Below are 54,949 nucleotides of genomic sequence, written 5' to 3' on the forward strand. Positions count from 1 at the left end.
TCTCCTTCTCGCTCGCGCTGGTGATGCAGGGGGTCGCGCGCCAGGCGCTATTCGACCAGGTCTATCTCGCGGTGCCCGCCTCCGGCGCGCGGGGCTGGCGGCTTCGCTACAAGGATATCACGCGGCTCTGCCGCCGGCTCGGACTCGGTCTGCTCGCGGTGCGCTTTGACCGCGGCGCGCCCACGGTCGAGGCGCATCTCGACCCGGGCCCCTACGCGCCGCGCCGCAACGCCGCGCGACGCGGCCGGCTTCTGCGCGAATTCCAGCGCCGCGCGGGCGATCCGAACCGCGGCGGCGCGAGCGGCGAAAAGCGCGTCACCGCCTACCGGCAGGACGCGCTTCGCCTCGCCGCGCATCTCGCGGCGGCCGGCCCGACGAAAGCCGCGGTCGCCGCACGCGAGACCGGCGTCGCCCGCGCCGGCGCGATCTTCCGCGCCGATCATTACGGCTGGTTCCAGCGCGTGGCGCGCGGCGTCTACGCGCTCACCCCGGACGGCGAAACGGGCGTGCGGGCCTTCCCCCCGCCGCCCGCCGCGCCTAAATGAAGCTGATGGACGGCCCGGCCCCCGCACCCCCCCGGATCGAGCCGCCGAGAGTGGCGGTCGCCACCCGTCCGCTCACCATCATGGAGACGGTGAGAAAAGCCCGGCGCAACGTGCTCGAAATCGTGCCCGCCCTCGCCTATCGCCAGCCGATGCTGAGCGGCGTCACGGTGAAGCGCTGGCATATGGTCATGGACCCCGGCGCGCTGGAACGGGTCCTGAAGGACCGGGTCGAGAGCTACCCGAAATCGCCGGTCACGAAGCGGCTCCTGAAACCCGCCATCGGCGACAGTCTCTTCAACGCCGAGGGCGCGCACTGGCGCTGGCAGCGCCGCGCCGCCGCGCCGGTCTTCGCGCATCGCCACCTCGTCGCCCTCGCCCCGGTGATGACCGCCGCCGCCGCGCGCTCGGCCCGAAGAATCGGCGATGAGATGAGCGCGCGCGGCCGCATCGACGCCTATGAGCAGATGATCGCCGCCACCTTCGACGTGATCTGCGACGTCGCCCTTTCCGGCCGCGAGACGCTGGATCGCGACGCCGTCTCCACCGCGATCTCCAGCTATATGGAGACGGTGGGCCGCGTATCGCTGCTCGACGTGCTGTCCGTGCCGACATGGGTGCCGAGGCCGGCGACGGTCTTCCGGCGAAAATCCTCCGACCTCCGCCCACTGATGGACCGGGTCATCGCCGCGCGCGCCGATGCGCCGCCGCGCGAGGACCTGATGGATCTCATGCGCTTCGCCGAGGATCCGGAGAGCGGGCGGAAGATGACCCCGGCGGAATTGCGCGACAACATGCTCGCCTTCATCGTCGCCGGGCATGAGACGACGGCGCTTGCGCTTTCCTGGGCGCTCTATCTGCTCGCAATCGACCCGGCGGCGCAGGAGCGCGCGCGGACGGAGGCGCGCGCGGCGCTCGGCGACGGCCCGGCGGAAGCCGCGCATCTTCCCGCGCTCACCTATGTCGGACAGGTGCTGGAGGAGGCGATGCGCCTCTATCCCCCCGCCGCCTTTCTCGCGCGGATCGCGCTGGATGACGACCGGCTCTGCGGCCGGCCGATCGCGGCGGGCGACATCCTGATGCTGCCGATCTACGCGCTCCATCGCCATCACATGCTCTGGGACGATCCCGACGCGTTCGATCCCGACCGTTTCGCGCCGGAGGCCGCGAAATCCCGCCACCGCTATCAGTATCTCCCCTTCGGCGCCGGGCCGCGAATCTGCATCGGCATGGGTTTCGCGCTGATGGAGGCGAAGCTGATCCTTGCGACGCTGCTGGCGAAATGGCGCTTCGCGCCCGATGGTCCGGCGCCCGAACCGGCGATGAACCTCACGCTCCGTCCGCGCGGCGGGGTCGGCCTTCGCGCGGCGGCGGGCGTCTGAGCGCCTCTCTGCCCGGGCCGGAAGGCGCGCGGCCCCGACATGCGGCCCGCCGTTCACCTTTGATAACGCCGGCGCACATCGCCGCGATCGCGTCCTCGTCCGTCGAAGCCCCGCGCACGCCGATAGGGGCCTGAATCCGGCCCCGCACGGCGCGCGAAGCGAAGGCCGCTGGAGTGCGCCGCGGCCTTCGCCCCTTTTCCCGGCGGTCCATGCGCGCCCGCGGCTCAAACGGGGCTCACGCCATTCCGGGACGCCCCGCTCCTTCTTCCGGCCAGAATCGGGCTGGAGGCGCGGGCCGGACAGGCGACGCTCCCGCGCCGGCGCCCCTCAGCTCATCCCCATCCGCCTGGGCGCGGGCGCCTGTCCGATACGGCATCATCCCCGCATCCTTCCCCCTTGTCAGTGCATCTGCGCACGCGGTCTGGTGCGGCGGGGCCGATTGTGCATTGTGGCACGCGGCGCGCCGTCGCCCCTCGAAGACCACGGAAACAGAGCATCATGACCCTCGCCACAGAAACCCAAGCCCATACCGAGATATTGCACGATGACCGGCGCGCCCGCCGCAATGTCGTGATTCTCGCGGCGGCGAGCGCGTTTCTGGGCGCACAGATGCCGGTGCATTTCGTCCTCGGCGGGCTTTCCGGGCAGTTGCTGGCGACGGACAAGAGCTTCGCCACCCTGCCGATCTCGGCGACGGTGTTCTGCTCGATGCTCGCGGCGCCGCTGATCGCGCTCCTCATGGGCCGCTTCGGCCGGCGCGCGGGCTTCATGGTTGGCGTCGCCGGCGGCGCGACGGGCGCGACGCTCAACGCGCTGGCGCTGATCCAGGGCTCCTTCGCGCTGTTCCTCATCGGCTCGGCGCTCTTCGGGCTCTACATGGCGGCGCAGGGGCAATACCGTTTCGCCGCCGCCGACACCGCCTCGCCGGCCTATCGGCCCAAGGCGATCTCGCTGGTGATGGCGGGGGGGTTGGCTTCCGCCGTGCTCGGCCCCCAGGTGATCGTGCCGCTGACGCGTGACCTGCTCGCGCCGATTCCCTTCGCCGGCGCCTACGCCACGGTGGTGGCGCTGAATCTCGTCGCCTGGCCGATCATCATCCTCATCGACATTCCGCGCCCGCGCCGGCGTGCGAAGAGCGAAGGCTCGGGCCGGCCGCTCCGCGAGATTCTCGCCGTGCCGCGGGTGCGCGCCGCGATCATCTGCGCGATGGTCTCCTACGCGCTGATGAACCTGGTGATGACCGCGGCGCCGCTCGCGGTGGTCGGCTGCGGGTTCTCCCCCGACATGGCCGGAACCGTGGTCATGGCGCATGTGCTGGCGATGTTCGCCCCCTCCTTCTTCACCGGCCATCTGATCGCCCGGTTCGGGGCGGAACGGATCGTCGCGACCGGGCTCGCGCTCCTTGGCGTCACCGCGCTGGTGTCGTTTTCGGGAACGACCGGAGGGCATTTCATCATCGCGCTCGTCCTGCTCGGCCTCGGCTGGAATTTCGGGTTCATCGGCGCGACCGACATGCTGACCTCGAGCCACGAACCCGAGGAGCGCGCGAAGCTGCAGGGCCTGAACGATTTCCTGGTCTTCGGCCTCGTTACCGTCGCCTCGCTCAGTTCGGGCGCGCTGCTGAACGGCTTCGGGAATGTCGTCACCGGCTGGAACGCAGTGAACGCGGCGGTCGCGCCGTTCCTCACCCTCGCCGCCGGGGCGCTGATCTGGCTCGCCTGGCGGCGGCGCAGCGCCACGCGCTGACAAAGCGCGGGCGCGACGGGCGTTCGCCCTGGGTCGTCAAAGGTTCAAGCGCGATCAGAGGACCGGTTCCCGCGTTCGACCGCGACACGGGAACGGCGGAAAAGCCCGAGTCGATCCGAAATCGAACCGATCTAGCCGCCGCCGAGCGGGTCGCCCGAACTGCCGCCGCCGCTGAGCGGGTCGAAGGCCTGCCCGGCGTCGAACTTGCCGAGATTGCCGAAGACCTGCTGAAGGACCGTCATCTCGCGCCCATAGGTTGGCGTGCGGCGCGTGACGAGGTCGATGATCTGGCCATCCTCCAGACCGTAGGACTTCGCGTCGGTGACCAGCCCATCCGCGTTGAACGTCACGGCGACGACCTTCCGGTCGATCACCTCGGGGGCGTAGAAAGCGAATTTCTTGACCTTGGAGGCGGCGAAATACCAAGTGTCGGCGTCGAAACTGCTGACGGTGGACGGCCGACCAAGCTTGCGCATGACCGAGCCGCGCGTGTCCTGGCCGGCGACGATATTGTCCAACTCGGCGCGCTGCGGCGCGAAGCCGTGGTTGACATAGACAGGCTCGCAGGCGCCGAGCGCCAGCACAATCGCCGTCAGCATCGCGGCCGATCCCGCCCTGGCGCCCACGCGCATCATGCTCGCTCCCGTGTTCGTGCCATGCTCGTTCCCGCTCTTGTGTCGGATAGCGCGCGCATGATCTAAGATCAAGCATCAGGCCGCCGCGCCATGGCGCGGGCCCGGAGCAGAAGGGGCGCCTCATGATCGAACCATCGCACCTTTTTCCCCGCTTCCTCAGCCTGCGCGACCTGCCCGGTCTCGACGGGCGCGAGATCGAGGAGCGCGCGACCGAAACCGAACGCGCCGCGATCGCCGAGGCTTACGGGCTGCACGATCTCGCGGCGCTGCGCGTCGAGGCGCGGGTCGCCCGCGAGGGCCGTGACGGCTGGCGTCTCGACGGCCGCCTGGTCGCCTCCGCCACGCAGAACTGTGTCGTGACGCTGGAGCCGGTCGCGGCCGAGATCGACGAGCCGTTCGTCCGGCGGCTGAGGCCGATGAGCGAAGAGGAGGCGGCGGCGCAAGCCGTCGAGATCGACCTCGACCCGGAAGCGGAGGACCCGCCGGAGCCGCTCGGAGACGGCGTCGACCTCGGCGCCGCCGCGCTGGAGACGCTGGCGCTGGCGCTCGACCCCTATCCGCGCGCACCCGGCGCGGTTTTCGCGCCGCGCGCGTCGGCTCCGCGCGGCGTCGCCCCGCTGACCGAGGAGGACGTCCGGCCGTTCGCCGCGCTCCGGGTGTTGAAACGGGGCGCAGAGGGCGGCGATTGACCGGCTTTGGCGACAATGAACGCGCTCGTGCGCGGGGCTTGCTCCGGGCGCGAAAACGCGTATGTTCCGCCTCTCGTTTTCAAGAGGGTCCGCGGTCCCGCCCCGATGGGGTGTGGCCGCTGTCTCTTTACTGGCCGGCGCGGACCGGCATGAGCAAGGAACAGGATCATGGCGGTCCCACAAAACCGGAAGACCCCGTCGAAGCGCAACATGCGCCGCAGTCATGACGGGCTCACGGCTTCGGCCCATCTCGAATGTCCGAACTGCGGCGAACTCAAGCGCCCGCATCATATTTGCGGCGCCTGCGGCTTCTATGCCGGGAAAGAGGTCGTCTCGGTGGTCGATGAGATCGATCTCGACGAAGACGCGGCGTAGAACGCCCACCCGCGTCCGGCGCGCGGACGCCAAGGCGAGTGCGTTATGAGCGAGCAGACGGTTATTTCCGTCGATACGACCGGAGGTGACCGGGGCCCGGGGACGATTCTCGCCGGACTGAACAAGGCTGTCCGTCAGAATCCCGCCGCCCGTTTCATCCTGCATGGCGACGCCGCGGAGATGGAGCGCCTGCTGCGCCGTCGCGCCGCGCTCCGCTCCGCATGCGATCTCCGGCACGCCGAAGGCGTGGTGCCGATGGACGCCAAGCCGTCCTATGTGATCCGCCACGCCAACGGCACGTCGATGCTCGGCGCGCTCGATTCCGTGCGCTCCGGCGAGGCGCAGGTCGCCGTGAGCTGCGGCAACACCGGCGCGCTGATGGCGCTCGCCATGCTGCGGCTCAGGACCGCGCCCGGCGTCGACCGGCCGGCCATCGCCGTCACCTGGCCGAGCCACGCGCCGCATGGCTACAACATCGTGCTCGACGTCGGCGCGGATGTCCGCGCGGACGCCCGCTCGATGGTGGAGTTCGCCGTGATGGGCGCCGAATACGCCCGGCTCTCCTTCAATCTCGCGCGCCCGCGCGTCGGCGTTCTCAATGTCGGCTCGGAGGATCACAAGGGCCGCCCCGGCATTCGCGAGGCCGCGAATCTCATCGCCGAGATCGGGCCGCAGGCCGGCGAGTTCGAATATGTCGGCTTCGTCGAGGGCGGCGATATCGTCTCCGACCGGGTCGACGTGATCGTCACCGACGGCTTCACCGGCAACATCGCGCTGAAAACCGCGGAGGGCGCCGCGCGGCTGATCCATCACGCGATGCGCGACGCCTTCACCAAAACGGTGCTTTCGCGCGCCGCGGCGCTGCTCGCCTATGGCTCGCTTCGCCGGCTTCAGAAACGGATCGACCCGCGGCGGGTCAATGGCGGCGTGTTTCTCGGCCTCGGCGGGGCGGTGGTGAAAAGCCACGGCTCCGCCGACGCCACCGGCGTCGCGGCGGCGGTGAAACTCGCCTTTCGGATGGGCGAAAGCGGCTTCTCGCAGCGCGTTGCGGACCGCATGGCCTTGCTTCCCGAGGGGCGCCGGGCTATCGCCGCCGGACAACAGGATGGCGCCTGACGCTGAGACAGGGGATGAACACGGCATGACGGAGACGCGCGCAGTCGCGATTGGCTGCGGCCACTATCTGCCTCAGCGCGTCGTCGAGAACGAGGAGTTCACGGCGACTCTCGATACTTCGGACGAATGGATTCGCGCCCGCACGGGGATCGAACGCCGCCATTTCGCCGCCGATGGCGAGCTCACATCCGACCTCGGAATCGCCGCCGCCCGCGCCGCGCTGAAGAACGCCGAAATCGGCGGTGAAGAGATCGACGCGGTGATTCTCGCCACCGCCACGCCCGACGCGACCTTCCCCTCCACCGCGACGCAGATCCAGCACGCCATCGGCGCCGGCGGCTTCGCATTCGACATCCAGGCGGTCTGCGCCGGCTTCATGTACGCCCTCGCGACCGCCGACGCGATGATCCGCACCGGGCAGGCGCGCACCGTGCTCGTGGTCGGGGCGGAGACGTTCTCGCGCATTCTGGACTGGACCGACCGGCGCACCTGCGTCCTTTTCGGCGACGGCGCCGGCGCGCTCATCCTGCGCGGCGAGCCGGGCGGCGGCGGAATCGAAGATCGCGGCGTTCTCGGCGTCAAGCTGCGCTCGGACGGCGCGCAGCGCGACCTTCTCTATGTCGATGGCGGCCCCTCGACCACCGGCGACGCAGGAAAGCTGCGGATGCTGGGCCAGGAAGTCTTCAAGCACGCCGTGGTGAAGCTGGCCGATATCGCCCATCAGGTGATGGAGGCCGCCGAAATCGGCGCCGACGACATCGACTGGATGGTGCCGCATCAGGCCAATCTGAGAATCATCGCCCGCACCGCGCTCAAGACCGGCCTGCCGATGGAGCGCGTGGTGGTGACGGTGCAGGATCACGGCAACACCTCCGCCGCATCGATCCCGCTCGCGCTCTCGGTCGCGGTCGGCGACGGGCGCGTGAAGCGGGGCGATCTCCTCCTCATGGAGGGCATCGGCGGCGGACTCGCGTGGGGCGCGGCGCTGCTGCGCTGGTGACGGTTTCGCAACTGCGGAAAGACCCCGCTACAAGCCATTGATATTGACTCTCTTTCACCGTTAGGCGACCTTTACCCCCGTGGCGCGACCGGTGGGCGCTCCATGGATTTGGTCAATCTCTTGACGTCCAGGCGAGGGAGACAGCTTTATGGGCAAGACGCTGACGCGCTCGGATCTCAGCGAGGCCGTCTATCGGGCGGTCGGATTATCGCGCAATGAGTCCGCCGATCTTGTGGAGAGCATACTTCAACATGTCTCCGACTCGATCGTCGAGGGCGAGACGGTGAAGATCTCCTCATTCGGAACCTTCGCCGTGCGCGACAAGGGCGCTCGAATCGGACGAAACCCGAAAACCGGCGAGGAAGTGCCGATCGAACCCCGGCGCGTGCTGGTGTTCCGTCCCTCACATATCCTCAAGGACAAGATAAATGAGGCCCGATAGATGAGGCATGACGAGACCGCCACCGCACGCCGGACGCGGCCCGGCGACGTCGCCCCGCAGAGCCGGGCGCCGGAAAAGTCGGCGGACGCCTTTCGCACCATCAGCGAAGTCGCCGAGCTTCTCGACACGCCGGCCCATGTCCTGCGGTTCTGGGAGAGCAAGTTCAGCCAGATCAAGCCGATGAAGCGGGGCGGCGGCCGGCGCTATTACCGGCCCGAGGACGTGGCGCTGCTGCGCGGCATCCGCGAATTGCTCTATGAGGACGGGCTGACGATCAAGGGCGTGCAGAAGGTTCTTCGCGAGCGCGGCCAGCGCCATGTGGCCGGCCTTGCCGAGGCTGAGGCCGAGCCGGCGCCCGATGTCGATGCGACGCTGGCCCGGCTGGAAGCGCTGCGGAACCGGCTCCGCCAGGAGTGATCGCCGGCGCGGGCTTCGGGAAGCGCGGTCATGCGGGCGCCATTCGCGCTTGCCTCGCGCCGCGCCCGCGCGTAAACCCCGGCGTCGAGCGGGCCATAGCGCAGTTTGGTAGCGCGTCCGTCTGGGGGACGGAAGGTCGTGAGTTCGAATCTCGCTGGCCCGACCAATTGGACCGCCGGCGCCTCGCGGCGCCGGCGGTTCTTTCATCAGCGGGGCCATGATGAGCGCTGAACCGTCATCTGGCGTCCTTCCCGCCCAGGCGCTCCGCGCCATGTTCGAATCGGGCGCCATCGCCGCCGACCTGCCGCTTGCGGCCGGCCAGGTTCAGCCGGCCAGCCTCGATCTGCGGCTTGGCCCGAAAGCCTGGCGCATCCGCGCCAGCTTCCTCGCCGGCGGCGTGCGCACCGTCGCCGAACGGCTCGACGAATTCGCCATGCACGAGATCGACCTCAGCGGCGGCGCCGTGCTGGAGACCGGTTGCGTCTACCTCGTCCCGCTGCAGGAGCGGCTGAACCTTCCCGCCGGCGTCTCCGCCGCCGCCAACGCGAAGAGTTCGACCGGCAGGCTCGATCTCTTCACCCGGCTGATCACCGACCGCGGTGTCGAATTCGACACCGTGGCCGCGGGTTACGAGGGTCCGCTCTACGCCGAGATCAGCCCGCGCACCTTCTCTGTCCTCGTGCGCCCCGGCGCTCGGCTCAACCAGATCCGCTTTCGCCGTGGCGTCGCCGCGCTCTCCGACGCGGCGCTCCGCTCGCTCCATGACGCGCAGCGCCTCGTCGATGTCGAGGCGCAGATCGACGGCGGCCTCGCCTTCTCGGTCGACCTGTCGCCCCCCGCCGACGGGATCGTCGGCTGGCGCGCGCGCCGCCATGCCGGGCTGATCGACCTCGACCGGATCGGCCATTACGACCCGGAGGAATTCTGGACCCCGGTGCGGCCGATGCGCGCCGGCGGCGTGATTCTCGACCCCGGCGCCTTCTACATTCTCGTCAGCCGCGAGGCGGTGCATGTTCCCCCCGACCACGCCGCCGAGATGACGCCCTACATGGCGGTGGCCGGCGAGTTCCGCGTGCATTACGCGGGTTTCTTCGACCCCGGATTCGGCCACGGCCCGGCGGGCGGCGCGGGCTCGCGCGGGGTGCTGGAGGTGCGCTGCCACGAGGCGCCCTTCGCGCTGGAGCACGGGCAGGTCGTCGGCAGGCTGGTCTATGAGCGCATGACCGAAAGGCCGGACATCCTCTACGGCGCCGGGGTGAAGTCCAACTACCAGGGCCAGGGCCTCAAGCTCGCCAAGCAGTTCCGCTGAGGGCGTATGGATTGGGCCGCGAAAGTCGACATCTACTGCGAGCGTCTCGATCCCTCGTTCTGGGCCGAGCCGCTTAACGCGCTCTCCAATCTCGCGTTTCTCGTCGCAGCCTTCATCGCCTTCCGCGCCGCGCGCCGGGCCGGCCGGCTGGAGCTGTTGACGCTCGTGATGATTCTCCTCGCCGTCGCGGTCGGCGTCGGCTCCTTTCTCTTCCACACCTTCGCCACACGCTGGGCGGGCGTCGCGGACACCATGCCGATCCTCCTCTTCATTCTCTTCTATCTCTATCTCGCGGCGCGGCGATATCTTCGTTTGCCGGTCATGGCGGCGCTCGTGGTCCCGGTGGCCTTCGTGCCGTTCGCTGCGCTTTTCACCAATCTCTGGCGCGGCGCGCTCCCGTCGCTGAACGGCTCCGAGGGCTATCTTCCGGTCGTCGTCGCGCTTCTCCTCTTCGGCGCGATCCTGCATTTTCGCGGCCATCCGGCGGCGCCGGCGCTCATTCAGGCCGCCGCGGTCTTCGCGCTCTCGCTCACGTTCCGCAGCCTCGACCAATCGGTCTGCGGCGCGATCCCGATCGGCGTGCACTTTCTCTGGCACTGCCTCAATGGGCTCTTGTTGGCTCTGGTCATGCTCGCCTTCATCCGCCACGGCGCGCCCCGACCCGCCCGCCTTGCGCCCCGCTCCGACGGCGGCTAAACCGCCCCCGTCGTCAAGGAAGCCGGAGGCAACATGTCGGTCGACAAGGACACCGTGCGCCGCGTCGCGCATCTCGCCCGGATCGCCGTCGCGGAGGATGAGCTGGCGCCGCTCGGCGACCGGCTGAACGCGATTCTCGACTTCGCCGATCAACTCGCCGAGGTCGATGTGAACGACGTCGAGCCGATGACCTCGGTCACGCCGATGGCGCTCCGTCAGCGCGACGATGTCGTGACTGACGGCGGCGACGTGGAGAAGGTGCTGATGAACGCGCCGGCGGCCAGACAGGGCTTTTTCGCCGTGCCGAAAGTGGTCGAGTGATGGGCGAGCTCAGCCGCCTCACCCTCGCGGCCGCGCGCGACGGGCTGCGCCGGGGCGATTTCACCGCACGCGAGATCACCGAAGACTGCCTCGCGGAGATCGACGCCGCCGACGCGCTCAACGCCGTGGTGACGAAGACGCCCGAGCGCGCGCGCGCCATGGCCGACGCCGCCGACGCGCGCCTGAAGGCGGGCGACGCGCCCGATATGTGCGGGCTGCCCCTCGGCGTGAAGGATCTCTTCTGCACCGAAGGGGTCAAGAGCCAGGCCGCCTCGAATATTCTCGGCGGGTTCACGCCGCCCTATGAAAGCACCACGACCGCGAAGCTCTGGGCCGAAGGCGCGGTGATGCTCGGCAAGCTGAACATGGACGAATTCGCCATGGGCTCGTCGAACGAGACCTCATGCTACGGGCCTGTCGCCTCGCCCTGGCGACGGGAGGGCGCGAACGCGCCGCTGACGCCGGGCGGCTCCTCCGGCGGCTCTGCCGCCGCCGTCGCCGCCGATCTCTGCCTGGCGGCCACCGGCACCGACACCGGCGGCTCGATCCGCCAGCCCGCCGCCTTCACCGGGATCGTCGGCGTGAAGCCGACCTATGGCCGCGTCTCGCGCTGGGGAATCGTCGCCTTCGCCTCCTCGCTGGACCAGGCCGGGCCGATGGTGAAATCGGTGCGCGACGGCGCCATCATGCTGCGCGCGATGGCCGGGCTCGATACGAAGGACTCGACCTCCGCCGACATTCCCGTGCCAGATTTCGAGGCCGCGCTCACCGGCGATATCCGCGGCAAGACCATCGGCATCCCCCGCGAATACCGCATCGACGGCATGCCCGACGAGATCGAGGCGCTCTGGACCAAGGGCCGGGAGATGCTGGCCGACGCCGGCGCGAAGGTGGTGGACATCTCCCTCCCCCACACGAAATACGCGCTTCCGGCCTATTATATCATCGCGCCGGCCGAGGCGTCCTCCAACCTCGCGCGCTATGACGGCGTGCGTTACGGCGCGCGAGCGAAGCTGGCTGCTGACGACGGCGTGACCGAGATGTTCGAGAAGACCCGCGCCGAAGGGTTCGGCGCCGAAGTCCGCTCACGCGTCATGGTCGGGGCCTATGTGCTTTCCGCCGGCTATTATGACGCCTATTATCTTCGCGCGCAGAAGGTCCGCACCCTGATCCGGCGCGATTTCGAGACCGCCTTCGCCGATGGCGTCGATGCGATCCTGACGCCGGCGACGCCTTCGGCCGCCTTCGCGCTCGGCGAAGTGGGCGGCGACGATCCGGTCGCGATGTATCTCAACGACGTCTTCACGGTGACGGTGAACCTCGCCGGTCTGCCCGGCGTCGCCGTGCCCGCCGGACTTGACGGCGCGGGGCTTCCGCTCGGACTTCAGCTCATCGGCCGGCCGTGGGAGGAGGCGGATATGCTGAACATCGCGCAGGCGCTGGAAAACGCGGCCGGTTTCAGCGCAAAACCGGCGCGATGGTGGTGAGCCGGCCCGGCGCGGCTTGGCCGCGCCCGGTTCAGACCGTCTTCAGATCAGTCGCCGCAAGACGGCCGTTGCGACCCTCCTCCAGCTCATACGAAACCTTCTGACCTTCGTTCAGCCCTTCCATCCCGGAGCGCTGAACTGCAGTAATGTGAACGAAGATATCCTTTTCGCCATCGTCGGGCTCGATGAAGCCATAGCCCTTGGTGACGTTGAACCATTTGACGGTGCCGGTCGGCATGCACTTGCTCCTCGCCTTCGCGCCGCCGCGTCCTTGCGGAGGCGTTCACGCGTCGTCAAACCCAGGCATCGTCTAGGCGCCGGCCCGATAACGAAGTCTGTCTTCAACTCCGCAGCAAAAAAAACTGACAGGAATTGGCCCGAATCACAAGTAGACTTGGCCTGGACGCGCAGATTGCGATCCTTCGCTAGTCCGGCAGCGTCACCACCTGAAAGACCGCGAGCGCGATTTCCGAGAGCGTCACCTCGCCGAGCGAAGCCTCGATCATCTCGTAGATCGCGCCCGACTCGAACGTTTCGCTGAGCGCACGGTCGACCTCCAGCCGCAGCGCCGTTTCGCCGCGCCGCATGGTCAGCGCATAGGGCTCGAACGAGAATTGTTCTTCGGCGAATTGCAGCGGAACGGCCGGGCGCATCCGTCCGAGTTGGTATCTGAGGATCGCCTGATCGCCGAAATAGGCGGCGATCTCGCCCATCGCCAGCGCCTCCAGTCCCTCGACATGGGTGCGATAGCTGATCGGCGTCGCACCGACGGCGCCATGCGCCGTCAGCAGACCGGGCAGGAGGGCCTCCGTCGTGGTGCCCGCGAGCACGCCGACCGGGGCGCCCGAAAGCGCGCCGATCTCCGCCCCCGGCCCGGCGCGAAAGACAACGCTGGCGCCGTCGATGAAATAGGGGATCGAGAAATCCAGCGTCTGGCGCCTGGCGAGCGTCTGCGTCGTCGGCCCGCAGAGCAGGTCGATCCGCCCCTCGGTCAGCGCCTCGAACCGGTTCGCGGCCGTCACCGCGACGTTACGCACCCTGAGCGCGTCCAGCCCGAGCGCCCGCCGCACCGCCTCCGCCGCCCTGGCGCAGAGCGCGACCGCGAGTCCGGCCGGCGCGCCGTCGTCATCCGTGAAAGAGAAGGGTGGCGCATCCGCCCGGTGGCCGAGCCGGATTTCACCACTGGAGCGAACCCGCTCCATCACATCAGCCTGCGCCACGCCCGCGACGAGACATAACGCCAGCGCCATTCGAACGATCATCCCCCGCACTCCCTGTTTTTCCTCAGCTTAGCGGGCGGGGCGGCGCTGGTAAATCATCGCGCCGCGCTTGCCGCCCGGCGGGCCGCGAAGTAGAGAGCGGCTGACCGGAAGCAGGAGCCAGTGATGACCGAACTCGCCTATGCGGAGCCCGCCCCGAAGACCATTCCCGGCGCCACCGGGGAATGGGAGCTGGTGATCGGGATGGAGGTTCACGCCCAGGTCCGTTCCGAATCCAAGCTGTTCTCCGGCGCCTCCACCACTTTCGGGGCGGCGCCGAACAGTCATGTCAGCCTCGTCGACGCGGCGATGCCGGGGATGCTGCCGGTCATCAACCGGTTCTGCGTCGAGCAGGCGGTGCGCGCCGGGCTGGGTCTTAAGGCGAAGATCAACCTCCGCTCGGTCTTCGACCGGAAGAACTATTTCTATCCGGATCTTCCGCAGGGCTACCAGATCAGCCAGTTCAAGCACCCGATCGTCGGCGAGGGCGAAGTGCTGGTCGACATGGCGCCGGGCGTCGCCCGCAAGGTCGGGATCGAGCGCATCCATCTGGAGCAGGACGCAGGCAAGTCCATTCACGACATGGACCCCGCGCTCAGCTTCGTCGACCTCAACCGCACCGGCGTCGCGCTGATGGAGATCGTCTCGCGCCCGCATATCCGGGGGCCGGAGGAAGCGGCGGAATATGTCCGCAAGCTCAGGCAGATCCTCCGTTATCTCGGGGCCTGCGACGGCAACATGCAGGAAGGGAGTCTCCGCGCCGACGTGAACGTCTCGGTCTGCAAGCCCGGCCAGTACGAGAAATATTACGAAAGCGGCGATTTCGCGCATCTCGGCACCCGCTGCGAGATCAAGAACATGAACTCGATGCGCTTCATCCAGCAGGCCATCGAATATGAGGCTCGCCGCCAGATCGCCATTCTGGAGGATGGCGGATCGGTGGATCAGGAAACCCGCCTCTACGATCCCGGCAAGGGTGAAACCCGCTCGATGCGCTCGAAGGAAGAGGCGCATGATTACCGCTATTTCCCCGATCCCGATCTTCTGCCGCTGGAATTCGATCAGGCCTATGTCGACGCCATCGCCGCCACGCTGCCCGAGCTGCCGGACGCGAAGAAGGCCCGCTTCGTCACCGAATACGGCGTCACCGAATACGACGCCGGCGTGCTGACCGCCGAGGTCGAAAACGCCGCCTTCTTCGAGGCCGTCGCCGCCGGCCGCGACGGCAAGGCCGCCGCCAACTGGGTCATCAACGAGCTATTCGGCCGGCTGAACAAGGAGGGGCTTGGCGTCGCGCAGAGCCCGGTCGCCGCCCAGCAGCTTGGCGGGGTTATCGACCTGATCGCGTCGGGCGAGATTTCCGGCAAGATCGCCAAGGAGCTTTTCGAAATCCTCTGGACCGAAGGCGGCGACCCGGCGGAGATCGTCGAGACGCGCGGCATGAAACAGGTCACCGACACCGGCGCGATCGAAGCCGCGGTGGACGAGGTGATCGCCGCCAATCCGGAAAAGGCCGAACAGGCGCGGGCGAAACCCTCGATGGCGGGCTGGTTCGTCGGCCAGGTGATGAAGGCGACCGGCGGCAAGGCCAATCCGCAGGCGGCCGGGATCATGGTGAAGCGGAAGCTCGGGATCGAGTGAGGTCGGGGCCGGCGGCGTGAACGCCCGGAGAGGGAGCGCGAATGAGCAATTCAGCCGACGCGCCGGACCATGATCGGACGAGCATCATCGAGTGCCGGGGCGTGCGCATCCGGAACGACCCGAAGATCATCACCCATCGTGTGCGGATATCGCTCGAAAAACAGCGCTATGAACAGGATGAGGCCGCGCGGCTCGACAGGATCATCGCGCCGGGCGAGCGGATACTGGAGCTCGGCGCCGGGCTTGGCTTCATCTCGTCGCTCTGCGCCCGGGATGAGCGCACCGAGGCGGTTCTCTGCTTCGAGGCGAACCCAGAACTGATCGAATTCATCCGCGAGACCCACGCGCTGAACGGCGTCGCCGCCACCGTCGAAAACGCCGTACTGACGACGGCGCCAGGTCCGGCGCGCGTCAATTTCTACCTGCGCGACACGTTCTGGGGCTCCTCGCTCGCGCCTGACGCCTCGCCCTATCGCCGCGTCGTATCGGTGCCGCTCCGCCGGTTCGACAAGGTGGCCGAACGCTTCCGGCCCAGCTTCATCATCTGCGATATCGAAGGCGCCGAGGTCGATCTTTTCGCGAACGCCCGTCTCAACGGCGTGAGCAAGGTCCTGGTGGAGATCCACACCGCCGTGACCGGCCGGCGGGGCGTCGCCAGGCTCTTCGCCGCGATGGCGGCGCAGGGCTTCGTCTACGACGAGAAACTCTCGCGCGGCAGCGTTATCCTCTTCGTCAGACCGGATCACCCGCTGATCAGCTGAAGACGCCCGCCTCGAACTGGCCGCGCATCCAGAGCAGACGGTCGATGGTGTTCTCCAGCGTCGTCTCTTCGCCGCGCGTCGGATCGACATAGAGCGTCTGCTCGTTGCAGGCGAAGTGGAAGATATCCTCGATGGTCCGCTTCACCTTTCGGCGCGGGATAGAATTGCGATCGTCCGTCAGCCCCCAGCCGGCATAGAACGGCAGACCGAAGACGACCACCTTCTTGCCGCGCAGGAGCGCCTCGAAACCGACCTGCGACGAGACCGTGTAGATCGCATCCGCCTCGTCGATCGCGTCGATCACCTGGACATCGTCGTCGAGGATCGTCCAGCGCGGGTCCGGCGCGTAACATGCGCCTTCGACGAAACGGTTGTCAGGATGCGTCTTGACATAGACCCGGCGTCCGCCGCTCTCACGGATGGCGGCCTCCATCATCGCGTCGAACGTCGCGTCGTCCGCGGAGCCGAACCGGATCGAGGCGTCGTCCCGCTTCTGGTCCACCACCAGCACGCCGCCGCCGTCGGGAAGGCCGCGGCGGCGGGCCGATACATATTGGTTGTACTTGGTGATGCGCGCGTCGACGATGACGTCGATCTGTGAGCGCGCGCGCGCGCGCTCAGTCTCGCTCAACCGGCGATCCGGGTCGTTGAGCGACCGCTCAAGCCTACTGGGCCGCCGACTGTCGAAATAATAACCCATGTCGTCGATCATGAACCCCAGCGACCGGCGAAACGCGGCCGGCGCCGCCGTGTCCATGTAGCTTGAGAACCCGGCGAAGAACCCCGTTTCGGAATAATACAAGGGAATCTCGTATTGATAACTCCTCAAGAGACACTTCAGTGTCGGAGCATCCGTACGCATGATGGTGATGAGGTTGATGAACGAACAGTTTTCGTTCCGCCTGGATATGTCGTTGGTTCGAAAGAGGGTCTTGAGATTCTCGTTCTGCCCGCCGTCGATATCGACATCCCGCGCGTTGGTGAGGATCGGGGTCATCTCCTCCGACGCGGCGATGCGCGCCCGCAGGTCGAACGGCGAACACGCGACCCGAAGCGCGATCTCTTCCGCGATCTGCGCCAGCCGAAGCTCCCTGAACGGGCCGCCGGCCGCCCTGCGCCGGGTGAAATCCTCCACCCGCGCGTCGAGCAAGTCCAGACGCTCCCGGTGGCCTTCCGCTTCGAGCCGCGTTTCGCGCAGGCGCGCCACGGAACGCCAGTAACCGAAGAACCGATCCGCGAGCGTCATGTTCCCTCGCCCGGCGCCAGAAGATCACGACAGGGGGACCGCAGCGCGGCGCCGACCCAATCCGACGCGCGCGGATGATCCAGGGAAAGCCACGGCTTTCGCATGTAGGTGTAATGAATGATCGCCGGCGCGCCGACCGCTTCGGCGTATTCGCGCGGGTCCATGTCGTTGCTCACGCCGACATTTTCCGCGCCCCATTCAGGATCGAACATCGCGCCGTGGACGTTCCAGGCCAGCGGCGCGGGAACCGTCCGCAGCCCGAGTATGCCGGTGAAGACCTCCTGATCGCCGAGCGTCAGCACATAGCGCTTCGCCCGGAGGAAATCGGCGACCAGATCCTCGAAGGCGATATTCCGCAGCGCGTCGAGGTTCACGACCATGACGCCGGCGTTGATATGCCGCGTGTCGGGGTGCTGGCCGAGTTTGTCGACATAGCGCCGGCTGATGCTGTCCTCCACGCCGGCGAGGGCGGCGTTCGTCATGTCGAAATCGAAGAGCTCGGCCAGGTTCCGCCGAACCACGATATCGCCATCCAGATAGACCACGCGCCCGACATCTTCAGGCAGCAGAAGGTGCATCCGAAGGCGAAAGAAGGTGGCGACGGAAATCCCCGGCGTCGTCCGCAGTCCGGAATAGGCGCCGCCATCGACCGGTATCTCGCGCAATTCGAACGGATGAATCGCCTGAAGCGCGGCGAACCGTTCGCGATGCGGCGCGCTCAACGCCCGTTCGACGAGCGCGAACAGCCGCAAAGGGCGGCGATCGGCGTAGTTTTCCAGAACGGTGGACAGCGCGACCGCGGCGTATGGCGCGAACGCTTCGTCGAACGCCATGACGATATTGACGCAGGATTCGTCGCCGCCCCAACGGGGCTCCGATCGTGCGAGGCGGTCCGACGCTTCCGTGGCCCAGAAGAACGGCGATCGGACAATCACACCCACGTGCCAGGCTCCGCTGTTTCTGACCCGGGCCCGCGCCGGTCACCGCCCATCGACGCCCCGTTCGGCCCGTGTGTCCTCCATTCCGCCGCGCGCATCAAGCGCCTTCCGCCGCCTGTCTCGGCGCCGCGCCGCGCGCGCTTGGCGCGCGGCCAGGACCGCCGCCCGCTCCCTTCCGCTACCGGAGACGGCTCCGGGGCTCAGTCCACCCTGCCGGGCAGGCTGAGATCGCCCGACGCGATATCGAAGACATCGGTCACGCAGAGGAGCGGCGCGTGGACATTCGCGTTCACCCGGAGCGCCGCGGTGACGCCATCATAACCGATCTCGCCTGTCTCGCCGTCGAACGCCACCGTGACGACGATCTCCGGCCCGTCGAATTCCGGCGTGAAGCCCGGGCTGTCGATGAAGATCGGCAAGCCGGGCCAGGTTTCGGGCAGCGCCGGCGTCTCCCCCTCCGGAATGTCGCGCACGCCGAGCGCGCCCTCGCCGCAGTCTTCCGTCGGCGTGAGGACGACCCAGTGACTGTGCCAGTCGGCGCCGTCATTGCCCGCGTCGCCATCGCCGTTCTCATCCTCCAGCGGCGTGTCGTCGAAATCCGGATGGCTGGTCGCGGCGAGGGCGAGAATGCCGGTCCCGCCTTCGAAGCCGACCGTGGCGGGGTCGAGACTGGTCGGCCAGACATAGGAGAGAACCGGCGCGCCGCCGAGGGCGCCGGCCGGGGTCGGCCTCTCGGAGCCGGCGACGCCGTTCGTCGTCATGTGAAACACCGTCTTCGCCCCGTCCCGATGCACATGCGCCGCAAGAATGTCGAAAGCGGCGTGGATGGCTGGATTCGGGTCGGAGCGGACGGCGTCCGCCATGCCGGCCGCGTGATCGCCGCCGGCGAGCGCGGTGGTCGCGAGAAGCGCGACGGGAAGCGGGGTCAGGTTCAAGATGCGCATGTCGAATCTCCTATCGAGTCGCTACTATCTTGACATTAAGCGCAGCGCCGATCCGCTTGCAAGGTTTATTTCGAGTCGCTACTACATTCCCATGACCGACGCCGAACGCCTCCGCGAACTGATCGACCGGATCGCCCGCCTCAATGCGGCGGAAAGCTGGGCCGCCGGGCTCAACCCGGGACAGGCGGCGGCGCTGGCCTATCTCGCGGCGGCGAACCGGTTCAGCCGCGCGCCCTCGCATGTTGCCGAATATCTCGGCAGCACCCGCGGCACCGTCTCACAGACGCTGAAGGCGCTGGCGCGCAAGGGCCTGGCGCGGGAGGTTCCCTCGGCGGAGGACCGGCGCAGAATCCGCTACGACATCACCGAAAACGGCGCCGCGCTGGCCCGGGCGACGCGCGCCGCCGACCGCGCGCTGGCCACGCTGCCGGCGCCCGAACGCCGCGCGCTCGACACCCGGCTCTCAGCGCTGCTGCGTCACATGCTGGATGAGCGGCAGGGCCGCGCCTTCGGCCTCTGCCACAGCTGCGTCCACCATGAAAAAACCGGCGCCGGCCGCTGGTGCCGGCTCCTGAAAACGCCGCTGCGAGAGGAAGAGGCGCACCAGATCTGTCACGAGCACGCGCCGCGCGACGCGGCCTGAGCGCGCTGCGGTCCCGCTACTCGGGCGGCCCGTATCCGCCCGCCGTCGGCGTCGTGACGATCACCGCCTCGCCGGGTTTCAACACCGTCTGATCGCAGCCCTTCAGCGCCTCGTTCTCCCCCGAAAGCCGGCGCACCTCGGTCTTGCCGACCAGTCCGTCCGCGCCGCCCGCCAACCCTTTCGGCGCCACGATCCGGTGCGACGAGAGGATCGCCATCTGCATCTCCTTCAGGAACCGCAGCCGTCGCGTCGTCCCGCCGCCCGCGCTCCATTTCCCGCGACCGCCGGAGCCGCGACGAATGTGGAAATCCTCCAGCAGCACGGGGAAGCGATGCTCCAGCACCTCCGGGTCGGTCAGCCGCGAATTGGTCATGTGGACCTGCACCGCATCGGCTCCGTCGAATCCCTCGCCCGCCGGCGTCCCCGAGCAGATCGTCTCGTAATACTGATACTGGTCGTCGCCGAAGGTGAGGTTGTTCATCGTGCCCTGGCTCGCCGCCATCGCGCCGAGCGCAGCGAAAAGCGTGTTGGTGACATGCTGCGAGGTCTCCACATTCCCCGCCACCACCGCCGCCGGGTATGTGGGGCGGAGCATGCAGTCGTCGGGGATCACGATCCGGATCGGGCGCAGGCACCCGGCGTTCATCGGGATGTCGCCGGCCACCATCACCCTGAAGCAATAGAGGACCGCCGCCCGCGTCACCGGCTCCGGGGCGTTGAAGTTCGTCTCCTGCACCCTTGATGTTCCGGTGAAATCCACCACCGCCTCGCGCGCCTCGCGGTCGACGCTGATCTTCACCCTGATCCGCGCGCCCTGGTCGGTGACCGTCTCCGCCTCGGCGTCGTGCAGCGCATCGATGACCCGGCGCACGCTTTCGGCGGCGTTGTCCTGGACATGGCCCATATAGGCCTTGACGACATCCAGCCCGAAATGGCCGACCATGCGCCTCAACTCCCGCACGCCCTTCTCGTTGGCGGCGATCTGCGCCTTGAGGTCGGCGACATTCTGATAGGGGTTGCGCGCCGGCCACGAATGATCGGTCAGCACTTCGACCAGCGCCGCCTCGCGAAACCGCCCCTGCTCCACCAGCAGGAAATTGTCGAAGAGCACCCCCTCCTCATCGACATTCGTCGCCAGCGGCGTCATCGAACCCGGCGCCGAGCCGCCGACATCGGCGTGATGCCCGCGCGACGCGACATAGAACAGGATGGTCTCGTCGGCTTCATCGAAAACCGGCGTGACCACAGTGATGTCAGGCAGATGCGTGCCGCCGTTGTAAGGCGCGTTGAGCGCGAAGACGTCACCCGGCCGCATCTCGGGGTTCTGCGCGATGATCGACTCAACCGAGCGGTCCATCGAGCCGAGATGCACCGGCATGTGCGGCGCGTTGGCGACGAGCGAGCCGTCGCCCGCGAAAACCGCGCAGGAAAAATCGACTCGCTCCTTGATGTTCACCGAGTAGGCGGTGTTCTGAAGCGTGACGCCCATCTGCTCGGCGATCGACATGAAGAGGTTGTTGAACACCTCCAGCATCACCGGGTCGGCCTCCGTCCCGATCGCCTGCGCCTTCGGCAGCGGCTCCACCCGGCGCAGCCGGATATGGTTCAGCGCCGTCACCTCCGCCCGCCAGCCGGGCTCGATCACCACCGTCTGGTGCGGCTCGACGATCATCGCCGGACCGTTCACCCTGCATCCCGGCCGCATCGCGGCCCGGTCGGCGTGGATCGCGGCCTCGCGCCACGCCCCGCCGGTGAAGATCCTCGCGCGCCCTTCCGGCTCGCGCTCATGCGTCTTCGCCTCCGCCGACGGCTCGTCGATCTTCGCGCCGCCGCCCACGGCTTCGACCTCCGCGGCCTCGATCACCACCGGCTTGTCGTCGAAGGCGAAGCCGAACTGCGCCCTGTGCGCCGCCTCGAACGCCGCGCGCATCTCCTCCTCGGCTCCGAAGGCGACCTGCAGCGGCGTGTCGGTCCCGTCATATCTGAGATGCAGCCGCTCGATCGCGCGGATCTCTCCGCGCGCGACGCCCTGCCCCGCGACCTCGTCCACCGCCGCCGCGCGCAATGCGTCGATCAACTCCGCCGCCGTCTCCAGCGCATCCGCGTCGAGCGCCCGCGTCACCGCCTGAACCCGGTTGGCGCGAATATCCGCCAGACCCATTCCATAGGCTGAAAGAATGCCGCTATGCGGATGAATGAGAACGGTTTTCATGCCCAAGGCGTCCGCCACCCGGCAGGCGTGCTGCCCGCCCGCGCCGCCGAACGACGTGAGCGCGTAGCCGGAGACGTCATGCCCCTGCTGAACGCTGATCTTCTTGATCGCGTTCGCCATGTTCTCGACCGCGATGGCGATATAGCCCTCCGCGACCTCCTCGGGCGAACGTCCGTCGCCGATCTCCGCCGCCAGCGCGGCGAAGGCTGCGCGCACCGCCTCGGCGTCCAGTTTCTGGTCCTGTTCCGGCCCGAAGATCGCCGGGAAATTCTCCGGGCGGAGCTTGCCGACCATCACGTTCGCGTCTGTCAGCGCCAGCGGCCCGCCGCGCCGGTAGCATTTCGGCCCCGGATTGGCGCCGGCGCTGTCCGGGCCGACCTTGAAGCGCCCGTCGGCGAAATGGAGGATCGAGCCGCCGCCCGCCGCCACCGTGTGGATCCGCATCATCGGCGCGCGCATCCTGACGCCCGCGACCTCGGTCTCGAAGGCGCGCTCGAAGGCGCCGCTGTAATGACTCACATCGGTGGAGGTCCCGCCCATGTCGAAGCCGATGATCCGTTCCTCGCCGGCCATGCGACTGGTCTCGACCGCCCCGACGACGCCGCCCGCCGGCCCGGAAAGGATCGCGTCCTTGCCCTGGAAAAGCGCGGCCGCCGTCAGCCCGCCGGAGGACTGCATGAACATCAGCCGCGCGCCCCCATCCCCGCCAGGGTTCAGATCCGCGGCGATCCGGTCGACATAGCGTTTCAGGATCGGCGAGAGATAGGCGTCCACCACCGTCGTGTCACCCCGCCCCACCAGCTTCATCAGCGGCGAAACCTCATGGCTGACGCTGACCTGGGAAAATCCAGCATTGCTAGCCAGTTCGGCGACGATCTTCTCATGCTCCGGAAAGGCGTAAGCGTGCATCAGCACGATCGCGCAGGCGTCGGTCCCGGCTTCGCGCGCGGCCTTCAGATCGGCGCGGATGCGCGCCGCGTCCGGCGCCGTCTCGACCTCGCCATCGGCGCGCACCCGCTCATCGACCTCGATGACGCGCTCGTAGAGCAGCTCCGGCTTCACCACCTTCTTCGCGAATATGTCCGGCCGCGCCTGATATCCAATCTCAAGCGCGTCACGGAACCCTTTGGTAATAATCAGCAAGGTTCGGTCGCCCTTGCGCTCCAGCAGCGCGTTGGTCGCGACGGTCGTTCCCATCTTCACCGCCGCGATCCGCTCAGCCGGGATGGGTGCGCCGGCCTTCAGCTCCATCAGGTCGCGAATTCCCTGGATCGCCGCGTCGTCATAGGCTTCGGGATTCTCCGAGAGAAGCTTGTGCGCGCGGATGGTCCCCGAAGGATCGCGCGCCACGATATCGGTGAAGGTGCCGCCCCGATCGATCCAGAAATCCCATTGCGCGTCGCTCATGCCGAATCTCCCGCTGCAGGCGCCCGCATCCGGTCACGGGGCGGCGATCACGTCAATGATCGGCGGATCGGCGCGGCGGCTGGAGAATACGGGGCGGGCGCTGTGCTTCGCGCGCGCAGGGCGCGATCTGGCGGCGCGGTCCGCCGCCAGTCTCAGTTCGGGACGAGGCGGCGCCGCCTCGCCCCTCCTCGGTCAGGCCGGACGCCGGCGCCGGACGAAGCCCAGAAGCGCCAGCCCGCCGATGAAGAAGCCGAGCGCGCCCGGCAGCGGCACCGCCGCCATTGGCGCGACCGCGAACCCGTCGAGCGTGCCGAACCCGCCCGCGAGCGCGCCGATCAACTCGACATTGATCCGCCCCATCGTATCCGCGACCAGCGGAACGAGGAACAGGCCCTGTCCGGAGAACGACGAGCCGAACGTCGTCAGAACGGCGAGCGCCGTGTTGTCGCCATCCGCGAACGAAAGAATGTCGAGGCCGCCATCCACGCCGACGTCGAGCGCGGCGCCCATGAAGAAGAGATCGCCGACCGTGGTCAGCGTTCCCGCGTTGTTGGCGATGTTGACCAGCGCGTCCGTCTGGCTGTCGAGCCCGAACTGGAGCGTGGAGGTCGGCATCGGCACGGCGTTGGTATAGGCGTTGGCGAACACCTCGGGGTTTATCCCCTCGTTCGCATCGCCCGGCGCGTAAGCCAGATCGGTGAACGGGGCGATGTTCTGCGGCGTATTGTTCGGGAAATAGACGATGTTCGTGTCCGAAGTCGTCACCACGCGGGCGGCGTCCACGAAGTTGTTGAAGTCAATTCCCAGCGTCTCGACATTCGTGCCGCCGGCGAGCGACGCCTGCGCGCTCGCGGCGCCGGTCGCGGTGTCGATCAGATAGACCGTGTCGTCCTGATTGGAGTAGCCGTAGAGTTCTCCAGTCGCCGGCCGGTAGGTGATCCCGCTGATCGACACCGGCGCGCCGCCGCTGGTGATCGCCGTCGAGGTGACCATCGCCGGCATGTTGAGATCGGGTATGGTCAGGAGCGTCCGCCCGTTGTCGCCGAGCGTGAACCCGGTCGCATTGGTGGTGACGCTTGCCGCTTCGGCCGCGCCGGCAAACGCGAACGAGGCGACGGAGCATACAAGAAGCAATTTTTTCATATCATGGGTCTCCGAGTCCAATTTCCCGTGACGAGCCACCCGATTGTGACCTACGTCACACGCCCTTCGGTATAGTGCGGAGAAAAGTTTCATCCGGAGGCGTATCTGATGAAATTTGTATGAACCCTTCGCCCTCTCTCTCATCATTTTCCTGCTCGCGCTTGCTTTTCTCGCCTGTCCGGCCTCTTCTCAACTCTGAACATCAGAAGGAGAAAGCATGATGTCTGACCGGGAAGAATATACGCTGTCAGAGGGGGTTCCCCCGATCAGCCACTACACCGACGCGGTGCGGTTCCGGGACACACTCTACATTTCCGGCCTCGCGCCGGTCGACTCCAACCACAAGGTGGTCAGCGACGATCCCGCCGAGCAGACGCGCTGCATTTTCGAGCAGATGAAGGCGATCATGGCGCTCGCCGGCGCCGATTTCTCCGACGTGCTGCGGGTCACGGTCTACCTGACGGATGTGAACGACCGAACGGCGATCAACCCGGTGCGCCAGGAATATTTCGGCGACACCCTGCCCGCCAGCACGTTGATCGGCGTCTCCGAACTCGCGATCCCGGGCATGAAGGTGGAGATCGAGGCCATCGTCGGACTCAAGCGGTGAGCCACAAGGTCGAATACGTCAACCCGCCGGGAACGGCGCCGGCGCAGGGGCTCTATTCCCATGTCGGCGTTCCGACCGGCGGGCGGCTCGTCTTCATCGCCGGCCAGCTTTCGGTGAGCCCCGATGGCGATGTCGTCGGGGCGGGCGATTTCGCCGCGCAGTTCCACCAGGTCTTCGCCAATATGGGCGACGTGCTGAAGGGCATGGGCGGCGGCTATCCGGATATTGTGAAGATGACGACGATTTTCGTCCACAGTCAGGATATCGCGACCTTCATGAGGCTTCGAGAGGCGCTTTTCCCGACGATCTTCCCCGGCCCGCTCTTCCCGCCGAACACGATCCTCGTGGTGGATCGGCTGGTGAAGGAGGATTTCCTCTTTGAGGTGGAGGCGGTGGCGCAAATCGCCGCCTGAGCCGCCAGCCCGCTTTCGGACGCGCCCTGCGCGGGGCGCGTCCGATTCACTTCTTGCGCGAAAGAAACCGCTCGAACGCCGCGCGCGCCTCGGGCGACTTCAGCAGCGCGCCGAATAGCCGCCTTTCCTCCAGTGAGACGCCCTCGACCTCCGCCGGGTCGGCGCGCAACATCGCCCTCGTCTCCAGAAGCGAACGGCGCGGCTTCGCCGCCAGCCGGCGCGCCGCCGAGAGGGCGACGTCCATGAGCTCTTCCGCCGGAACCACGCGATTGACGATCCCCGCCGCCTCCGCCCGACGCGCATCGAACGGCTCGCTCAGCGCCAGCAGCTCGAACGCCCGCTGGTGCCCCATGAGTAGCGGCGCCAGCATCGAAGAGCCGTTCTCCGGCGCCAGCCCTAGATCGACGAACGGCGTGCGGATATCGGCGCTTGTCGCGGCGTAGACCAGGTCGCACTGAAAGAGCGTCGTCGCCCCGACGCCGACCGCAAGCCCTTCGACCGCGGCGATCAGCGGCTTTCTGCCCTCGACCTGCGCGCTGAGAAACCGGCCGACGCCCACGCCCGGCGCACCGCCGGTCGCGGTCTTGAGGAAATCCCCGAGGTCGTTGCCGGTGGTGAAATTCCCGCCGGCGCCGGTCAGCAGAATCGCGCCGATCGCGTCATCCGCCTCAGCCGCCGCCATCGCGTCGGCCAGCGCGTGATACATCGCGTCGGTCAACGCGTTCTTCTTCTCGGGCCGGTTCATCGTCAGAACCGTCACCCCATCCGCCGTCGCGATATCGACCTTGCCGTCCATGAAGAGCTCCCTATTGCGTGCGCGGCGCCAGCGTGCCGTCATGTTTGCAGATGATGTTCAGCATCACCTCGTCCGCCCCGCCGCCGATCGACCAGAGCCGGCCGTCGCGGTAGAACTGGCTGACGATGTTGTCCTTCGTATAGCCCATGCCGCCCCAGTATTGCAGGCAGGCGTCGGAGATCTCGCGGCTCAGCCGCCCGCCCTTCAGCTTCGCCATGGAGGCGAGCCTGGTGACGTCCGCGCCGCCGACATAGTCCTCGATCGCCCGCCATGTGAGCGAGCGCAGAAGCTCCACCTCGGTCCGCAATTCCGCCAGCCGGAAATGGATGACCTGGTTCTCGATCAGTTTCCGGCCGAAGACCGACCGCTCGCGGCAATAGGCGATGGTTTCGTCGATCATCCGGTCAAGGCTCGGCAACCCGTTGGCGGCGGCCCAGAGCCGCTCCTCCTGGAACTGCATCATCTGCATGCGGAACCCGTCGCCGGGCTTGCCGACGATATTGCGGCGCGGCACGCGCACATCGTCGAAGAAAAGCTGCGCCGTGTCGGATGAATTCATCCCGATCTTGTGGATCTTCTGGCGGGTGATCCCCTTGGCGTCCATCGGAACCATGATCAGCGACTTCGCCTTGTGCGGCGCCGCGTCCTCGGTATTCACCAGAAGGCAGCACCAGTCGGCCATCATCCCGTTGGTGATCCACATCTTCTGGCCGTTGATGACGTAATCGTCGCCGTCGATCCGGGCGTGGGTCCTCGTCGCCGCCACGTCCGAGCCGGCGCCGGGTTCGGAAACGCCGATGCAGCCAACCGCCTCCCCCCTGATCGCCGGCCGGAGGAATTCCTCGCGCAGCGCCGCCGAGCCGAACCGCGCCAGCGCCGGGGTGCACATGTCGGTCTGGACCCCGATCGCCATCGGGACGCCCCCGCAATCGATCCGCCCCAACTCCTCCGCCACCACCATGGCGTAGGAGAAATCGAGCCCGAGCCCGCCATCCTCCTCCGGGTATTTCACCCCGAGCAGGCCGAGATCGCCCATCTTGCCGAAGACCTCGTGCGAGGGGAACTGCTCCGCAGCCTCCCATGCCTTCACATGCGGATTGATTTCCTCCGCGACAAAGCGCGCGACCGTGTCGCGTAGCTGGCGGTGCTCGTCGGTGAACTGCATCGGTATCCTCCGGTCCTCGGCGAAAGGATAGCGCCCCCGCCGCCCGGCGCCACGGGTTTCACGCCTGACCCCGCGGCGCCCCTTCCCTTTCCCGGCCCCGGTCGGCATCCTCCATCGCAATGGAAACCAAGCGGAGAGTTGCGATGAGCGTGTCAGATCTGGCGAACGACCTGAAAGAGCGCGTGGCGAACGGCTCCTTCGACAGCGTTGTGAAGTTCGACTGCGGCGACGACGGCGTCCTCGTGATCGACAACCAGTCCGTCACGACCGAGGACAAGGAGGCCGATTGCACGATCGGCGTCGCCCTCGAAGACCTCGAATCCATCGTCGCCGGCGAACTCGACCCGACCGCCGCCTTCATGGCCGGCAAGCTCAAGGTCGATGGCGACATGGCCGTGGCGATGAAGCTGAGCTCGGTGCTCTGACGACCCGCTGCTGATCCCGGCCCCGGGCGGGGACCTCGCCGCAGGCGCTCGCCCGGCCGCTATCCCGGCTCAGGGCCGGGGGCGCGCTCCGGCGCTCCCTCCTACCCCGCCGTCATGTCCGCGAAGATCGCCTTCCGCTTCGCCGCGCGCGCCTGGATCGCCTCCTGCAAATCCGCCGCCCGCAGCGTTCCGGCGTTCCATGTCGCGATCTGCTCCAGCCCGTCGGCGACGGGGTGGTCCGCCGCGTAGACCATCGCGCGCTTGATCCCGGCTATGGCCAGCGGCGATTTCGCCGCGATTTCCGCCGCCAGCGCCAGCGCCGCCGCGACGACGCCTTCGCGCCCGTCATGGAGCGCGTTGACCAGCCCCCAGCCCTGCGCCTCCTCCGCCGTGAAGCGCCGCCCGGTGAGGCACAGCTCACGCGCGACCCCGGGCGCGATCAGCCGCGGCAGGCGCTGCAACGTGCCGACATCGGCCGCCATGCCGATATTGATCTCCTCGACCGCGAACACCGCGTCCCGCGCCGCGAGGCGGATATCCGCCGCGGTGATCATGTCGATCCCGCCGCCGATACAGGCCCCGTGAATGGCGCAGATCACCGGAAAGCGCGCCCGCTCCAGCGATGAGAGCGCGGCCTGCAGGCGCAGGATCATCTCCCGCAACGCGAAGGCCCCGCGTCCCGGCTCGCCCGAGACCAGCGCCGCGATCCCGGCGAAGGCGCCGAGATCCATGCCGGAGGTGAAATGCTTCCCCTCGCCGGAGATCACCAGCGCGCGGACACCCCGGTCCGCCTCCAGCGCCGCGACCATGCGCGGCAGGTCGGCCCAGAACGCCTCGTTCATCGCATTGGCCTTGTCGGGCCGCGCCATGACCAGATGCGCGACGGCGCCGTCGCGCTCCAGCCGGAAGAACTCGCTCTCCATCACCTTCTCCCCGTCATTCGAAACCGCGCCCCCGGCGCCGGCGGGTCATTGACCGGTCCGGCGAAGCATTGCGCGACCGCCATCCAGCGCGTCGCCGCCGCGCCCACCGCGCGCACGTCCACATCCGCGATGTTCCGCGTCTGCGCGACGACCTGCGCGAAGCCGACCGCCTCGCCCGTCACGCAGTTCCCCTCCTGCGGCGCGCCCCATTCCCAGATCGCGCCCGAGGGCGCCGTCAGCCGCACATAGGGCGCAGGCTCGGGCGCGGTCTCGCCGCGGTTGGCGAATGTCCAGCCATAGGTCGCGACGCCGAGATGGCAGATGTTCCGAACCCGGTCCGTCTCCCGCCGCTCCTCGCCGAGCAAATCGAACACCTCCTGCCCGTGCGCCCATGTCTCCATCTGCCGCGCGGTGATGGAGGAGCGCGCGGACATGTCCGGCCCCAGCCATCTGAGCCGGCGCTTCGGGTCGAGCCCGGAGAAGACATCGGCGACCCGCTCCGCCCCCGCGCGCCATTCCTCGCGCAGCGCGGCGCCCGAAAGTCCATCCTTTCGCTCCCGCAACCAGTCGTTCTGGATGTCGAGCAGCGTGCGTCCGCGTCCCATGCCCGCGACGATCGGCGCGACGAAGGCGTCATAACCGGCCTCGTCCGTGGCCGAGAGCAGCGCGGCGAGGTCGAACATCATCAGGTGCCCGAGCACGTCGCCGATGGTCCAGCCCTTGAACAGGGTCGCCCGCCCGAACGCTGCATCCGGCAATCCCGCCGTTACAGCGGCCAGCGCGCGGGCCTCGGCGCGAAAATCCTCGGCTTCCCGCATCGCGCGCCCCCTTTCTCTAACTCAAGACCCGCGGCAGCCAGAGCGTCAGCGCCGGGAAGGACAGGATGATCGCGACGCGGACCAGCTCCGCGACGAAGAACGGCATGACGCCCCTGAACGTCTCCATCATCGGAACGTCCTTCGCCAACGCCGAAATGACGAAGACGTTCATCCCCACCGGCGGCGTGATCAGGCCCAACTCCACGACGATCAGCGCCAGAATGCCGAACCAGATCTTCAGCTCCTCCGTCGACATCCCGAAACCCGCGCCATCCGCGCCCTGAAAGACCCCGCCGTTGATCTCCATCAGCACCGGCCAGAAGAACGGGATGACCAGCAGGATCATCGAGAGGCTGTCCATCAGGCAGCCAAGCAGGATCAGCGCGACCAGCAGGATCAGCATCACAAGCATCGGCGTCATGCCGGAGTTGAGGATCCACTCCGCCGTCGCCTGCGGTAGGCCGATGCGCGACATGAATATCTTCATCATCTCGGCGCCGAGAAGGATCAGATAGATCATGCCCGTCGTCCCGGCGGTGTCCTTCAGCGCGTCGCGCATCTCGGCAAGCCCGATCTCGCGCCGCGCCACGCCATAGACCCAGACGAGGAACACCCCCACCGCCGCCGCCGGCGTCGGGTTGAAGAACCCGCCATAGATGCCGCCGAGCACCAGCCCGAAGATGATCATGACCGGGAAAAGGCCATAGGTCGCGGAAAGGAATTCCGCCCGGTCCGCCGCGCCGCCCTTCGGCCCGGCCCCGGGCCGGATCGTGACGTAGATCGCGATGGTGAGCAGGAAGAGAAGCACCGCGAGCACGCCCGGAATCATCGCGGCCGCGAACATCGTGACGATGTTCGCCTCGACGATGATCGCGTAGATGATGAGCACGACCGAGGGCGGGATCAGGATGCCGAGCACGCCCCCCGCCGCCAGCGACCCGGTCGCCAGCGCGCCGGAGTAATTATAGCGCTTCAGTTCCGGAAGCGCGACCTTCCCCATGGTCGAGGCGGTGGCGAGCGAAGAGCCGCAGACCGCGCCGAACCCGGCGCAGCCGGCGATCGCCGCCATCGCGGTGCCGCCGCGCATCCAGCCGAGCCACGCGTTCGCCCCCCGGAAAAGCGCCTGACTGAGCCCCGCCTTCGAGGCGAGCGCCCCCATCAGGACGAACATCGGCACGACGGAAAGGTCGTAGATCGCGAACTGGCCGTAGGCGAGCGTCTTGAGCTGGCTCAGCATCAGCGCCGGCCCGTTCAGCAGCGTGATGCCCCCGCCGCCGACGATGATCATCGCATAGGCGATCGGCATCCGGATCGCGATCAACCCGACCAGAATGACCAGCCCGGCGAGGCCGAGCGAGAGCGAATCGATCATCCGTCCGCCCTCGCCGCCCGGCCCGCGTCGTTGATCGAGATCAGCGCCGCCGCCACCAGAAGCGCCAGCGAGATCAAAATCGGGATGAAGGCGAGCCAGATCGGCAACTGGAGGATCGTCGTCGTGTAGCCATACTCGCGCTGGCTCTCCATGCCCGCGAACATCCGCCAGAGCAGAAGCGCCCCGAAGAGCAGCGCGACGACGGAGGCGAGAAGCCGGAAGCGCGCGATCCAGCGCCGCGACGCCCCGGCGGTGAAGATGTCCGCGGTGACGTTGCTGTCGGTGAGCTGGCAGTAGGGAAGAAAAGCGAAGGCGGCGACCGCGACGCCGACCTCGGTCATCTCGAAATCGCCGGGAAAGGGAACCCAGATCGCCGCGCCGACGACGGAGACTACGTTCATCAGCACGACGAGCAGCAGGAGCGCGCCGCCAAGAAGCGCCCAGGCGTGGATCAGGCGTTCCACCGCGCCGGCGAACCCGGCGCGGCGGCGATGAACGGTCGCGTCGTTCACCTCGTGGCGTGCTTGGCGATCAGTTCGCGCGCCTTCTCGACCAGCCCGGCGCCGTCAATGCCCTTCTCGGTGACTTCGTCGATCCAGCGGTCGACGACCGGGGCCAGGGCGGCGTCGAAGGCGGCGGTCTCCTCCTCGTTCAGCACGATGTGTTCATTGCCGGCGTCGACCGCGAACTTGATGCCGAAATCGTCCGAGGCGCGCCAGATCTCGCCGACCTTACCCCACCACTCCGGGCCGGACGCGTCCTTGAACGCCTTCTTGATATCGTCCGGCAGCGCGTCCCAACGATCCTTGTTCATCGAGACCTGGAACGTGGTGTTGCCGAACCGGGCCTGGTCCACGCCCTCGATCTGGTACTCGGTCTGCTCCTGGATCTTCAGCGGCGGAATGATCTCCCACGGGATGAAGGCGCCGTCGACGACGCCCTTCTGCAGCGCCTGCGGCAGCTCAGGCACGGGCATGCCGACCGGCGTCGCGCCCAGCGCCTCGATCACCCACGCCCCGGTCCGCGTCGGGATGCGCAGCTTCTTGCCGACGAGGTCCTCCGGCTTGTGAACCGGCGTGTCGCGCATGTGGATGCCCTGCCCCGCGTGGATATGCAGGAACATCACCTCGACGCCGGCGTATTCCTGGCGCAGGTCGCTCTCGAACATGTCGTAGAGCGCCAGATTGGCGGCGACCGGATCGTTCACATAGACGTTCGGCAGCTCCATCACCTCGGTCCGCGGAAAGAGGCCCGGCGTATAGCCGTTCACCGTCCACACCAGATCGACAACCCCGTCGCGGACCTGGTTGATCAGCTCGGGCGGCCGCCCGCCGAGCGTCATCGCCGGGTAGATCTCGATCTTCACCTTGCCACCGGAGTTCTCCTCCACCTGCCTCGCCCAGGGTTCGATCATCTTGGTCTGGGAGGGCGCCTTGGCGCCCAGGAAATGGTGAAACTTGAACGTGTATTCCTGCGCCATCGCGCCGCCCGCGCCGAATAGCGATACGATCGCGGCCGCCGCCGCGGTCCTCAGCAATGAACCCATGATGATTTCCTCCCCTTGATCGATGTCGGCCTTCAACATCGCCCGACGATCGCGCGCTCCTGATCGCGCCCGGCTCTCAGCGCCCGCCCTGACGATGGCGTGGCCGCGTTTGTCCCCCGGCCAAGCCTTCCGATCAGAGCTATCCGCAATGTCGGGAGCGATCAACAGAAATGGAAAGGCGCGACCGCCGCCGGCCGCGCCTTTCCGTTTCCTTCCGATCGGCGCGCGCGCGCCGATCGGCAGCGCCCGTCCGCCTCAGGCGGGTTGGCGCCGGAGCCGCATGACGCCAAACGCCATCGCGCTGAGCATCAGCAGCCCGGAGGCCGGAACCGGAATCGTGCTGACCGGGGCGGAGGAGGAAATCGCCCCGACAGCGTCGATATCCGCGCCGACCGTGGACCCCGAAGCGCCACCCTCGTTCGGATCGTCGATCAACCGCACGAACGAGAACTGCGTGAATGCATCGAGACCGAGATCGAACAGGAACGGATCGATGTCGATGCTGCTGGTGGAGCCGCCGACCGAACCGACGCTGAAGAAATCGACGCCGTTCTGGCTGATGGAGACGAACGTGTCCTCCACATCCGGCCCGATCTCGAAAATATGCAGATCGGCCGCCGAATCGCCGCTCCCGGTCAGCGAGTTGTCAGTGAAACGCAGGACCAACTCGCCCCCGCGCCCGAGAGAGACCGAGCCGTTCGGAGTCGCGTAATCCGGCGCCCCGACAGCGGCCAACGGATCGGTGTAATTGGCGTCTGTCGCCGGCGGCGTCCCCGGCGTGAACGAGACGACCGCATCCGCGAACGAGACATCCCCATTCTCGAACACGATCCCGTCATAGGTCGTCGCCGCATGCGCTGCGCCCGCGAAAAGGAACGGCGCCGCCGCCAGAAGCTTCTTCAACATTCGATTTCCCCAATCTGCCCACAGGTTTGGCCGATTCATACCCGCAACGCCGGCCGCCAGATGTTACCCAATTCACACCATGGCGACCAATCGTGACGAAAATGCGGCGTTCGCCCGGCGATCTGACGGCGAGCGGCGTGAAGCTATTGTTTGGAAAGACTTTCCGTGCGCGTCGCGGCGGGAATGGGCGAACCGTCGGCGCCGGCGCGCATGAAACGGTGGACGGGAGAATCTCTCCGGGCGGAGAACGGTCGAAGGCCGTCTGACGCACTCGGACTAGATCGCGCCGCGAACAACCGCGCGATGGAGAAACCGCGGAAAGGCGGGGCGCCTCATGCGCGAAGCTCCCCGTATCCAGGCTCCCCGTATCTCCGGCGGCCGTCCGGTTCGGGCTCAGCCCGAACCGCGTCCCGCCCGTCTCAGAAAAACGCCTGGATTCCGGTCTGCGTCCGCCCGAGGATCAGCGCGTGAACGTCATGCGTTCCCTCATAGGTGTTCACCGCCTCCAGGTTCATGACATGGCGGATCACGCCGTACTCGTCGGAGACGCCGTTGCCGCCATGCATGTCCCGGCTCTGGCGCGCGATATCCAGCGCCTTGCCGCAATTGTTGCGTTTCATCAGCGAGATCAGCTCCGCCGGCGCCCGGTGCTCGTCCATCAACCGGCCGAGCCTGAGGCACCCCTGAAGCCCGAGCGCGATTTCCGTCTGCATGTCCGCAAGCTTCTTCTGGATCAGCTGGTTCGCGGCAAGCGGCCGGCCGAACTGCTTCCTCTCCAGCGTGTAATCGCGCGCCGCGCGCCAGCAGAACTCCGCCGCGCCCATCGCGCCCCAGGAGATGCCGTAACGCGCCCTGTTGAGGCAACCGAAGGGCCCCGCCAGCCCGGCGACGTTCGGCAGGACGTTCTCTTCGGGAACGAAGACCTCGTCCATCTGGATCATCCCGGTGACCGAGGCGCGGAGCGAGAATTTCCCCTCGATCTTCGGCGCCGCCAGCCCTTTCGCGCCCTTCTCCAGGATGAAGCCCTTGATCTTGCCGTCATGCGCGTCCGATTTCGCCCAGACGACGAAGACATCGGCCACCGGCGAATTGGAGATCCAGTTCTTCGCGCCGGAGACCAGATAGCCGCCATCGACCGGCTTCGCCCGCGTGATCATCCCGCCCGGGTCGGACCCGTGATCCGGCTCCGTCAGCCCGAAACAGCCGATCCATTCGCCGGAGGCGAGCTTCGGCAGATATTTCTTGCGCTGCGCCTCGTCGCCATAGGCGAAGATCGGGTGCATCACCAGGCTCGACTGCACCGACATCGCGGAGCGATAGCCCGAGTCGATCCGCTCAACCTCCCGCGCGATCAGCCCGTAGGAAACATAGTTGACCCCCGGCCCGCCATAGGCCTCGGGGATGGTCGGGCCGAGCAGGCCGAGCGCCCCCATCTCGGTCATGATCTCGCGGTGGAAGATCTCCTTGCGGTTCGCCTCGATCACCCGGCTCGCCAGCCCGTCCTGACAATAGGCGCGCGCGGCGTCGCGGATCATCCGCTCATCCTCGGTGAGCTGGTCCTCCAGAAGGAACGGATCCTCCCAGACCAGCGCCGGCGGCTTCGCGCGCGCGCTCTCGGGGGTTGCGGTCTCCTCCGCTTCGACGGATTTCAGCATTTCGCCGCGCCTTTCATGATCCGGATCGTTCCTCCTGAATTAGCGCAGCCGGCTGGGCGCGGCAATGCGCGCCCCGCGCCGGATCGCCGCGAGGGCGCGATCCGGGCTTTAAGCCGCCGGACGCCGGGCCTAGTCTCCGCCGAAAAGCCGGAGGACCACCGATGAACTCATTCACGTTCCAGACCACGCGCTCGATCCTCTCTGAGGTCGGCGCGACGGGAAAGATCGGCGAACTCGCCGCCGGGCTTGGCTGCGCGCGCGTCGCCCTCGTCACCGACAAGGGCGTTCTCGGCGCCGGTCTCGCGGCGGAGACTCTCGCCGGGCTGAAAAAGGCGGGGATCGGCGTCTGGATCTTCGACGAGGTGGTCGCCGACCCGCCGGAGGCGATGATCCTCGACGCCGTGGCGCGCGCACGGACGGAGGGAGTGGACGGCGTCGTCTCGGTCGGCGGCGGCTCCTCCCTCGACACCGCGAAACTCATCGCGCTGCTTCTCAACACCGAGGAGAAGCTGGCCGATATCTACGGGATCGGCCTCGCGAAGGGCGACCGGCTGCCGCTCATCCTCGCCCCCACCACGGCGGGCACCGGCTCCGAGGTCACGCCAATCTCCATCGTCACCACGGGCGAGGCGGAGAAGAAGGGCGTGGTGGCGCCGCAGCTTTTCCCGGACTGGGCGGTGCTCGACGCTGAACTCACCGTCGGCCTGCCCGCGCCGGTGACCGCCGCCACCGGGATCGACGCGATGGTCCACGCGATCGAGGCCTATACCTCGAAGCACAAGAAGAACATTCTCTCGGACGCGCTCGCCCGGCAGGCGCTCGGCCTTCTCGGCGGCAATATCCGCCAGGCCTGCGAGACCCCCGGCGACCGCGACGCGCGGGGCGCGATGCTGCTCGGCTCGATGCTCGCCGGCATGGCCTTCGCCAACGCCCCCGTCGCCGCCGTCCACGCGCTCGCCTACCCGATCGGCGGCCATTTCCACGTGCCGCACGGGCTCTCCAACGCGCTCGTCCTGCCGCATGTGCTGGCCTTCAACATGCCGGAGGCGGCGCCGCTCTACGCCGAACTGGCGCCGATCATCTTCCCCGAGCTCAAGGGCGCCGCCGACCCCGCCGCCGGTATGGCGGAGGCCTTCGCGAAGCTCGGCCCGGCGCTCGGGATGAAATCGACGCTCAGGGAGGTCGGGATCAGCCACAATCACCTCCCCATGCTGGCCGAGGATGCGATGAAACAGACGCGCCTTCTGGTCAACAACCCGCGCGAGATGACGCTGGAGGCGGCGCGGGAGATCTACGCCGCCGCGCTCTGAGCGCAATAGGAGCTTCATGGCCCACGGCCATCACCACCACCACATGGACCCCGCCGCCGGCGACCGGCGGATCCTCTTCGCCATCCTCGTCAATCTCGGCCTGACCATCGCGCAACTCGTCGGCGGTCTCTTCGCCGGCTCGCTGGCGCTGATCGCCGACGCGCTGCACAACTTCTCGGACGCGATCTCGCTGATCATCGCCTTCGGGGCCCGGAAGATCGCCCGGCGCCCCGCCAACGCCGACATGACCTTCGGCTACGGGCGGGCGGAGGCGGTGGCGGCGCTGGTGAACTACACGACGCTGATCGTCATCGGCCTCTACCTGATCTTCGAGGCGGCGATGCGCTTCTTCGACCCGCAGGGCGTCGACGGCTGGCTGATCGTGATCATCGCCGGGGTGGCGCTCGCGGTCGATCTGGTCACCGCGGCGCTGACCCATTCGATGTCGAAAACCAGCATCAACATCCGCGCCGCCTTCCTCCACAACGTGGCCGACGCGCTCGGCTCCGTCGCCGTCATCGTCGCCGGCGTGCTGATCCTTCTCTACGACTGGCGCCTCGTCGACCCGCTCGCGACCCTGCTGATCGCCGGCTACATCCTCTGGCAGGCGTTTTCGGAGATCGGCGGCGTCATCCGCATCCTGATGCTCGGCAGCCCGCCGGACATGGAAGGGAAAGACGTCGCCGCGCTGATCCGCGCCGTCGACGGGGTGAAGGACGCCCACCACATCCACCTCTGGCAGATGGACGAGCACGAGACCGCCCTCGAAGCCCATATCGTCATCGCCGAAGAGGACGCCCCAAGCGCTGACGAAATCCGCGCCGCGATCAAGCAGCGCCTCCACGACGAGTTCGCCATCGCCCACAGCACGCTGGAGATGGAGCGCCCGGGCGACGCCTGCGAGGAGACGCAGGTTTTCGGGCACGGGTGAGGAGGCAGAGAGCGGCGTTGATGGGAAAAACTTACCTGTCGCTACTTATCGTGGCAAACGGATGCTTTGCGGGTAAATATGAAACTGGAGGGCCTGCACGGTCGAGAGACCGTCCAAAACTAGCGGTACGTCCCGCGTCCGCATTAATATGCTCGAAGCAGAGCATCCTGTCGGCGATCTCTTTCAAATCACAACTGCTAATCAGAACGCTCTCAAGCCCCCGCAAATTAATGGCGCGCTCAACCTGCCGCCCTTTGCTTCGCCCGGTATGCGACCCAGATGGCGTCAATAGATTCAGCCTGCAAGGCATCATGCATTTTTGCGACGGCGTTGCGCGAGTATCGAGCAAGCTTAACGCCACCGAACCTGAATTCCTTGAAACAATCAGGGTCTTCGCGAAGGCCGAGGTGATCCACCAGAGCACGAGACTTCGGCGGCGTGAGACCAACTTTTCTCGCCAATTGCTTTGGTCCTAGGCAGTAGTAGCCCTGTTCGTCCACGCGCCGCACAGCGACAACGGCTCCCGCGCCTTCGCCCTCTTTCAGTAGCCGGACGGGCGTGCCCTCGTTTTTTGTAAGACGAAGGCTGAGCGTTGGCCCATCGCCCTCAGCCGCAATGTTGATCGACGCCACGCCGGGGAAGACGGTGGGCCATTTCTCGCCGTCCGCGAGACGCTTGCAGACCTTCTCCAGTTCGTGGTCGCTCGGCTGTTCGTAATCTCCATTCACCGCGCTTTCCAGCACGGCCAAACTCCGCGCCTTTGCAACGGCATCCATTTTTTTCCGCGTACCCGGGGTCAAAAGTCCCAATATTTCATCAATCTCTTTATCGAAAAGAGCAACCAAATCCTTGGGCGCTGTCGTTGAAATCGGGAGGACACGCTCGGGCAATTCAAGCACAAGTTTCTTTTCGAATATATCGTCGTGAATATCACGAAAGAGCGTAACGCCCGCCTGAGCATAGAAGTACAACTGATGCTCAGACATATCGATAAGATAATGTTGGGCGGCGTCTCGCTGCCCATTGATCGTTTGCAACGTAAGCGCTTGCTCATCGGTCAAGAATTTGACATTCGCGTCGGAAAGCCCTCTTCGGACGCAGGCGTCGAATCCGATAGTCTGCTTCTCTCGCGCTTTCCTAATCTTCCCTCCCTTATGCCGGATCGCAGACTTGAGAAGCATCTCGAAGGAATGATCCATCATGATCAGAACGGCTTCTGTCCTGCCGCAATCCCATGGGCGGTTGAAGTGATCAACTGAGAGCACCAGTGCGTTGATCGCTTTCGCGCGAAGCTGCCGGACCTCCTTCTTCATTCCAGCCTCTTAGAGCCTGCCCCGAAATGAGTTGAGCGATATCAGAGGGTTGTGATTCACGTCGGTTTGCAACGACTGACGGAGGCCCGATGCCCTGGGATGATATCGCCCGCGCGGAATATGCGCGACGGTCAGCGCGCTATGCAAGCGACCTGACGGATCGGGAATGGGAGGTGATCGCCGCCTACATGCCTGATCGACGCGGTCTGGGCCGCCCGCGCACAACCGATCTGCGGGAGGTGATGAACGCGATCCTTTACATCGCCTCGACCGGCTGCCCTTGGCGCTATCTTCCGACGGAGTTTCCGCCTGTTTCGGCCGTGCAGCGTTACTTCTACCGCTGGCGGGACGAAGGCTTCTGGCCCGCACTCAACAATGCGCTGGTGATGGTGTCACGGGAGCTGGAGGGGCGCGAGGCGTCTCCGACCGCAGGCGTGATCGACAGTCAGAGCGTGAAAACCACAGAGGCGGGAGGGGTTTGCGGCTACGACGCTGGGAAAAAGATCAGGGGCCGCAAGCGCCACATGGTGGTCGATACGATTGGGCTGATGGTTGGCCTGGTCGTTCACGGCGCCGGCGTGCAGGACCGCGACGGCGCCCCGCTCGTGCTGGCGTCCATCCGCAGACGCTGGCCGTGGCTGCGCCACGTCTTCGCAGACGGCGGCTATGCCGGGAAGAAACTGCGCCGCGCCCTGACCGGGTTCGGCGACTGGCGCATCGAGATCATCAAGCGATCTGATCGCGCCGAAGGGTTCGAGATCATTCCAAGGCGATGGGTTGTCGAGCGCACCTTCGCATGGCTTGGAAGATGCCGCCGTCTCGCCAAGGACTGGGAGCGATCCATCGCCTCGTCCGAGGCGTGGGCGAACGTCGCGCATATCCGACTGCTCACCAGACGCCTCGCAAGGTATTGTTATGTTTGACCGAGTTTCGAGCCAGGCTCTTAGACTTCTCAACTACGTCAATCATCTCATATAACAGGACGGCCCATTCTGCTAAACTGAGCAGCGTGAATCCGGTTGAGTGGTCTTTGTTGGACTTGCTGCATTCGTAACCGCATTCTCAAAGTAGCAGTCAAGAGGTCCCCTACCCTTCATTCCCCGCCTTGCGCGCATAGCGGTCCTCCGCCGCCACGAGGTCGGCGTCCGATGCGTGCTCGCGGATCAGCGCCATCGTCGCTTCCTCTATGTCGCTCTCCAGCCGGGCCATGAACTCTTCCTTCGCCAGCCCCGGCGGGATCGGCGGCAGGTAGCGGATCGCGCCGGTGCGGCCCGGCTTCTTGCGCCATTCGCGCTTCGGCCAGATCGCGCCCAGCGACTGCGCCACCGGCACCACCGGGATCTGCGCGGCGTCGTAGATGTTGAACACCCCGGTCCGGTAGCGCGCCCGCGCGCCGAGGGCCATCAGCTCCCCCTCCGGGTAGATCAGGATCGGCCGACCCCGCCCCGCCACCCGCCGCGCGCCGTCGCGGATCATGTCGGTCAGCCCCTGCGGCCCGTGCTCGACGGAGACCGCGATCAGGTCCAGTTTCTCGATCAGCTTGCCGAGGAAGGGCAGATCGGCCAGTTCCTTCATCACCACCGCGCCGCAATCGGAATGGCGTCCGAAGATCACGCAGACATCCAGTTCCGACTGGTGCTTGGGCGCGATCACATAGGGCCCCTCGGGGATGTTCTCCGCCCCCCTGACCTCGATCCGCCCGCCCAGCGCGGCGCGCACCCACCATTGCACCCAGCGACACCAGCGCGCGATCTTGGCCCGCGCGGAATCGGCGGAGACGAAGCGGCAGGCGATGGCGATATACATCGCCCAGACGAAGGTGACCGCGTAGAATACGAGGTTGAATACGGCGACCCGAAGCCCGGTCATCACGAAGCCTCCTGCGCGGCGAGCAACCGGCGCGCGTCGGCCTCATCGCGCTTCATCGCCGCGATCAGCGCGTCCGTGCCCTCGAATTTCAGCTCCGGCCGGCGCCAGGAGACAAGCCCGGTCGAGACCCGCGCGCCGTAGAGATCGCCGGAAAAGTCGAAGAGATAGGTCTCCAGGTTCGGCCGGTTCTCGCCGAACATCGGGCGCACGCCGAGCGAGGCGACGCCATCGTAGGCGCCCTTGTGCGGCCCGTCCTTCACCTCCACCCGCGCCGCGTAGACGCCGAAACGCGGCGTCATCAGCCCGTCGAGCGACTGGTTGATCGTCGGATAGCCCAGTTCGCGCCCGCGCTTCGCGCCGTGCTCGACCTCCCCCTCGATGCGGTGAAGATGGCCGAGCATCCGCGTCGCGTCCTCGACCCGCCCCTCGCTCAGCGCCAGGCGGATCGCGGTGGAGGAGACCTCCTCCCCGTGCGCCGCCAGCAATTCGGCGACGGTCACGTCGAAGCCGAGCCGCGCGCCCGCCTCCCGCAGAACGGCCGCGTCGCCCGCGCGTTTCGCGCCGAAGCGGAAATCCGCGCCGACGACGACATGGGAAAGGCCCAGCTTTCCCGCCAGCACGTCGGCGCAGAACGCCTCCGCGCCCAGGCGCGCGAAATCGCGGTCAAACCGGATCACGAACAGCCGCTCGACGCCGAGCGCCGCCAGCCGGTCCGCCCGCGCGCCCAGCCGCATCAGGCGGAAGGGCGGCGCATCGGGCTGAAAAACCTCCCGCGGGTGCGGCTCGAAGGTGACGACGCCCAGCGGCCCGCGCCCGCGCGCGAGGTCGAGCACCGCCTGGTGGCCGCGATGAACGCCGTCGAAATTGCCGATGGCGGCGGAGGCGCCGCGATCCTCCGCACGGACCGACTCCAGTCCCTCGATGATCCGCATCGCGCTCCGCTCTTCCGCCGCGTCCCTCGCGGCGCGCGGCCGCGTCAGTCGAATTTGGCCGATGGCGCCATCACCAGCGCCTCGCCCTTCAGGACAACCGTATCGCCCACGGCGCATCTGCATTCAAGCGTCACGCGCCGGCGGCCATAATCGATCGCGGCGACTTTCACCTCCGCCTCGACCATGTCGCCGGGCCGGACCGGGGCGAGAAAGACCAGCGATTGCTTCATGTAGATCGTGCCGTGGCCCGGCAATTGCTCGCCGATGATCGCCGAGATCAGACCGGCGGTCAGCATCCCGTGCGCGATCCGGCCGCCGAAGATCGTGTCGCGGGCGTAATCGTCGTCGAAATGCACCGGGTTGCGGTCGGTGGAGACGCGGCCGAACAACTCGATATCGGAATCGTCGATGACCTTCCTGAGCCGGCGGGTCATACCGATCTCGATATCCTCGATGCAGATCGTCCCGCGGCGGATCTCGTCCTGCATCGAGGGGCGGCCGTTCGAATCAAACATGGGTCCATCCCCGTTTCGCACATGCGAGGGGATAGCGCGGCCTGCGGCCCGCGGCAAGAATCAGAGGTAATAAAACTTCGTCCTGATATTCGTATTCGTAATTTTGTTACCAGAACGCAACGCCGGCCTATTTCAGGAGCCCCATTGCATAGCGCGCCGAAACCCCGGATTTCGCCAGGAAGGCGTCGAGCTTCTCCGCGTCGGGCGCGCCGTCCGGGCCGAGCGCCTCCGCGGCGGCCAGCCCGCCGGCGACGAAAAGGCAGTCGAGCCCCTCGCCCATCGCCCCTGCGACATCGGTCGCGACCCCGTCGCCGATGCAGAGGATCCGCTCGTCCGGCGCCGCGCGGCCGATCGTCGAGGTCAGGATATTGCGCGCGTAATCGTAGATCTGCGGGTGGGGCTTGCCGTACTCGGTGACAACGCCGCCCTTCTCGCGGTAAAGCGCGGCCAGCGCGCCGGCGCAATGGCGCCGTTCTCCGCCGACATCGACGACGAGGTCGGGATTGGCGCAGAGCATCGGCAGGCCGCGCAGCTTCGCCTCGGTCAGCAGATCGTCGTAATCCGCCGGCGTCTCCGTGCGGTCGTCGCGCAACCCGGTGACGACGAGGCTCTCCGCGTCCTCGAGCCTGACCCGCGCCACCGGATCGCCCTCGAAGAACGCCTCGTCGCGCTCGCCCGAGCCGATGTGATGCACCTTCGCGCCCCATTCGCCGCGCCAGAGCGCGTCGCGGGCCGCGCCGCCGGAGGAGGCGATGGCGTCCCAACTGTCCTCGGGCGCCGACATCGCGGCAAGCTGGCGTTTCACCGCCTCCTCGGGGCGCGGCGCGTTCGTCAGCAGGACGACGGCGCCCCCCCGCGCGCGAAAGGCCCGAAGCGCGGCGACGGCGCCGGGAAGCGGCGCAAGGCCGTTATGATAGCAGCCCCAGACGTCGCAGAGGACGGCGTCGTAGCGCGCGGCGATGGAGTCGAGTGAAGCGATGATCTCGGTCATGGCGCGTCTATCGGCCGGTTCCGTCCGCCGATCAAGCCGCGCGCCGCGCCGCGCCGCCCGTTCCGCCTGAATTATTCCGCCGGCGCGCCCATAAGGCGGTTGACGGCGCATGTCGTTGACCCTATCTCCCGAGCACTCGTTAGCACTCGGGGGAGGTGAGTGCTAACACCATGTGAGCCAGACCTCCCCGACAGTGAAACCTTTTGCAATCAGGAGCGACTGATATGGCGTTCACCCCCCTGCACGACCGCGTGCTGGTCCGCCGCATCGAAGGCGAAGAGAAAACCGCCGGCGGCCTCATCATCCCCGACAACGCCAAGGAAAAGCCCCAGGAGGGCGAGGTTATCTCCGTTGGCGAAGGCGCGCGCAAGGACAGCGGCGAGCTGATCCCGATGGCCGTCAAGGCCGGCGACCGCATCCTCTTCGGCAAATGGTCCGGCACCGAGGTCAAGATCGACGGCGAGGAGCTGCTCATCATGAAAGAGAGCGACATCCTCGGCATCATGACCGGAGCCAAGGCCGCGAAGGCCGCCTGAGGCGCCTTCGGACCGAACCGACAGACAATAACGAATTAAGGAGCTACGCAAATGGCTGCCAAGGACGTCAAATTCAGCACCGACGCCCGCGACCGCATGTTGAAGGGCGTGAACACGCTCGCCAACGCGGTGAAGGTCACCCTCGGCCCCAAGGGCCGCAACGTCGTTCTCGACAAGAGCTTCGGCGCCCCCCGCATCACCAAGGACGGCGTCACCGTCGCCAAGGAGATCGAGCTTTCGGACAAGTTCGAGAACATGGGCGCGCAGATGGTCCGCGAAGTTGCTTCGCGCACCAATGACGAGGCCGGCGACGGCACCACCACCGCCACGGTTCTCGCCCAGGCGATCGTCACCGAGGGCATGAAGTCGGTCGCGGCCGGCATGAACCCGATGGATCTGAAGCGCGGCATCGACCTCGCGGTCGACAAGGTCGTCGCCGAGATCAAGGCGATGTCCCGTCCGGTCAACGACAGCGCCGAGATCGCCCAGGTCGGCGGCATCTCCGCCAATGGCGAAATGGAGATCGGCCGGCAGATCGCCGACGCGATGCAGAAGGTCGGCAACGAGGGCGTCATCACCGTCGAGGAGAACAAGGGCCTCGACACCGAGACCGACGTCGTCGAGGGCATGCAGTTCGACCGCGGCTATCTCTCGCCCTATTTCGTCACCAACGCCGACAAGATGACCACCGAGCTTGAGGACTGCCTCATTCTTCTCCACGAGAAGAAGCTCTCCTCGCTGCAGCCGATGGTGCCGCTCCTCGAGACGGTCATCCAGTCCGGCAAGCCGCTCCTGATCATCGCCGAGGACGTCGAGGGCGAGGCCCTGGCCACGCTCGTCGTCAACAAGCTCCGCGGCGGGCTGAAGATCGCCGCCGTCAAGGCGCCGGGCTTCGGCGATCGTCGGAAAGCCATGCTGCAGGACATCGCGATCCTGACCGGCGGCCAGGTGATCTCCGAGGATCTCGGCATGAAGCTCGAGAATGTCGGCATGGACATGCTCGGCTCGGCCAAGAAGGTGTCGATCAACAAGGACGACACCACGATCGTCGACGGCGCCGGCGAGAAGGCCGAGATCGAGGCGCGCGTCACCCAGATCCGCGCCCAGATCGAAGAGACGACCTCCGACTACGACAAGGAGAAGCTGCAGGAACGTCTGGCGAAGCTCGCCGGCGGCGTTGCGGTGATCCGCGTCGGCGGCGGCTCCGAGGTTGAGGTGAAGGAGCGCAAGGACCGCGTCGATGACGCGCTGAACGCCACCCGCGCCGCGGTGCAGGAAGGCGTGGTTCCGGGCGGCGGAGTCGCTCTCATCCACGCCGGCAAGGCGCTCGCCGGGCTGGAGGGCGCGAACCCCGACCAGACCGCCGGCATCAAGATCGTCGCCAAGGCGGTGCAGGCCCCGCTGCGGCAGATCGCCGAGAACGCCGGCGTCGACGGCGCCGTCGTGGCCGGCAAGGTGATGGACTCGACCGAGAAGAACTTCGGTTTCGACGCCCAGACCGAACAGTATGGCGACATGCTGAAGGCCGGCATCATCGACCCGGCCAAGGTCGTGCGTCACGCGCTGGAAGACGCGGCCTCCGTCGCCGCGCTCCTCATCACCACCGAGGCGATGGTCGCCGACAAGCCGGAGCCGAAGGGCTCGGCCCAGCCGGCGATGCCCGACATGGGCGGCATGGGCGGCATGATGTAAGACGCCTCGAAAGCGTCTGAATACCGGGCGGGGGCTTCGCGGCCCCCGCCCTTTTCTTTTTCCCGCGGAGCGGAACGGCCGCCGGTCCCGTCTCGCCTGACGCGGTTCCGGCCCCGCGCCGCGACGAGCGCGCCGGGCGGCGTCGCCCCGCCCTCAAGCGCGGACGGTCCGGCGGGATGGCGGGCGACGCTCTCCACCGGCGAGGCGCCCGCGGGCGCCCGTCCGAGCGCAGTCGGTCTCGGGTTTTCTCCACGGCGCGCCTTTGCGGCCCTGACCGGGCCGCGCGAGCCGCCGCTTTCGCCCGATTCGCGCGATGAACGGCGCGGGTCGCGCCCTCCCCCCCGGGCCTCCATATCGGAAAACTCACGAGCGAGTCGGGCGCGCCTCACTGACCGGAGGTTGCGCGCCGCCCGGCGCGCTCGCCTTTCCGACGTGACATTTCTCATCCAGCGCGCGCCGCGCGTCGCATTATCGCCTTTTTCGTTACCGGTTCACCCCCGGCGATGTTAGGCTCGCGCATCATCCGCTTCCGCTCTCAATTCGGAGTCGATCCATGGCTTTCATGCATTTCAACAGGCGCCTGACCTCGGTCGCGGCGGCTCTCGCCATTCTCGCGACCGCGCCTTCCACCTCCGCCGGCGAAGTCGGCGCCGGCATTCTCGGCGGCGTCATCGGCGGCGTCGTCGGCAGCGCCATCACCAATTCGGTCAACAACAGCCGCCAGCGCCAGCAGCAGACCGTGGTGCGCGAGCGCGAGGTGATCGTCCATCGCGAACGCCCGCGCACCCGCACGGTCTATGTCGACCGCACGCCGAGCATCGACCCTTACACGCGGGCCGAGAACCGGCGCACGCAGCAGGCGCTGAACTATTTCGGCTTCAACGCCGGCGCGCCGGACGGCGTCGTCGGGGCGCGCACACGGCGCGCGGTGCAGAGCTATCAGACCTACATGAACTTCCCGGTCACCGGGTATCTGACGCCCCAGGAGCAGGGCTTCCTCGTCACCTCCTATGACCGCGCCCTCGCCGGCGGGCCGAACACGATGCAGATCGTCGCCGGCGATCCGAACGGGGTGCGCGCCATCCTGCCGCATTACTGGTCGGGGCAGACGGCGCCCGTCGCGCCGCAGGTCCAGCCACAGCCCCAGCAACCGGCGAACCAGATCACCATCAACGTGCCGCAGCAGCAGGCCGTCGCCGCGGCGCAACCGGAAGCGGCGGCCCCCGCCGCGCCGGCCGCCGCGCCCGCGCAGACCCAGACCGCCTCGGCCGAAGCGGCCCCGGCCGCGCCGTCCGGCGCGCTGCCGATGTTCGTCGCCGGGCCGATCGAGGCATCGATGAGCAGCTTCTGCGCCCGCGTCGCCGCGCCCTCTCCGCTTCCGGGGGTGGACGTTCAGAACGCCGCGCTGAGCGCCGAAGGCGAATCCGTCCTCGCCTCGCAGTTCTGCGCCGCGCGCGGCCAGGCGCTGGTCGAATCCGACCGCATCGCTGCGACGATCCAGGGTGTCACCCGCGGCGAAATGCAGAAACAGTGCGAGGCTTTCGCGCCGTCGATGGACAAATACGTCGCGACGCTGGTCTCCGAAGGGGCGCCGGCGGCGAAATCCGCGCTCCAGGCCTATGTCGTCGGCACCGGCATTCCGATGCAGGCGCTCGCCGCCAACTCGCGCATCTGCCTCGGCATCGGCTACGGCGCCGACAACGCCCGCGTCACGCTCGCCTCCTCGATGATCCTCGTCGGCATCGGCGAGGTCGGCTTCGGCGAGGTGCTGGGCTATCACCTCGCCTACGGTTTCGGGGCGCCGGAGAACCGCGCCAGGGCCGCCGACTGGCTTGAGGACGCGTCGAGCGCGCTCCGAAGCGGCGCCCGGCCCGTCGTGGCGGACGCCAGCCCCGACCGGCCGCAGCTTCTGCAGGCCATGGCCGCCCGGTTGCGCGGCGCGCCGGCGCAGGCGCTCGCTCCGGCCCAGCCGCAGGACGTTTCGGCCCCGCCGGCCGCGGGCGGCTTCCAGATGCCCGGCGCCGAGCCGGAACCGAAGAAGCAGCTCTGACGGCGACGGGCGCGGCGGCCGACGCCGCGCCCGCTCCGCGCACGCGAAACCGCTTGCTTCGACGGGCGAATGCGCGCTCCATCGCGCCCTGACCCCGAGGGAGCGCGGCCCGATGCAATCCTTTCTCGAAAAGATCGCCGCCGAGGTGCGGCCCCGCGCCGCCGAGGGAACGCCGGCGCAATACATCCCCGCTCTCGCGCGGGTCGATCCGACGAAATTCGCCATCGCCCTGATGACTGCGGAGGGGGAGGAATTCGTCACCGGCGACGCCGACACGCCGTTTTCAGTCCAGTCGATCTCCAAGCTCTTCACCCTGGCGCTGGCGATGGAGTGGGTCGGCGCTCCGCTCTGGGAGCGGGTGAAGCGCGAACCATCCGGCATGCGCTTCAATTCGATCATCCAGCTCGAGACCGAGAACGGCGTCCCGCGCAACCCGTTCATCAACGCAGGGGCGATCGTCGTGACCGACGCGCTGATGCACAACCGGCCGACGATCGAGGTCGGCTTTCGCAACCAGATGCGGCTTCTCGCGCGCGACGAAACGATCTGCTACGACGAAGAGGTCCACCGCTCGGAGATGCTGACCGGCGACATGAACCGCGCCGCCGCGTTTCTGCTGAAGGCCAAGGGCAATCTCACCGAGGACGCGATCCTCGTCACCAACGCCTATTTCCACTTCTGTTCGCTGGCGATGTCGGCGCGGCAACTGGCGCGGGCGGCGCTCTTTCTCATCAAGCCGCAACATGGCGACGCCGCCTGCGCGCGGGGCCTCCACGCGCAGCGGCTGCGCGCGATCATGCGGACCTGCGGGCTTTACGACCAGTCCGGCGAATTCGCCTACCATGTCGGGATGCCGGCGAAATCCGGCGTCGGCGGCGGCATCCTCGCGGTCAATCCGACGATGGGCTACGCCGTCTGCGCCTGGTCGCCACCGCTCGACCGCTACGGCAACTCGATCGCCGCAACCGAGGCGCTGGCGCTGCTGGCGGCGAAAACCGGGGTCTGAGGGCGAAAGTGAGCGCCCTGGGCCGTCCGGGCTCCGAACGGCCGCTTCGTGCGCGAACCACGCAATGCCGCGCTTTGAACGAAACTCGGCTTACGCCTCCGTCGGCAGCGCCTTCTTCAGGAATACGATCTGAGCGTTCACGGCGGCTTCGAACTCATCGCTCGGATGCCAGAGCAACCCGAAATGACCGCCCGGGATTTCCACAAACTCCTTCTCACCCGGAATTCTCTCGAACACCGCCTTCTGCGCATCCAGGTTGCAATGCACCATCTCATCGGCCTCGCCGACCATCATTTGAACGGGCATATCCAGATGCCGCGCCGTCACGAACGGGCTACACGGCGCTTGCAGATCGGGAATGACGCGCGTCGCCCGGTTTTCCCAGCCGCTGCCATGACGACCGCCATGTTCGATGAACCAGCGATAGGCCTGGATCGGCGCCAACAGGGACGGATTGTTGATCTGGTCGGATGAGACGACTGGAATGGGACCAGTCGTCTGCTCAGGTCCCCCTTCAACGTCGCCATCCTCAAAGATCTTCTTCATGACGTTGAAGGCGCCCGCGCCGAAATCGGTCTCGGGAACCGACGCGCCGCATACCGGGATTTGCGCGACAATCGCGGAGATGTCATCGATCAATGCGCCCGCCACGAGAGCAAGACCAGCGGAAAAACTATCGCCCCAAAGCACGATCCGGCGACTTGCGGCGCGATTTCTCAGAAACGCGACAGCGTCGCGATAGCCGCGCGCCTGAATCCAGGGATTGATCTCCTGACGGGGTTCGCCACCGCTTTTTCCAAAGTTCCGATGATCGTAGAGAAGCACATCGTATCCGGCCTCGAAAATCCTCGCCGCATACAGATCTATCGCCATGGTGATCGTCGCGGTCGTCCCGTGCGTCATCACGACAATTGGGCGTAGTGGATCGCCATGCGAAAAATTGCGGCCCCGTATTTCGGCGCCTTCAGAATGAAAACTGACATTCTCGTGCATGAGTTGATCCCCCCGTCGGGGCGACCTTAAAGATTAAGTATCATGAACTCAAACAATAGCCGCGTATCGACGATTTGCATCGACGGCTCGAACGGCGGCCTTTTGCGCACGCCCGAGATCCCCGCTCAGGGTGCCCAGTGGACCTCCGCCGCGCGCGCCGCGCCGAGAACCGCGCCGACCGGCGCGACAGTCGCGTCCCGCTCGCCGAGGGCGGTCCGGAGCGCCGCGCGCTTATCCGCCCCGGCGATCAGCAGATAGAGCCGCCCCGCCCCCGCGAGCGCCGGCAGGGTCAGCGTCACGCGCGGCTCGACCGCCCCCGGCGCCGTGATCGCGGCGACCGGCGGCGCATCGGGGGCCAGCGCGGCGGAGAGGTTCGCCGCGCCCGGAAAGAGCGAGGCGCAGTGCATGTCCGCCCCCATGCCGATCACCGCCACATCGAGCGGCAGCGCCGGCGCGATGGCGGCGGAGAGCAGCGGCGCCGCGCTTTCCGGCGTCTCGCCCGCGCGCCAGAACGGCTCGAAACGCGCGCCCGTCGCCGCCGCCATCGCCCGCCGGATCATCGCCTCGTTCGAGCGTTCGTCCTCCGGCGGCGTCCAGCGCTCATCGCCCGGAAGGACGCTCACCCGCGCCCAGTCGAGCGGCGCCGCCGCCAGCGCCGAAAGGAAAGCCGCCGGCGTCGTCCCGCCCGGCGCGGCGAAGCTGGCCCGTCCCTTCGCACGAAGCGCGGCGCGCAGATCCTCCGCCACCAGCGCCGCCAGCCCGGCGGCGAGCCGGTCGCGATCGGCATGAACGATCAGCGGCGCCATCACGCGATCTCTCGCCAGCGCCGTCCGTCCTTGTGCAGGAGGATATGGCTCTCCATCGGCCCCTCCGCGCGCTGCGCGTAGGGCGCCGGCGGCGCGCGCCCCTCTTCGCAGCCCGCGATGATCGGGTCGATCCACGCCCAGGCCGCCTCCACCTCGTCGCCGCGCATGAAGAGCGTCTGGTCGCCCCGGATCACGTCCATCAGCAGGCGCTCATAGGCGTCCGGCATCCGGAACGCGTCGCCCGCGCCGGACCCGAAGCTCATGTCCAGCGGGGCGGAGACGATGCGCATCCCGCCCGGCCCCGGGTCCTTGATGTTGAGCCTGAGCTCGATCCCTTCATTCGGTTGCAGCGTGATGACCAGCGCGTTTCCCTTCAGCGCCCCGGCCGAATCGCCAAAGATCGAATGCGGCGCGTCCTTGAAGCGGATCGCGATTTCCGTATGACGCGCCTTCAGCCGCTTGCCGGTCCTGAGATAGAAGGGCGTTCCGGCCCAGCGCCAGTTCTCGACGCCGATCTTCAGCGCGATGAAACACTCGGTGCGGGACTCCGGGTCGCCCGCCTCCTCGCGATAGGCGGGGCCGTCCGGCCCGGCTTCGTATTGCCCGCGCACGATCTCCTCGTCGATCGCGGCGCCTTCGATCGGGCGCAGCGCCTTCAGCACCTTCAGCTTCTCATCGCGCACCGCGTCCGGATCGAACCGCGAAGGCGGCTCCATGGCGCTGAGGCAGAGAAGCTGCATCAGGTGGTTCTGCACCATGTCCCGCATCGCGCCGTTCTGGTCGTAATAGCCGCCACGCTCTCCGACCCCGACGCTTTCGGCGGCGGTGATCTGGACATGGTCGATATGATTGGCGTTCCAGAGCGGCTCGAAAAGCGCGTTGGCGAAGCGCAGCGCCATCAGGTTCTGCACCGTCTCCTTGCCGAGATAATGGTCGATCCGGTAAATCTGATGCTCGTCGAAATGGCTGGCGAGCTGCGCGTTCAGCGCCCGCGCGCTGGCCAGATCGCGCCCGAGCGGTTTCTCCACCACCAGCCGGGTCTCCGGCGTCACGAGCCGCCCCCTGCCGATCCGCTCGCAGATCTGCCCGAAGAACTGCGGCGCGACGGACAGGTAAAACGCGCGAGGCCGCGCCTCGCGCCCCTTCAGCTTCCGCCCGAGCGCGGCCCAGCCCGCCTCGGTCGCCGCATCGACCGGAACGTAATCGAGCATGGCGATGAAGCCTTCAACGAGATCGGGTTTCAGGTGCGATTCCGGTACGAACTCCGTCAGCGCCTCGCGGGCGAAATCCCGATAGCCGGCGCCGTCCATCCTGCGCCGCGCCGCGCCGATGATGAGCGCGTCGCCCGGCGTCTGTCCGGCGGCGAAGCGATGATAGAGCGCCGGCAGCAGCTTCCGCCGCGCAAGGTCGCCCGTGCCGCCGAAAACGATAAGGTCGAACGCTTCTACGGGAACTGTTCTCGCAACCATGAGCATCCTCCATCGCCCGGAACCCCGGTTATGCACGACGCGCGCGACCGCCGCACCCCCTTGTGAACCGCGCGCCGATGCGCAAGCTGTCGGCGACGGAAGGGAGAGATAATGCCGGAAGACAGATATGGTGAGCTTCTGACCACGAATTCCACCGCCGCCGCCGCCTATATCGACGGCGTCGACCGGTTCTTCGCCGCCGAACCCGGCGTCGAGGCTGCGTTCGAGAGCGCGATCGCGGCCGATCCGGACTTCGCCCTCGCCCAGCTCGCGCTGGCCCGTCAGCATCAGACCCGCGGTCATCGGGCCGGGATCGCCGGGCCGCTCGCCGCCGCCCGCGCCGTTCGCGGCGTCACGGCGCGTGAGGCGAGCCAGATCGAGGTTCTCGGCGCCATCCTGGAGGGGCGCGGCGCCGAGGCTTTCGCCAGAGGCCGCGAACATCTGGCGCGCTGGCCGCGCGACGCGCTCGTCGCCCAGACCGCCGTCGGCGTCTTCGGCCTGATCGGGTTTTCCGGCCAGCCGGGGCGGGAAGCGGCGCAGCTCGCCTTCACCTCCGCGCTCTTGCCGCACTATGGCGACGACTGGTGGTTCCTCGCCAGCCATGCGTGGTCGGAGATCGAGTCCGGCCGCCTCGCGGACGCCGAAGCCCATATCGAGGCGTCGCTGGCCCAGCGGCCGCGCAACGCCAACGGCGCGCATTACCGCGCGCATCTCCACTACGAGAACGGCGAGGCCGCCGCCGGTTACGCCTATCTGCGCGACTGGCGCGAGGGTTACGATCGCGACGGGATCATGCATACGCATGTTTCCTGGCATGTCGCGCTCTGGGCGCTGGCGGCAGGCGACGAGACGACCATGTGGCGTGTCTTCGACGAGGCCATCGCGCCCGGGGCTGGGTCCGGCCCGGCGCTGAACGTGCTGACCGACGCGGCGTCGCTCCTCTACCGGGCCGAGCTCGCCGGGCTCGATGTCGCCGCGGAGAAATGGCGCGCCGTCAGCGCCTACGCCCTCGCCGCCTTTCCGAAGCCCGGCCTCGCCTTCGCCGACGCCCACGCCGCGCTCGCCCACGCCATGGCCGGAGAGAGCGACGCGCTGGAACGGATCAGGACGGGCGCCGCCGGCCCGGCCGCGGATGTCGTCCGCACGCTCTCCGACGGTTTCGGCGCGCTGGCCGCCGGGCGGTGGGAGGAAGCCGCCGCGCATCTCGCCGTCGCGATGCGCGACCATGCGCGGATCGGCGGCAGCCGGGCGCAGCGCGACCTCATCGAGTTCGCCATGGCCGGCGCGCTCCTGCGGCTCGGCCGGGGGGAGGAGGCGCGCCGCCTGCTGACCATCCGCCGGCCGATGACGACGCCGGAGGCGATCAGGGGGCTCGGCGGCGCGTTCGACGCCTAGGCGGTCGGTCGGCGCCGGCGCGGCCGGCCTCTTCCCGCCCGTCAAGCGCCGCGCGCAGTTCGTTCAGCGCCGCCGAGAGGCGCTCCATCTCCGCCCGGTCGAGTCTCGTCGCGGCGAGAACGCACTCCGGCACATGCGCCGCCTTCTCCCCCAGCGCCCTGCCCTCCCCGGTCAGGACGACGGTCACGACCCGCTCGTCCGTCTTCGCCCGCTCGCGCCGGATCAGCCCCGCCGCCTCCAGCCGTTTCAGGAGCGGGGTGAGCGTGCTGCTCTCCAGCCCGAGCGCGCGACCGATCTCGCCGACGCTCAGCCCGTCCCGCGTCCAGAGCGCGGCCATCGCCAGATATTGCGGATAGGTCAGGCCCAGCGCCTCCAGCAGCGGCTGATAGACCCGGTTCAGCGCGTGATGCGCCGCGTAGATCGAGAAACAGAGCCGGGCGCGCCCGCCGAAGGGATCGGGCCCGGTCTCGGTCGTTTCAGGCGTGGCGGACTCGTCGGGATGCATGGCGCGCCTCATATCGTCATCCGTGGAGTCTATTGACTCTGTTCCGCATGATCCATACCTATCTCTCACGATTAAATCGTGTGCGACATATAACGCGCAGAAAGGAACCCCGCAATGCCCACCAAGGTCCTCTACAGCACGTCCTCCCGCGCAACCGGCGGCCGCGACGGCCACACCAAATCGCTCGACAGCGCGTTCGAGGCGAAACTCTCCACCCCCAAGGAGCTTGGCGGCGGCGGCGGCGACGGCGTGAACCCGGAGATCCTCTTCGCCTCCGGCTACGCCGCCTGTTTCCTCGGCGCGATGAAGGTGGTCGCTGGCGACGTGAAGGTGAATGTCCCCGACGACGCGAACGTCAAGGCGACGGTCGGCATCGGCCCGCGCTCCGAAGGCGGCTTCGGCCTCGACGTGGCGCTGGAGATCGACCTGCCCGGCGTCGATGCTGCCGACGCCAAGAAACTGGTCGACCAGGCGCATCAGGTCTGCCCCTACTCGAACGCCACCCGCAACAACCTTGACGTGAAGCTCAGCCTCGCCTGAGCGATACGGCGCCGCCGACAATCCGCTGATCGGCGGCGGCGCCAGCCAGCGGCTACAATGTCCTTCAGGCGGACAAAACTGCCGACACGACGGAAAAGAGATTGATTTCCAAGACAACAATGCAAGGGGGACTTTAGCGTGTTCCACGCACCGCCCAAGCTCTTGCAGCAAGTAAAATCATCCCATCGGGGTCTGTTGGCAAGGTTTCAATCAGACGACGTTTCAATCGTTGGCGCTCCCCGTCATCCAAAGAAGCGCAATACCCGGGCGCCGGCGCAATTCCGGATAGAAAGGGAGTCCAGTAATCATCGAAATCCGCGAAAGGCGTCACGATGTCGATTGGCGCAGTTGCAACATCTCGCAAACCGGCGCCCGAAAACAGATCGGCAAGTGCCGCTGGTCGACAAATCGGAAAACGAACACCTTCGTCTTTCTCGCTGGCGGCCGGGTCGAGCGCGATGGCGGCGTCCCAGAAATAGCGCATGAATTGAACGTGACCCGAATAGTCCCACACATACGCCGCAACCGTTCCGCCTTCGTCGACGGAGCGCACAAGCTCAGCCATCGCCTTCTCTTTTTCCGGGATGAAATTGAGAACAAGCCCTGAAACGGCGAAATCGACCATGCCGTCGTTCACCGGGACCTTCTCGCCGGAACCAGGCAGAAACTTTGCGCGTTCATCGCTTATGCTTTCTCGCGCGAGCGTCAGAAAGCCCTCCGATGGCTCCACGCCGACAACGGAATGCGGATCACAATCCCGCAATATCTGCGACGTAAGCGCACCTGTCCCGCAGCCAAGATCAAGCCATCGCAATCCGCGCGGCGCGTCCAGCCAGGACAAGAATTTTTTGCCTGTCTGCCGGCTCCATCTGCCGACATACATCTCGTAAGCGTCGCCGTCCGTCCACTTGTCAGGCATGATCATATCCTCAGCGTGAACCAATTGGGTTACACTGTAGCATAGGACAATCGTGGAATCCGCTTTGGGCTTCCAGCCCGTGTCGAACCGGTTACGCCGCTATCGCCATGAGAGCATCACGACGAAACCGGTTGCCATTGCGAATCCGCCGCCGCGCAATTTTCGAAAGCTGACCGCGGGCGGGGCTCAGGCCCCGC

56 protein-coding genes and 1 tRNA gene (2 of these 57 running past the window's edge) are annotated in these 54,949 nt (G+C 67.3%); 29 read left to right on the plus strand and 28 right to left on the minus strand.

All coding sequences use genetic code 11. The annotated features are described in order from the left end of the window. The 3 genes from G5B40_RS06825 to G5B40_RS06835 form a co-directional block, all read left to right on the plus strand. Positions 1-545, plus strand: the 3' portion of a protein-coding gene (locus G5B40_RS06825) for a DUF2161 family putative PD-(D/E)XK-type phosphodiesterase (RefSeq protein WP_165096683.1). 145 nt of this gene lie to the left of the window's left edge; 545 of the gene's 690 nt are visible here — the last part of the coding sequence; its start codon lies off the left edge, out of view; its stop codon occupies positions 543-545. 5 nt (positions 546-550) lie between these two features. Continuing rightward, on the plus strand, positions 551-1,924 hold the full coding sequence (locus G5B40_RS06830; RefSeq protein ID WP_165096686.1) for a cytochrome P450: 1,374 nt from the start codon (positions 551-553) through the stop codon (positions 1,922-1,924). A 498-nt stretch (positions 1,925-2,422) separates the two neighbouring features. Further along, the gene (locus G5B40_RS06835; protein WP_165096689.1) at positions 2,423-3,670 is read left to right on the plus strand and encodes an MFS transporter; all 1,248 of its coding nucleotides are present in this window, start codon (positions 2,423-2,425) and stop codon (positions 3,668-3,670) included. A 131-nt stretch (positions 3,671-3,801) separates the two neighbouring features. On the opposite strand, the gene G5B40_RS06840 is transcribed toward G5B40_RS06835, so the two are convergent. Then, positions 3,802-4,269 (minus strand): outer membrane protein assembly factor BamE, encoded by a 468-nt coding sequence (locus G5B40_RS06840; RefSeq protein ID WP_165096692.1) that lies wholly within the window; start codon positions 4,267-4,269, stop codon positions 3,802-3,804. 158 nt (positions 4,270-4,427) lie between these two features. Here G5B40_RS06840 and G5B40_RS06845 point away from each other — a divergent pair, with 158 nt between their 5' ends. The 11 genes from G5B40_RS06845 (at position 4,428) to gatA (ending at position 12,157) form a co-directional block, all read left to right on the plus strand. Beyond that, positions 4,428-4,994, plus strand: coding sequence for a YceD family protein (locus tag G5B40_RS06845; protein WP_165096695.1), 567 nt, complete (start codon positions 4,428-4,430; stop codon positions 4,992-4,994). Positions 4,995-5,162: 168 nt separating this feature from the next. Further along, positions 5,163-5,369, plus strand: coding sequence for a 50S ribosomal protein L32 (gene rpmF, locus G5B40_RS06850; protein ID WP_165096698.1), 207 nt, complete (start codon positions 5,163-5,165; stop codon positions 5,367-5,369). A gap of 45 nt (positions 5,370-5,414) precedes the next feature. Then, positions 5,415-6,485 (plus strand): phosphate acyltransferase PlsX, encoded by a 1,071-nt coding sequence (plsX, locus tag G5B40_RS06855; RefSeq protein WP_165096701.1) that lies wholly within the window; start codon positions 5,415-5,417, stop codon positions 6,483-6,485. A 25-nt stretch (positions 6,486-6,510) separates the two neighbouring features. After that, complete coding sequence (locus tag G5B40_RS06860; RefSeq protein WP_165096704.1) at positions 6,511-7,485, plus strand: beta-ketoacyl-ACP synthase III; 975 nt, start codon at positions 6,511-6,513, stop codon at positions 7,483-7,485. A 148-nt stretch (positions 7,486-7,633) separates the two neighbouring features. Continuing rightward, entirely contained in the window at positions 7,634-7,927 is a 294-nt protein-coding gene (ihfA, locus tag G5B40_RS06865; RefSeq protein ID WP_165096706.1) for an integration host factor subunit alpha, read from the plus strand. Continuing rightward, a complete protein-coding gene (locus tag G5B40_RS06870; protein WP_165096709.1) occupies positions 7,928-8,344 on the plus strand; it encodes a MerR family transcriptional regulator in 417 nt (138 codons plus the stop codon). A gap of 89 nt (positions 8,345-8,433) precedes the next feature. Next, positions 8,434-8,510 (plus strand) — tRNA-Pro (locus tag G5B40_RS06875). Between the two features lie 54 nt (positions 8,511-8,564). Further along, positions 8,565-9,653, plus strand: coding sequence for a 2'-deoxycytidine 5'-triphosphate deaminase (locus G5B40_RS06880; protein WP_165096712.1), 1,089 nt, complete (start codon positions 8,565-8,567; stop codon positions 9,651-9,653). Between the two features lie 6 nt (positions 9,654-9,659). Beyond that, positions 9,660-10,349 carry a ceramidase domain-containing protein gene (locus G5B40_RS06885; RefSeq protein WP_165096715.1) on the plus strand — a complete coding sequence of 230 codons (690 nt, stop codon included), beginning with the start codon at positions 9,660-9,662 and terminating at the stop codon, positions 10,347-10,349. Between the two features lie 33 nt (positions 10,350-10,382). Beyond that, the gene (gene gatC / locus G5B40_RS06890) at positions 10,383-10,670 is read left to right on the plus strand and encodes an Asp-tRNA(Asn)/Glu-tRNA(Gln) amidotransferase subunit GatC (protein WP_165096718.1); all 288 of its coding nucleotides are present in this window, start codon (positions 10,383-10,385) and stop codon (positions 10,668-10,670) included. Then, positions 10,670-12,157, plus strand: coding sequence for an Asp-tRNA(Asn)/Glu-tRNA(Gln) amidotransferase subunit GatA (gatA, locus tag G5B40_RS06895; protein ID WP_165096721.1), 1,488 nt, complete (start codon positions 10,670-10,672; stop codon positions 12,155-12,157). Before gatC ends, gatA begins: the two co-directional genes overlap by 1 nt. Before the next feature lie 31 nt (positions 12,158-12,188). Here the strand turns inward: gatA and G5B40_RS06900 are convergent, their stop codons facing one another. After that, positions 12,189-12,395 carry a cold-shock protein gene (locus tag G5B40_RS06900; protein WP_165096724.1) on the minus strand — a complete coding sequence of 69 codons (207 nt, stop codon included), beginning with the start codon at positions 12,393-12,395 and terminating at the stop codon, positions 12,189-12,191. Positions 12,396-12,582: 187 nt separating this feature from the next. Beyond that, the gene (locus tag G5B40_RS06905; RefSeq protein ID WP_165096727.1) at positions 12,583-13,419 is read right to left on the minus strand and encodes an amino acid ABC transporter substrate-binding protein; all 837 of its coding nucleotides are present in this window, start codon (positions 13,417-13,419) and stop codon (positions 12,583-12,585) included. Between the two features lie 123 nt (positions 13,420-13,542). Between G5B40_RS06905 and gatB the strand changes: the two genes are divergently transcribed. Continuing rightward, the gene (gene gatB / locus G5B40_RS06910; protein WP_165096730.1) at positions 13,543-15,057 is read left to right on the plus strand and encodes an Asp-tRNA(Asn)/Glu-tRNA(Gln) amidotransferase subunit GatB; all 1,515 of its coding nucleotides are present in this window, start codon (positions 13,543-13,545) and stop codon (positions 15,055-15,057) included. Between the two features lie 41 nt (positions 15,058-15,098). Further along, positions 15,099-15,818, plus strand: a complete 720-nt coding sequence (locus G5B40_RS06915; protein ID WP_165096732.1) for an FkbM family methyltransferase — start codon at positions 15,099-15,101, stop codon at positions 15,816-15,818. On the opposite strand, the gene G5B40_RS06920 is transcribed toward G5B40_RS06915, so the two are convergent. The 3 genes from G5B40_RS06920 to G5B40_RS06930 all read right to left on the minus strand — a co-directional run bounded on the left by G5B40_RS06920 (position 15,811) and on the right by G5B40_RS06930 (position 18,946). Next, positions 15,811-17,064 carry a capsular polysaccharide export protein, LipB/KpsS family gene (locus G5B40_RS06920; protein WP_165096734.1) on the minus strand — a complete coding sequence of 418 codons (1,254 nt, stop codon included), beginning with the start codon at positions 17,062-17,064 and terminating at the stop codon, positions 15,811-15,813. The two genes, G5B40_RS06915 and G5B40_RS06920, sit on opposite strands and share 8 nt — an antisense overlap. Further along, positions 17,061-18,005, minus strand: coding sequence for a glycosyltransferase family 8 protein (locus G5B40_RS06925; protein WP_165096736.1), 945 nt, complete (start codon positions 18,003-18,005; stop codon positions 17,061-17,063). The genes G5B40_RS06920 and G5B40_RS06925 overlap by 4 nt, the downstream gene beginning before the upstream one ends. Before the next feature lie 197 nt (positions 18,006-18,202). Then, positions 18,203-18,946, minus strand: a complete 744-nt coding sequence (locus G5B40_RS06930; protein ID WP_165096739.1) for a hypothetical protein — start codon at positions 18,944-18,946, stop codon at positions 18,203-18,205. Positions 18,947-19,037: 91 nt separating this feature from the next. On the opposite strand from G5B40_RS06930, the gene G5B40_RS06935 reads away from it, so the two are divergent. After that, positions 19,038-19,589 (plus strand): MarR family transcriptional regulator, encoded by a 552-nt coding sequence (locus G5B40_RS06935; protein WP_165096742.1) that lies wholly within the window; start codon positions 19,038-19,040, stop codon positions 19,587-19,589. A 16-nt stretch (positions 19,590-19,605) separates the two neighbouring features. On the opposite strand, the gene G5B40_RS06940 is transcribed toward G5B40_RS06935, so the two are convergent. After that, the gene (locus tag G5B40_RS06940; RefSeq protein ID WP_165096744.1) at positions 19,606-23,208 is read right to left on the minus strand and encodes a hydantoinase B/oxoprolinase family protein; all 3,603 of its coding nucleotides are present in this window, start codon (positions 23,206-23,208) and stop codon (positions 19,606-19,608) included. A gap of 192 nt (positions 23,209-23,400) precedes the next feature. Beyond that, positions 23,401-24,351, minus strand: a complete 951-nt coding sequence (locus tag G5B40_RS06945; protein WP_165096747.1) for a DUF4394 domain-containing protein — start codon at positions 24,349-24,351, stop codon at positions 23,401-23,403. Positions 24,352-24,571: 220 nt separating this feature from the next. On the opposite strand from G5B40_RS06945, the gene G5B40_RS06950 reads away from it, so the two are divergent. Both G5B40_RS06950 and G5B40_RS06955 read left to right on the plus strand, forming a co-directional pair. Beyond that, positions 24,572-24,961, plus strand: coding sequence for a RidA family protein (locus tag G5B40_RS06950; RefSeq protein WP_165096750.1), 390 nt, complete (start codon positions 24,572-24,574; stop codon positions 24,959-24,961). After that, a complete protein-coding gene (locus tag G5B40_RS06955; RefSeq protein WP_165096754.1) occupies positions 24,958-25,374 on the plus strand; it encodes a RidA family protein in 417 nt (138 codons plus the stop codon). Before G5B40_RS06950 ends, G5B40_RS06955 begins: the two co-directional genes overlap by 4 nt. A gap of 46 nt (positions 25,375-25,420) precedes the next feature. Here the strand turns inward: G5B40_RS06955 and G5B40_RS06960 are convergent, their stop codons facing one another. After that, on the minus strand, positions 25,421-26,170 hold the full coding sequence (locus G5B40_RS06960) for an enoyl-CoA hydratase-related protein (RefSeq protein WP_165096757.1): 750 nt from the start codon (positions 26,168-26,170) through the stop codon (positions 25,421-25,423). A 10-nt stretch (positions 26,171-26,180) separates the two neighbouring features. Then, positions 26,181-27,335 (minus strand): acyl-CoA dehydrogenase family protein, encoded by a 1,155-nt coding sequence (locus tag G5B40_RS06965; RefSeq protein WP_165096759.1) that lies wholly within the window; start codon positions 27,333-27,335, stop codon positions 26,181-26,183. Positions 27,336-27,478: 143 nt separating this feature from the next. Between G5B40_RS06965 and G5B40_RS06970 the strand changes: the two genes are divergently transcribed. Continuing rightward, entirely contained in the window at positions 27,479-27,760 is a 282-nt protein-coding gene (locus G5B40_RS06970; protein ID WP_165096762.1) for an SCP2 sterol-binding domain-containing protein, read from the plus strand. A 101-nt stretch (positions 27,761-27,861) separates the two neighbouring features. On the opposite strand, the gene G5B40_RS06975 is transcribed toward G5B40_RS06970, so the two are convergent. The 7 genes from G5B40_RS06975 to G5B40_RS07005 form a co-directional block, all read right to left on the minus strand. Beyond that, positions 27,862-28,683, minus strand: a complete 822-nt coding sequence (locus tag G5B40_RS06975; RefSeq protein ID WP_165096765.1) for a crotonase/enoyl-CoA hydratase family protein — start codon at positions 28,681-28,683, stop codon at positions 27,862-27,864. Continuing rightward, positions 28,683-29,501, minus strand: a complete 819-nt coding sequence (locus G5B40_RS06980; RefSeq protein ID WP_165096768.1) for a TIGR03084 family metal-binding protein — start codon at positions 29,499-29,501, stop codon at positions 28,683-28,685. Before G5B40_RS06980 ends, G5B40_RS06975 begins: the two co-directional genes overlap by 1 nt. A gap of 16 nt (positions 29,502-29,517) precedes the next feature. After that, positions 29,518-30,873, minus strand: a complete 1,356-nt coding sequence (locus G5B40_RS06985; protein ID WP_165096771.1) for a TRAP transporter large permease — start codon at positions 30,871-30,873, stop codon at positions 29,518-29,520. Continuing rightward, entirely contained in the window at positions 30,870-31,385 is a 516-nt protein-coding gene (locus tag G5B40_RS06990; RefSeq protein WP_246209740.1) for a TRAP transporter small permease, read from the minus strand. The genes G5B40_RS06985 and G5B40_RS06990 overlap by 4 nt, the downstream gene beginning before the upstream one ends. Beyond that, positions 31,382-32,419 carry a TRAP transporter substrate-binding protein gene (locus G5B40_RS06995; RefSeq protein WP_165096774.1) on the minus strand — a complete coding sequence of 346 codons (1,038 nt, stop codon included), beginning with the start codon at positions 32,417-32,419 and terminating at the stop codon, positions 31,382-31,384. The genes G5B40_RS06990 and G5B40_RS06995 overlap by 4 nt, the downstream gene beginning before the upstream one ends. Before the next feature lie 255 nt (positions 32,420-32,674). Next, the gene (locus G5B40_RS07000; RefSeq protein ID WP_165096776.1) at positions 32,675-33,325 is read right to left on the minus strand and encodes a PEP-CTERM sorting domain-containing protein; all 651 of its coding nucleotides are present in this window, start codon (positions 33,323-33,325) and stop codon (positions 32,675-32,677) included. 419 nt (positions 33,326-33,744) lie between these two features. Next, a complete protein-coding gene (locus G5B40_RS07005; protein WP_165096779.1) occupies positions 33,745-34,980 on the minus strand; it encodes an acyl-CoA dehydrogenase in 1,236 nt (411 codons plus the stop codon). Positions 34,981-35,141: 161 nt separating this feature from the next. On the opposite strand from G5B40_RS07005, the gene G5B40_RS07010 reads away from it, so the two are divergent. Both G5B40_RS07010 and G5B40_RS07015 read left to right on the plus strand, forming a co-directional pair. Next, positions 35,142-36,290 carry an iron-containing alcohol dehydrogenase gene (locus G5B40_RS07010; protein WP_165096782.1) on the plus strand — a complete coding sequence of 383 codons (1,149 nt, stop codon included), beginning with the start codon at positions 35,142-35,144 and terminating at the stop codon, positions 36,288-36,290. A gap of 16 nt (positions 36,291-36,306) precedes the next feature. Beyond that, the gene (locus tag G5B40_RS07015) at positions 36,307-37,221 is read left to right on the plus strand and encodes a cation diffusion facilitator family transporter (RefSeq protein ID WP_165096785.1); all 915 of its coding nucleotides are present in this window, start codon (positions 36,307-36,309) and stop codon (positions 37,219-37,221) included. Positions 37,222-37,460: 239 nt separating this feature from the next. Here G5B40_RS07015 and G5B40_RS07020 read toward each other — a convergent pair whose 3' ends face one another. Next, positions 37,461-38,534: a DUF3644 domain-containing protein gene (locus G5B40_RS07020; RefSeq protein WP_165096788.1), complete on the minus strand. Its 1,074-nt coding sequence runs from the start codon at positions 38,532-38,534 to the stop codon at positions 37,461-37,463. 89 nt (positions 38,535-38,623) lie between these two features. Here G5B40_RS07020 and G5B40_RS07025 point away from each other — a divergent pair, with 89 nt between their 5' ends. Then, positions 38,624-39,457 (plus strand): IS5 family transposase, encoded by an 834-nt coding sequence (locus G5B40_RS07025; RefSeq protein WP_165094016.1) that lies wholly within the window; start codon positions 38,624-38,626, stop codon positions 39,455-39,457. Between the two features lie 163 nt (positions 39,458-39,620). Here G5B40_RS07025 and G5B40_RS07030 read toward each other — a convergent pair whose 3' ends face one another. The 4 genes from G5B40_RS07030 to G5B40_RS07045 form a co-directional block, all read right to left on the minus strand. Next, positions 39,621-40,403 carry a lysophospholipid acyltransferase family protein gene (locus tag G5B40_RS07030; protein WP_165096791.1) on the minus strand — a complete coding sequence of 261 codons (783 nt, stop codon included), beginning with the start codon at positions 40,401-40,403 and terminating at the stop codon, positions 39,621-39,623. Next, on the minus strand, positions 40,403-41,335 hold the full coding sequence (locus tag G5B40_RS07035) for a bifunctional riboflavin kinase/FAD synthetase (RefSeq protein ID WP_165096793.1): 933 nt from the start codon (positions 41,333-41,335) through the stop codon (positions 40,403-40,405). The genes G5B40_RS07030 and G5B40_RS07035 overlap by 1 nt, the downstream gene beginning before the upstream one ends. A 44-nt stretch (positions 41,336-41,379) precedes the next feature. Next, positions 41,380-41,823: a MaoC family dehydratase gene (locus G5B40_RS07040; protein ID WP_165103360.1), complete on the minus strand. Its 444-nt coding sequence runs from the start codon at positions 41,821-41,823 to the stop codon at positions 41,380-41,382. 154 nt (positions 41,824-41,977) lie between these two features. Next, the gene (locus tag G5B40_RS07045) at positions 41,978-42,841 is read right to left on the minus strand and encodes a TIGR01459 family HAD-type hydrolase (protein WP_165096796.1); all 864 of its coding nucleotides are present in this window, start codon (positions 42,839-42,841) and stop codon (positions 41,978-41,980) included. A 224-nt stretch (positions 42,842-43,065) separates the two neighbouring features. Between G5B40_RS07045 and groES the strand changes: the two genes are divergently transcribed. The 4 genes from groES (at position 43,066) to glsA (ending at position 48,125) form a co-directional block, all read left to right on the plus strand. Beyond that, positions 43,066-43,377 carry a co-chaperone GroES gene (groES, locus tag G5B40_RS07050; RefSeq protein ID WP_165096799.1) on the plus strand — a complete coding sequence of 104 codons (312 nt, stop codon included), beginning with the start codon at positions 43,066-43,068 and terminating at the stop codon, positions 43,375-43,377. Positions 43,378-43,428: 51 nt separating this feature from the next. Then, positions 43,429-45,069, plus strand: coding sequence for a chaperonin GroEL (groL, locus tag G5B40_RS07055; protein WP_165096801.1), 1,641 nt, complete (start codon positions 43,429-43,431; stop codon positions 45,067-45,069). A 553-nt stretch (positions 45,070-45,622) separates the two neighbouring features. Continuing rightward, positions 45,623-47,119, plus strand: a complete 1,497-nt coding sequence (locus G5B40_RS07060) for a peptidoglycan-binding domain-containing protein (protein ID WP_165096804.1) — start codon at positions 45,623-45,625, stop codon at positions 47,117-47,119. 112 nt (positions 47,120-47,231) lie between these two features. Then, on the plus strand, positions 47,232-48,125 hold the full coding sequence (gene glsA, locus G5B40_RS07065) for a glutaminase A (RefSeq protein ID WP_165096807.1): 894 nt from the start codon (positions 47,232-47,234) through the stop codon (positions 48,123-48,125). 90 nt (positions 48,126-48,215) lie between these two features. Here the strand turns inward: glsA and G5B40_RS07070 are convergent, their stop codons facing one another. The 3 genes from G5B40_RS07070 to zwf all read right to left on the minus strand — a co-directional run bounded on the left by G5B40_RS07070 (position 48,216) and on the right by zwf (position 51,393). After that, positions 48,216-49,118 carry an alpha/beta hydrolase gene (locus G5B40_RS07070; RefSeq protein ID WP_165096810.1) on the minus strand — a complete coding sequence of 301 codons (903 nt, stop codon included), beginning with the start codon at positions 49,116-49,118 and terminating at the stop codon, positions 48,216-48,218. 125 nt (positions 49,119-49,243) lie between these two features. Next, entirely contained in the window at positions 49,244-49,924 is a 681-nt protein-coding gene (pgl, locus tag G5B40_RS07075) for a 6-phosphogluconolactonase (protein WP_165096812.1), read from the minus strand. Continuing rightward, complete coding sequence (gene zwf, locus G5B40_RS07080) at positions 49,924-51,393, minus strand: glucose-6-phosphate dehydrogenase (protein ID WP_165096815.1); 1,470 nt, start codon at positions 51,391-51,393, stop codon at positions 49,924-49,926. Before zwf ends, pgl begins: the two co-directional genes overlap by 1 nt. Before the next feature lie 111 nt (positions 51,394-51,504). Between zwf and G5B40_RS07085 the strand changes: the two genes are divergently transcribed. Beyond that, the gene (locus G5B40_RS07085) at positions 51,505-52,788 is read left to right on the plus strand and encodes a tetratricopeptide repeat protein (protein ID WP_165096818.1); all 1,284 of its coding nucleotides are present in this window, start codon (positions 51,505-51,507) and stop codon (positions 52,786-52,788) included. Here G5B40_RS07085 and G5B40_RS07090 read toward each other — a convergent pair. Next, positions 52,757-53,305 carry a MarR family winged helix-turn-helix transcriptional regulator gene (locus G5B40_RS07090; RefSeq protein WP_246209741.1) on the minus strand — a complete coding sequence of 183 codons (549 nt, stop codon included), beginning with the start codon at positions 53,303-53,305 and terminating at the stop codon, positions 52,757-52,759. The genes G5B40_RS07085 and G5B40_RS07090 overlap by 32 nt on opposite strands. A gap of 102 nt (positions 53,306-53,407) precedes the next feature. Here G5B40_RS07090 and G5B40_RS07095 point away from each other — a divergent pair, with 102 nt between their 5' ends. Further along, positions 53,408-53,833 (plus strand): organic hydroperoxide resistance protein, encoded by a 426-nt coding sequence (locus tag G5B40_RS07095; RefSeq protein ID WP_165096823.1) that lies wholly within the window; start codon positions 53,408-53,410, stop codon positions 53,831-53,833. 133 nt (positions 53,834-53,966) lie between these two features. Here the strand turns inward: G5B40_RS07095 and G5B40_RS07100 are convergent, their stop codons facing one another. Together G5B40_RS07100 and ilvN are read right to left on the minus strand one after the other, a co-directional pair. Beyond that, a complete protein-coding gene (locus tag G5B40_RS07100; protein ID WP_211907431.1) occupies positions 53,967-54,752 on the minus strand; it encodes a class I SAM-dependent methyltransferase in 786 nt (261 codons plus the stop codon). Between the two features lie 186 nt (positions 54,753-54,938). Then, on the minus strand, positions 54,939-54,949 hold the 3' end of the coding sequence (ilvN, locus tag G5B40_RS07105; RefSeq protein ID WP_165096829.1) for an acetolactate synthase small subunit. It continues 550 nt past the right edge of the window; the window shows 11 of its 561 coding nt (coding positions 551-561); the start codon falls outside the window, past its right edge — the gene reads right to left on this strand; the stop codon is at positions 54,939-54,941.

This window comes from Pikeienuella piscinae (assembly GCF_011044155.1).
Taxonomy (GTDB): Bacteria; Pseudomonadota; Alphaproteobacteria; order Rhodobacterales; family Rhodobacteraceae; genus Pikeienuella; species Pikeienuella piscinae.

Coding starts and splice junctions, on each gene's coding strand:
- G5B40_RS06830 (WP_165096686.1), top strand. CDS start 551: ATGGACGGCCCGGCCCCCGCACCCCCCCGGATCGAGCCGCCGAGAGTG.
- G5B40_RS06835 (WP_165096689.1), top strand. CDS start 2,423: ATGACCCTCGCCACAGAAACCCAAGCCCATACCGAGATATTGCACGAT.
- G5B40_RS06840 (WP_165096692.1), bottom strand. CDS start 4,269: ATGCTGACGGCGATTGTGCTGGCGCTCGGCGCCTGCGAGCCTGTCTAT.
- G5B40_RS06845 (WP_165096695.1), top strand. CDS start 4,428: ATGATCGAACCATCGCACCTTTTTCCCCGCTTCCTCAGCCTGCGCGAC.
- rpmF (WP_165096698.1), top strand. CDS start 5,163: ATGGCGGTCCCACAAAACCGGAAGACCCCGTCGAAGCGCAACATGCGC.
- plsX (WP_165096701.1), top strand. CDS start 5,415: ATGAGCGAGCAGACGGTTATTTCCGTCGATACGACCGGAGGTGACCGG.
- G5B40_RS06860 (WP_165096704.1), top strand. CDS start 6,511: ATGACGGAGACGCGCGCAGTCGCGATTGGCTGCGGCCACTATCTGCCT.
- ihfA (WP_165096706.1), top strand. CDS start 7,634: ATGGGCAAGACGCTGACGCGCTCGGATCTCAGCGAGGCCGTCTATCGG.
- G5B40_RS06870 (WP_165096709.1), top strand. CDS start 7,928: ATGAGGCATGACGAGACCGCCACCGCACGCCGGACGCGGCCCGGCGAC.
- G5B40_RS06880 (WP_165096712.1), top strand. CDS start 8,565: ATGAGCGCTGAACCGTCATCTGGCGTCCTTCCCGCCCAGGCGCTCCGC.
- G5B40_RS06885 (WP_165096715.1), top strand. CDS start 9,660: ATGGATTGGGCCGCGAAAGTCGACATCTACTGCGAGCGTCTCGATCCC.
- gatC (WP_165096718.1), top strand. CDS start 10,383: ATGTCGGTCGACAAGGACACCGTGCGCCGCGTCGCGCATCTCGCCCGG.
- gatA (WP_165096721.1), top strand. CDS start 10,670: ATGGGCGAGCTCAGCCGCCTCACCCTCGCGGCCGCGCGCGACGGGCTG.
- G5B40_RS06900 (WP_165096724.1), bottom strand. CDS start 12,395: ATGCCGACCGGCACCGTCAAATGGTTCAACGTCACCAAGGGCTATGGC.
- G5B40_RS06905 (WP_165096727.1), bottom strand. CDS start 13,419: ATGATCGTTCGAATGGCGCTGGCGTTATGTCTCGTCGCGGGCGTGGCG.
- gatB (WP_165096730.1), top strand. CDS start 13,543: ATGACCGAACTCGCCTATGCGGAGCCCGCCCCGAAGACCATTCCCGGC.
- G5B40_RS06915 (WP_165096732.1), top strand. CDS start 15,099: ATGAGCAATTCAGCCGACGCGCCGGACCATGATCGGACGAGCATCATC.
- G5B40_RS06920 (WP_165096734.1), bottom strand. CDS start 17,064: ATGACGCTCGCGGATCGGTTCTTCGGTTACTGGCGTTCCGTGGCGCGC.
- G5B40_RS06930 (WP_165096739.1), bottom strand. CDS start 18,946: ATGCGCATCTTGAACCTGACCCCGCTTCCCGTCGCGCTTCTCGCGACC.
- G5B40_RS06935 (WP_165096742.1), top strand. CDS start 19,038: ATGACCGACGCCGAACGCCTCCGCGAACTGATCGACCGGATCGCCCGC.
- G5B40_RS06940 (WP_165096744.1), bottom strand. CDS start 23,208: ATGAGCGACGCGCAATGGGATTTCTGGATCGATCGGGGCGGCACCTTC.
- G5B40_RS06945 (WP_165096747.1), bottom strand. CDS start 24,351: ATGAAAAAATTGCTTCTTGTATGCTCCGTCGCCTCGTTCGCGTTTGCC.
- G5B40_RS06950 (WP_165096750.1), top strand. CDS start 24,572: ATGTCTGACCGGGAAGAATATACGCTGTCAGAGGGGGTTCCCCCGATC.
- G5B40_RS06960 (WP_165096757.1), bottom strand. CDS start 26,170: ATGGACGGCAAGGTCGATATCGCGACGGCGGATGGGGTGACGGTTCTG.
- G5B40_RS06965 (WP_165096759.1), bottom strand. CDS start 27,335: ATGCAGTTCACCGACGAGCACCGCCAGCTACGCGACACGGTCGCGCGC.
- G5B40_RS06970 (WP_165096762.1), top strand. CDS start 27,479: ATGAGCGTGTCAGATCTGGCGAACGACCTGAAAGAGCGCGTGGCGAAC.
- G5B40_RS06975 (WP_165096765.1), bottom strand. CDS start 28,683: ATGGAGAGCGAGTTCTTCCGGCTGGAGCGCGACGGCGCCGTCGCGCAT.
- G5B40_RS06980 (WP_165096768.1), bottom strand. CDS start 29,501: ATGCGGGAAGCCGAGGATTTTCGCGCCGAGGCCCGCGCGCTGGCCGCT.
- G5B40_RS06985 (WP_165096771.1), bottom strand. CDS start 30,873: ATGATCGATTCGCTCTCGCTCGGCCTCGCCGGGCTGGTCATTCTGGTC.
- G5B40_RS06995 (WP_165096774.1), bottom strand. CDS start 32,419: ATGGGTTCATTGCTGAGGACCGCGGCGGCGGCCGCGATCGTATCGCTA.
- G5B40_RS07000 (WP_165096776.1), bottom strand. CDS start 33,325: ATGTTGAAGAAGCTTCTGGCGGCGGCGCCGTTCCTTTTCGCGGGCGCA.
- G5B40_RS07005 (WP_165096779.1), bottom strand. CDS start 34,980: ATGCTGAAATCCGTCGAAGCGGAGGAGACCGCAACCCCCGAGAGCGCG.
- G5B40_RS07010 (WP_165096782.1), top strand. CDS start 35,142: ATGAACTCATTCACGTTCCAGACCACGCGCTCGATCCTCTCTGAGGTC.
- G5B40_RS07015 (WP_165096785.1), top strand. CDS start 36,307: ATGGCCCACGGCCATCACCACCACCACATGGACCCCGCCGCCGGCGAC.
- G5B40_RS07020 (WP_165096788.1), bottom strand. CDS start 38,534: ATGAAGAAGGAGGTCCGGCAGCTTCGCGCGAAAGCGATCAACGCACTG.
- G5B40_RS07025 (WP_165094016.1), top strand. CDS start 38,624: ATGCCCTGGGATGATATCGCCCGCGCGGAATATGCGCGACGGTCAGCG.
- G5B40_RS07030 (WP_165096791.1), bottom strand. CDS start 40,403: ATGACCGGGCTTCGGGTCGCCGTATTCAACCTCGTATTCTACGCGGTC.
- G5B40_RS07035 (WP_165096793.1), bottom strand. CDS start 41,335: ATGCGGATCATCGAGGGACTGGAGTCGGTCCGTGCGGAGGATCGCGGC.
- G5B40_RS07040 (WP_165103360.1), bottom strand. CDS start 41,823: ATGCAGGACGAGATCCGCCGCGGGACGATCTGCATCGAGGATATCGAG.
- G5B40_RS07045 (WP_165096796.1), bottom strand. CDS start 42,841: ATGACCGAGATCATCGCTTCACTCGACTCCATCGCCGCGCGCTACGAC.
- groES (WP_165096799.1), top strand. CDS start 43,066: ATGGCGTTCACCCCCCTGCACGACCGCGTGCTGGTCCGCCGCATCGAA.
- groL (WP_165096801.1), top strand. CDS start 43,429: ATGGCTGCCAAGGACGTCAAATTCAGCACCGACGCCCGCGACCGCATG.
- G5B40_RS07060 (WP_165096804.1), top strand. CDS start 45,623: ATGGCTTTCATGCATTTCAACAGGCGCCTGACCTCGGTCGCGGCGGCT.
- glsA (WP_165096807.1), top strand. CDS start 47,232: ATGCAATCCTTTCTCGAAAAGATCGCCGCCGAGGTGCGGCCCCGCGCC.
- G5B40_RS07070 (WP_165096810.1), bottom strand. CDS start 49,118: ATGCACGAGAATGTCAGTTTTCATTCTGAAGGCGCCGAAATACGGGGC.
- pgl (WP_165096812.1), bottom strand. CDS start 49,924: ATGGCGCCGCTGATCGTTCATGCCGATCGCGACCGGCTCGCCGCCGGG.
- zwf (WP_165096815.1), bottom strand. CDS start 51,393: ATGGTTGCGAGAACAGTTCCCGTAGAAGCGTTCGACCTTATCGTTTTC.
- G5B40_RS07085 (WP_165096818.1), top strand. CDS start 51,505: ATGCCGGAAGACAGATATGGTGAGCTTCTGACCACGAATTCCACCGCC.
- G5B40_RS07090 (WP_246209741.1), bottom strand. CDS start 53,305: ATGAGGCGCGCCATGCATCCCGACGAGTCCGCCACGCCTGAAACGACC.
- G5B40_RS07095 (WP_165096823.1), top strand. CDS start 53,408: ATGCCCACCAAGGTCCTCTACAGCACGTCCTCCCGCGCAACCGGCGGC.
- G5B40_RS07100 (WP_211907431.1), bottom strand. CDS start 54,752: ATGCCTGACAAGTGGACGGACGGCGACGCTTACGAGATGTATGTCGGC.